The organism is Arthrobacter sp. P4_F10, assembly GCF_056401435.1.
Map to the genome: position 1 here is coordinate 56772 of NZ_JBFUJJ010000010.1, position 54965 is coordinate 111736.

52 protein-coding genes and 1 riboswitch (1 of these 53 only partly in view) are annotated in these 54965 nt (G+C 66.6%); of the genes, 21 read left to right on the top strand and 31 right to left on the bottom strand.

The features are described from left to right. A protein-coding gene (locus AC1DR1_RS12755) for a glycoside hydrolase family 16 protein (protein WP_229994945.1) crosses the window boundary here: on the bottom strand, positions 1-165 show its beginning. Its footprint begins 885 nt before the window's first position; only the first 165 of its 1050 coding nucleotides appear in the window; its start codon is at positions 163-165; its stop codon lies beyond the left edge, outside the window. Positions 166-556: 391 nt separating this feature from the next. Here AC1DR1_RS12755 and AC1DR1_RS12760 point away from each other — a divergent pair, with 391 nt between their 5' ends. Then, complete coding sequence (locus tag AC1DR1_RS12760) at positions 557-1267, top strand: DNA alkylation repair protein (RefSeq protein ID WP_229994946.1); 711 nt, start codon at positions 557-559, stop codon at positions 1265-1267. Positions 1268-1317: 50 nt separating this feature from the next. Here AC1DR1_RS12760 and AC1DR1_RS12765 read toward each other — a convergent pair whose 3' ends face one another. Then, entirely contained in the window at positions 1318-2532 is a 1215-nt protein-coding gene (locus tag AC1DR1_RS12765; RefSeq protein ID WP_229994947.1) for a cation:proton antiporter, read from the bottom strand. Continuing rightward, entirely contained in the window at positions 2529-2807 is a 279-nt protein-coding gene (locus tag AC1DR1_RS12770) for a hypothetical protein (protein ID WP_229994948.1), read from the bottom strand. Before AC1DR1_RS12770 ends, AC1DR1_RS12765 begins: the two co-directional genes overlap by 4 nt. A 170-nt stretch (positions 2808-2977) precedes the next feature. After that, a riboswitch (cyclic di-AMP (ydaO/yuaA leader) is annotated at positions 2978-3181 on the top strand. Between the two features lie 4 nt (positions 3182-3185). Between AC1DR1_RS12770 and AC1DR1_RS12775 the strand changes: the two genes are divergently transcribed. Further along, positions 3186-3851 carry a hypothetical protein gene (locus tag AC1DR1_RS12775; RefSeq protein ID WP_229994949.1) on the top strand — a complete coding sequence of 222 codons (666 nt, stop codon included), beginning with the start codon at positions 3186-3188 and terminating at the stop codon, positions 3849-3851. A gap of 96 nt (positions 3852-3947) precedes the next feature. Here the strand turns inward: AC1DR1_RS12775 and AC1DR1_RS12780 are convergent, their stop codons facing one another. From AC1DR1_RS12780 to AC1DR1_RS12800, 5 genes are all read right to left on the bottom strand, one after another. Then, on the bottom strand, positions 3948-4952 hold the full coding sequence (locus AC1DR1_RS12780; RefSeq protein ID WP_229994950.1) for a sensor histidine kinase: 1005 nt from the start codon (positions 4950-4952) through the stop codon (positions 3948-3950). Then, complete coding sequence (locus tag AC1DR1_RS12785; protein ID WP_229994951.1) at positions 4945-5622, bottom strand: response regulator transcription factor; 678 nt, start codon at positions 5620-5622, stop codon at positions 4945-4947. The genes AC1DR1_RS12780 and AC1DR1_RS12785 overlap by 8 nt, the downstream gene beginning before the upstream one ends. Positions 5623-5627: 5 nt before the next feature. Further along, positions 5628-6380: a DedA family protein gene (locus AC1DR1_RS12790; RefSeq protein WP_229994952.1), complete on the bottom strand. Its 753-nt coding sequence runs from the start codon at positions 6378-6380 to the stop codon at positions 5628-5630. Positions 6381-6382: 2 nt separating this feature from the next. Then, positions 6383-7165 carry a phosphatase PAP2 family protein gene (locus AC1DR1_RS12795; RefSeq protein WP_229994953.1) on the bottom strand — a complete coding sequence of 261 codons (783 nt, stop codon included), beginning with the start codon at positions 7163-7165 and terminating at the stop codon, positions 6383-6385. A 113-nt stretch (positions 7166-7278) separates the two neighbouring features. Beyond that, on the bottom strand, positions 7279-7836 hold the full coding sequence (locus AC1DR1_RS12800) for a dihydrofolate reductase family protein (RefSeq protein ID WP_229994954.1): 558 nt from the start codon (positions 7834-7836) through the stop codon (positions 7279-7281). Between the two features lie 217 nt (positions 7837-8053). Between AC1DR1_RS12800 and AC1DR1_RS12805 the strand changes: the two genes are divergently transcribed. Beyond that, positions 8054-9151: a serine hydrolase gene (locus AC1DR1_RS12805; RefSeq protein WP_229994955.1), complete on the top strand. Its 1098-nt coding sequence runs from the start codon at positions 8054-8056 to the stop codon at positions 9149-9151. Positions 9152-9202: 51 nt separating this feature from the next. Here AC1DR1_RS12805 and AC1DR1_RS12810 read toward each other — a convergent pair whose 3' ends face one another. The 3 genes from AC1DR1_RS12810 to AC1DR1_RS12820 are packed head-to-tail and all read right to left on the bottom strand — an operon-like array spanning position 9203 to position 16039. Continuing rightward, a complete protein-coding gene (locus tag AC1DR1_RS12810; protein WP_229994956.1) occupies positions 9203-12358 on the bottom strand; it encodes an efflux RND transporter permease subunit in 3156 nt (1051 codons plus the stop codon). A gap of 1 nt (position 12359) precedes the next feature. Further along, on the bottom strand, positions 12360-12827 hold the full coding sequence (locus AC1DR1_RS12815; protein WP_229994957.1) for an efflux RND transporter periplasmic adaptor subunit: 468 nt from the start codon (positions 12825-12827) through the stop codon (positions 12360-12362). Continuing rightward, positions 12824-16039, bottom strand: coding sequence for an efflux RND transporter permease subunit (locus AC1DR1_RS12820; protein ID WP_476992681.1), 3216 nt, complete (start codon positions 16037-16039; stop codon positions 12824-12826). The genes AC1DR1_RS12815 and AC1DR1_RS12820 overlap by 4 nt, the downstream gene beginning before the upstream one ends. A gap of 292 nt (positions 16040-16331) precedes the next feature. Between AC1DR1_RS12820 and AC1DR1_RS12825 the strand changes: the two genes are divergently transcribed. Next, positions 16332-16526, top strand: coding sequence for a DUF1918 domain-containing protein (locus AC1DR1_RS12825; protein WP_091563932.1), 195 nt, complete (start codon positions 16332-16334; stop codon positions 16524-16526). Between the two features lie 24 nt (positions 16527-16550). Here AC1DR1_RS12825 and AC1DR1_RS12830 read toward each other — a convergent pair whose 3' ends face one another. After that, the gene (locus tag AC1DR1_RS12830) at positions 16551-18005 is read right to left on the bottom strand and encodes a DUF5129 domain-containing protein (protein ID WP_476992682.1); all 1455 of its coding nucleotides are present in this window, start codon (positions 18003-18005) and stop codon (positions 16551-16553) included. A gap of 103 nt (positions 18006-18108) precedes the next feature. On the opposite strand from AC1DR1_RS12830, the gene AC1DR1_RS12835 reads away from it, so the two are divergent. The 4 genes from AC1DR1_RS12835 to AC1DR1_RS12850 all read left to right on the top strand — a co-directional run bounded on the left by AC1DR1_RS12835 (position 18109) and on the right by AC1DR1_RS12850 (position 21126). After that, on the top strand, positions 18109-18651 hold the full coding sequence (locus AC1DR1_RS12835) for an LpqB family beta-propeller domain-containing protein (RefSeq protein ID WP_229994960.1): 543 nt from the start codon (positions 18109-18111) through the stop codon (positions 18649-18651). Continuing rightward, positions 18648-20306 (top strand): DUF5671 domain-containing protein, encoded by a 1659-nt coding sequence (locus AC1DR1_RS12840; protein WP_476992683.1) that lies wholly within the window; start codon positions 18648-18650, stop codon positions 20304-20306. The genes AC1DR1_RS12835 and AC1DR1_RS12840 overlap by 4 nt, the downstream gene beginning before the upstream one ends. 105 nt (positions 20307-20411) lie before the next feature. After that, positions 20412-20609, top strand: coding sequence for a YegP family protein (locus AC1DR1_RS12845; RefSeq protein WP_229994962.1), 198 nt, complete (start codon positions 20412-20414; stop codon positions 20607-20609). A 49-nt stretch (positions 20610-20658) separates the two neighbouring features. Then, positions 20659-21126, top strand: coding sequence for an SRPBCC family protein (locus AC1DR1_RS12850; protein ID WP_229994963.1), 468 nt, complete (start codon positions 20659-20661; stop codon positions 21124-21126). 66 nt (positions 21127-21192) lie between these two features. On the opposite strand, the gene AC1DR1_RS12855 is transcribed toward AC1DR1_RS12850, so the two are convergent. Further along, the gene (locus AC1DR1_RS12855) at positions 21193-22233 is read right to left on the bottom strand and encodes an isopenicillin N synthase family dioxygenase (RefSeq protein ID WP_229994964.1); all 1041 of its coding nucleotides are present in this window, start codon (positions 22231-22233) and stop codon (positions 21193-21195) included. A gap of 257 nt (positions 22234-22490) precedes the next feature. Between AC1DR1_RS12855 and AC1DR1_RS12860 the strand changes: the two genes are divergently transcribed. Beyond that, complete coding sequence (locus AC1DR1_RS12860) at positions 22491-23603, top strand: alkaline phosphatase family protein (RefSeq protein ID WP_476992684.1); 1113 nt, start codon at positions 22491-22493, stop codon at positions 23601-23603. Between the two features lie 69 nt (positions 23604-23672). Here AC1DR1_RS12860 and AC1DR1_RS12865 read toward each other — a convergent pair whose 3' ends face one another. The 6 genes from AC1DR1_RS12865 to AC1DR1_RS12890 all read right to left on the bottom strand — a co-directional run bounded on the left by AC1DR1_RS12865 (position 23673) and on the right by AC1DR1_RS12890 (position 29793). Then, the gene (locus AC1DR1_RS12865) at positions 23673-24383 is read right to left on the bottom strand and encodes an endonuclease/exonuclease/phosphatase family protein (protein ID WP_229994967.1); all 711 of its coding nucleotides are present in this window, start codon (positions 24381-24383) and stop codon (positions 23673-23675) included. Positions 24384-24563: 180 nt separating this feature from the next. Beyond that, on the bottom strand, positions 24564-26132 hold the full coding sequence (locus AC1DR1_RS12870) for a carbohydrate-binding domain-containing protein (protein WP_476992685.1): 1569 nt from the start codon (positions 26130-26132) through the stop codon (positions 24564-24566). An 81-nt stretch (positions 26133-26213) separates the two neighbouring features. Then, complete coding sequence (locus AC1DR1_RS12875; protein ID WP_476992686.1) at positions 26214-26996, bottom strand: polyphosphate polymerase domain-containing protein; 783 nt, start codon at positions 26994-26996, stop codon at positions 26214-26216. Further along, positions 26993-27640: a DUF4956 domain-containing protein gene (locus AC1DR1_RS12880; RefSeq protein ID WP_476992687.1), complete on the bottom strand. Its 648-nt coding sequence runs from the start codon at positions 27638-27640 to the stop codon at positions 26993-26995. Before AC1DR1_RS12880 ends, AC1DR1_RS12875 begins: the two co-directional genes overlap by 4 nt. Further along, positions 27637-28809: a glycosyltransferase gene (locus AC1DR1_RS12885; RefSeq protein WP_476992688.1), complete on the bottom strand. Its 1173-nt coding sequence runs from the start codon at positions 28807-28809 to the stop codon at positions 27637-27639. Before AC1DR1_RS12885 ends, AC1DR1_RS12880 begins: the two co-directional genes overlap by 4 nt. A gap of 9 nt (positions 28810-28818) precedes the next feature. Then, the gene (locus AC1DR1_RS12890) at positions 28819-29793 is read right to left on the bottom strand and encodes a phosphodiester glycosidase family protein (RefSeq protein WP_476992689.1); all 975 of its coding nucleotides are present in this window, start codon (positions 29791-29793) and stop codon (positions 28819-28821) included. Positions 29794-29968: 175 nt separating this feature from the next. Here AC1DR1_RS12890 and AC1DR1_RS12895 point away from each other — a divergent pair, with 175 nt between their 5' ends. Beyond that, positions 29969-30772 (top strand): thioesterase family protein, encoded by an 804-nt coding sequence (locus AC1DR1_RS12895; RefSeq protein WP_229994031.1) that lies wholly within the window; start codon positions 29969-29971, stop codon positions 30770-30772. A 15-nt stretch (positions 30773-30787) separates the two neighbouring features. Here the strand turns inward: AC1DR1_RS12895 and AC1DR1_RS12900 are convergent, their stop codons facing one another. Next, positions 30788-31177, bottom strand: a complete 390-nt coding sequence (locus AC1DR1_RS12900; RefSeq protein ID WP_229994032.1) for a DUF2177 family protein — start codon at positions 31175-31177, stop codon at positions 30788-30790. A 16-nt stretch (positions 31178-31193) separates the two neighbouring features. Here AC1DR1_RS12900 and AC1DR1_RS12905 point away from each other — a divergent pair, with 16 nt between their 5' ends. Beyond that, positions 31194-31940 (top strand): lipoate--protein ligase family protein, encoded by a 747-nt coding sequence (locus AC1DR1_RS12905; RefSeq protein ID WP_476992690.1) that lies wholly within the window; start codon positions 31194-31196, stop codon positions 31938-31940. 20 nt (positions 31941-31960) lie between these two features. On the opposite strand, the gene AC1DR1_RS12910 is transcribed toward AC1DR1_RS12905, so the two are convergent. From AC1DR1_RS12910 to AC1DR1_RS12920, 3 genes are all read right to left on the bottom strand, one after another. Then, the gene (locus AC1DR1_RS12910) at positions 31961-33517 is read right to left on the bottom strand and encodes a carboxyl transferase domain-containing protein (RefSeq protein ID WP_476992691.1); all 1557 of its coding nucleotides are present in this window, start codon (positions 33515-33517) and stop codon (positions 31961-31963) included. Continuing rightward, positions 33511-34800, bottom strand: a complete 1290-nt coding sequence (locus AC1DR1_RS12915) for a CaiB/BaiF CoA transferase family protein (RefSeq protein ID WP_229994035.1) — start codon at positions 34798-34800, stop codon at positions 33511-33513. Before AC1DR1_RS12915 ends, AC1DR1_RS12910 begins: the two co-directional genes overlap by 7 nt. 83 nt (positions 34801-34883) lie before the next feature. Beyond that, complete coding sequence (locus AC1DR1_RS12920) at positions 34884-36296, bottom strand: SLC13 family permease (protein WP_229994036.1); 1413 nt, start codon at positions 36294-36296, stop codon at positions 34884-34886. A gap of 123 nt (positions 36297-36419) precedes the next feature. Here AC1DR1_RS12920 and AC1DR1_RS12925 point away from each other — a divergent pair, with 123 nt between their 5' ends. Further along, entirely contained in the window at positions 36420-37127 is a 708-nt protein-coding gene (locus tag AC1DR1_RS12925; RefSeq protein ID WP_229994037.1) for a FadR/GntR family transcriptional regulator, read from the top strand. Positions 37128-37133: 6 nt separating this feature from the next. Beyond that, the gene (locus AC1DR1_RS12930) at positions 37134-38459 is read left to right on the top strand and encodes a carboxylesterase family protein (RefSeq protein WP_229994038.1); all 1326 of its coding nucleotides are present in this window, start codon (positions 37134-37136) and stop codon (positions 38457-38459) included. Here AC1DR1_RS12930 and AC1DR1_RS12935 read toward each other — a convergent pair. Both AC1DR1_RS12935 and AC1DR1_RS12940 read right to left on the bottom strand, forming a co-directional pair. Further along, complete coding sequence (locus AC1DR1_RS12935) at positions 38456-39097, bottom strand: hypothetical protein (protein ID WP_476992692.1); 642 nt, start codon at positions 39095-39097, stop codon at positions 38456-38458. The two genes, AC1DR1_RS12930 and AC1DR1_RS12935, sit on opposite strands and share 4 nt — an antisense overlap. Before the next feature lie 479 nt (positions 39098-39576). After that, on the bottom strand, positions 39577-39834 hold the full coding sequence (locus AC1DR1_RS12940) for a hypothetical protein (RefSeq protein WP_476992693.1): 258 nt from the start codon (positions 39832-39834) through the stop codon (positions 39577-39579). 267 nt (positions 39835-40101) lie between these two features. Between AC1DR1_RS12940 and AC1DR1_RS12945 the strand changes: the two genes are divergently transcribed. The 5 genes from AC1DR1_RS12945 to AC1DR1_RS12965 all read left to right on the top strand — a co-directional run bounded on the left by AC1DR1_RS12945 (position 40102) and on the right by AC1DR1_RS12965 (position 43019). Further along, positions 40102-40965, top strand: coding sequence for a hypothetical protein (locus AC1DR1_RS12945; RefSeq protein ID WP_476992694.1), 864 nt, complete (start codon positions 40102-40104; stop codon positions 40963-40965). A gap of 186 nt (positions 40966-41151) precedes the next feature. After that, the gene (locus tag AC1DR1_RS12950) at positions 41152-41712 is read left to right on the top strand and encodes a GNAT family N-acetyltransferase (RefSeq protein WP_476992695.1); all 561 of its coding nucleotides are present in this window, start codon (positions 41152-41154) and stop codon (positions 41710-41712) included. After that, positions 41709-42089, top strand: coding sequence for a hypothetical protein (locus tag AC1DR1_RS12955; RefSeq protein ID WP_476992696.1), 381 nt, complete (start codon positions 41709-41711; stop codon positions 42087-42089). The genes AC1DR1_RS12950 and AC1DR1_RS12955 overlap by 4 nt, the downstream gene beginning before the upstream one ends. 112 nt (positions 42090-42201) lie before the next feature. Continuing rightward, positions 42202-42462, top strand: coding sequence for a hypothetical protein (locus AC1DR1_RS12960; RefSeq protein WP_476966352.1), 261 nt, complete (start codon positions 42202-42204; stop codon positions 42460-42462). A gap of 23 nt (positions 42463-42485) precedes the next feature. Beyond that, positions 42486-43019, top strand: a complete 534-nt coding sequence (locus AC1DR1_RS12965; RefSeq protein ID WP_476992697.1) for an N-acetyltransferase family protein — start codon at positions 42486-42488, stop codon at positions 43017-43019. Between the two features lie 18 nt (positions 43020-43037). On the opposite strand, the gene AC1DR1_RS12970 is transcribed toward AC1DR1_RS12965, so the two are convergent. The 3 genes from AC1DR1_RS12970 to efeO are packed head-to-tail and all read right to left on the bottom strand — an operon-like array spanning position 43038 to position 46290. Then, positions 43038-43694, bottom strand: a complete 657-nt coding sequence (locus AC1DR1_RS12970) for a hypothetical protein (protein ID WP_229994043.1) — start codon at positions 43692-43694, stop codon at positions 43038-43040. Next, a complete protein-coding gene (gene efeB / locus AC1DR1_RS12975) occupies positions 43691-45103 on the bottom strand; it encodes an iron uptake transporter deferrochelatase/peroxidase subunit (RefSeq protein WP_229994044.1) in 1413 nt (470 codons plus the stop codon). Before efeB ends, AC1DR1_RS12970 begins: the two co-directional genes overlap by 4 nt. Continuing rightward, positions 45100-46290, bottom strand: a complete 1191-nt coding sequence (gene efeO, locus AC1DR1_RS12980; RefSeq protein ID WP_229994045.1) for an iron uptake system protein EfeO — start codon at positions 46288-46290, stop codon at positions 45100-45102. The genes efeB and efeO overlap by 4 nt, the downstream gene beginning before the upstream one ends. A gap of 232 nt (positions 46291-46522) precedes the next feature. Here efeO and AC1DR1_RS12985 point away from each other — a divergent pair, with 232 nt between their 5' ends. After that, positions 46523-49099, top strand: a complete 2577-nt coding sequence (locus AC1DR1_RS12985) for an AMP-binding protein (RefSeq protein WP_229994065.1) — start codon at positions 46523-46525, stop codon at positions 49097-49099. Here the strand turns inward: AC1DR1_RS12985 and AC1DR1_RS12990 are convergent. Beyond that, complete coding sequence (locus AC1DR1_RS12990; RefSeq protein WP_229994046.1) at positions 49042-49881, bottom strand: alpha/beta hydrolase; 840 nt, start codon at positions 49879-49881, stop codon at positions 49042-49044. The two genes, AC1DR1_RS12985 and AC1DR1_RS12990, sit on opposite strands and share 58 nt — an antisense overlap. Positions 49882-50029: 148 nt before the next feature. On the opposite strand from AC1DR1_RS12990, the gene AC1DR1_RS12995 reads away from it, so the two are divergent. Then, entirely contained in the window at positions 50030-50518 is a 489-nt protein-coding gene (locus AC1DR1_RS12995) for a hypothetical protein (RefSeq protein ID WP_229994047.1), read from the top strand. 663 nt (positions 50519-51181) lie between these two features. Next, positions 51182-51970: a GNAT family N-acetyltransferase gene (locus tag AC1DR1_RS13000; protein WP_229994048.1), complete on the top strand. Its 789-nt coding sequence runs from the start codon at positions 51182-51184 to the stop codon at positions 51968-51970. Positions 51971-52038: 68 nt separating this feature from the next. Here AC1DR1_RS13000 and AC1DR1_RS13005 read toward each other — a convergent pair whose 3' ends face one another. Together AC1DR1_RS13005 and AC1DR1_RS13010 are read right to left on the bottom strand one after the other, a co-directional pair. Further along, positions 52039-53481 carry an AAA family ATPase gene (locus AC1DR1_RS13005; protein WP_229994049.1) on the bottom strand — a complete coding sequence of 481 codons (1443 nt, stop codon included), beginning with the start codon at positions 53479-53481 and terminating at the stop codon, positions 52039-52041. Between the two features lie 51 nt (positions 53482-53532). Then, positions 53533-54291, bottom strand: coding sequence for a VOC family protein (locus AC1DR1_RS13010; protein WP_476992698.1), 759 nt, complete (start codon positions 54289-54291; stop codon positions 53533-53535). Between the last annotated feature and the right edge of the window lie 674 nt (positions 54292-54965).

The following is a 54965-nucleotide window of genomic DNA, read 5'->3' on the forward strand; positions in this document are numbered from 1 at the left end:
CGCTGCGGGCGCCGAGGACGTGGAAGCCGCGGCAGGACGCGAGGCCTTGGTGGCCGCCGACGACGTGAAGGCCGCGGCAGAACCCGAGGCCTGGGTGGTTGGGGATGGGGCCCCGGCGCCGGTGGTGGGGGCGACGCTGCACCCGGCCAGCGACAGTGCGCCCAAGCTCAGCGCAATCGCTAGTTTGTGGAGCTGTGGTGTCTTGAAGCCTGGTGTCTTCGGCTGTGCTTGACTGAACCGTGATTTGCTGAGCGGTGATTTCTTGAACGGCGTTTTCTGGAACAACGGACCCCTCCGGGCTTTGTGACTGGCACACACAACCGTCGCTGCCAAGGCGGCGGCGAGTGCGGGAAGCTTCATCCGGCCCTGCTGCAAGAGCATGGGCGAGCAGACGCCGAACGGCGCAACCGGGCCCTAAAAGGGGCGGTCCGGGGCCCTGCATTCGGGCCAGGCCTTCACGGCCAGTGGCCCACGTTACCGGACCGTTACCTTGACCCGCAAACCTCTCCGGACGTGTTCACGGCATTCCCCTGCGCCCACACGAAAGAATGGTCGGGTGAGTGATGCTGGCGAGTTCATCGACCTCTCGCTGCAGCGGGAAGGTTCCTGGCGCCGTGCGGACGAGCTGCAGTCGCGGCTGGAAATGGAGCCAGGAGGCAGAGGCCTCCGGTTCTACGGCACCTCCGTGGGTGCCGTGCGCGGGACGGTCCGGGATGCCGGCCGCCGCTATCCAGGGCTGTCCCACGATCAGGTCACCGCGCTGAGCTCCGAACTGTGGGGCTCCGAATTGTGGGGCTCGGAACTGGGGGCGGCACCGGTTTTCGAGCGCCGGCTGGCCGCAGTGGTCCTGCTGCAGGCCAATGTGAAGCTGCTGACCAACTCCGACCTCACCCGGCTGGAGGGCTTCATCCGGGAGGCGCAGGTGCGGGACCTCGTGGATCCGCTCGCCGTCGACGTCGTCGGGCCCTTGGTGGGCGGGCTCGACATGATGGCCAGGGTGCGGGCTGACAGCGTGCTGGACCGGTGGGTGCGCGAGCCCGATGCCTGGCTGCGCCGGGCCGCGCTGCTTTCGCCGCTGCTGGCGCTGCGCGCGGGCGCGGGGGACTGGGACAGATTTGTCCGGCACGCGAATGCGGTGCTCGGCGAGGCTCGCGGGACGTTCGACGCCGACGCCGACGGCGCTGCGGACCGGGACGCGGTTTCCCGGGTCCTGGCCGAGATGGCAAAGACGAGGCCGGAGCTGCAATTCACGTCCGTTGGAGAGTGACCATCCGACCGTTCCCCGCGGGCCCGGCCCGCGTTCAGAGCTGCGGACTTTCAGACTTTCGGATCTCCGGGACCGCCCGGATCGCCCTGTCCGACGGCGCTGCCGGCATCGCCGGATCTGCCGTCGGCATTTGCAGGCAGCGCGAAAGCCCTCGCCGCCCGTGACCCGGCGACGGCGCTCGCGGCTATGGTGACTAGAGCGCCGGCCAGCAGGGCCGCTGCCTCGCCCGGGAGCAGGACCTGAAGCTGTGTGCCGATGCTCGCCGCCGCAACCGGCACGCCAAGTTGGGCCGCCGACAACACCCCGAGGGGCAGCGGGAGACCCAGGAACGCCAGGCCGGCGTGCGTCAGCAGGGTCCCTACTCCCAGGACCACGCCGAGGGCAATCATCTCCGGATGTCCGGCCAGGTCCTTGAGCGTCAGCGATGCACCCAGCCAGACGAAGAACACCGGACTAAGGAAACCGTCGCTGAGGGCGAACAGTTGCCGGGCCAGCCGCCGCGGTTCGCCGACGGCGGCCACCACCAGGCCGAAGGAAAAGCCTGCCAACATCACGGACACATTGCTCCATGTCGCGACTGCGGCCAGGGCGAAGAGAACGGCCAGCTGGCTCCTCAGCTCCAGGGCAAACTTGCGGCTTTCCGAGAGTTGGTGCACGCGAGCGCGGATTCCCCTGCGCTCCAGCCAGCGCAAGACGAAATAGAGCACCACCGCGCAGCCGGTCACCGTAAGCACGCCCAGCGCCGCGCGGCCTGCGTTGGGCGGATCCACGAGGAGCGGCAACGCCACAATGCAGGCTATGTCGGCGATGGCCACCTGCGCGGTCATGGCGACGACATCGGGTCCGCCGAGGCGCAGCGAATCGATGATCGGAAGGACCAGGGCGGCCGACGAGGACGCCAGCAGCACTGCGTAGAGGGGAGCATGTCCAGTCCCGAAGAGCAGACCGATCCCGGTTCCGACCGCCACCGCTGCCGCCGCGGCCGCAATAGCCCGGCGGGAGCCATTGCCGAGGGCGGAGCGGATCTGCGGATCCCTCACGGGAACATGGGTTCCGGCCACAAACATCATCAGCGCGAACCCGATGTTGGCCAGCAGGATAAACGTCGGGTCCGCAGGATCAACCAGGGCCAGGCCTGAGCGTCCGATCGCGATGCCGGCCAACAGTTCGCCCAGCATCACCGGCAACCGCCAGCGCGCCGGCAGCGCCAGCAGGGGTCCGGCCAGGGCGACGACGGCGATCAGCGCCAGGGACAGGAATGTCACGGCTCGCCGCTGCGGGCGGGCCCAGGGCCCGACCGCCGCTCCACCACGGCGTAGGCTTTCCCGTCCAGGAACGCCCAGTCATTGACAACCATGTACCCAAGTGCGTCCACCCGGTCATTCAGGACGTGCTCGTCGAAACCTCCGTCGCGCGGTTCCGCGTCCCAGGTGGTCACGTGGACGTCCCGGCCGTCCAGGATCAGCAGCTCGGTGTTGACGTCGAAATCCTCCTGTGGCTGATTGCTCAACTGGCAGATGGCGACACAGTGGCTGTTCATTTCGGGCCTCCGCTTCGGCGTGTGCTGATGGCATCATCCTACGTTCGGATGCGGCGCCGCCCCATGGGCAATTGCCGGACCGTTCTGTGGCCGCCGTTACCTGAATGTGACTTTTGCATGCGGATCGCGTTACGGTGGATGAGTGCCTGTTGTCTCCGATACGGGCGCTCCCCAGCCGATTGCCTAACTCTGCCGCGGCCCGGGGGTAACTCGCATCAACGACCGGCAGAGACGGGGAAACCACTTTTGGCCTGCTGATTTCGCAGGCCTTGGGGTGAAGCCGCACAGTGCCCGCAACGACGGGCCCGGGAGTGCGGCCGGGTGCCTCCCATCCGAATCCGACAGCTCACCTCGCAGGCATTGGGAGAGGCTACATTCATGTCTTCAATCAGTACTTTTGTGCGCCATACGGCCGTCCTCGCCGCCGCATCCGGCCTGGTCCTCACCAGCGGAATGGCAGCCAACGCAGCCGCAGCACCTGCTCAGCGGGACTCCGCTCCGGCGTCCAACGTGGACGTCACGGGACTGGTCAGCGCCCCCGTGAACGCCGACTCAAGCGTCAAGATCAGCTTTGACCGCCCCGCGGTAGCTACCGTCGCAGCGCCGGTCATCGAACAGCCCGTTGCCGCGGCGCCGGCTCCCGCCGCTGCGCCTGCAGCAGCACCGAAGGCAACCGTGCAGGTGCAGGCCGCTCCGGCGGCCGCGCCGGCCGCGGCGCCCGCTGCCGGCGGACGCAACGCCATCATGCTCTCGGCCGCTTACAGCCAGGTGGGCATCACCCAGGACTGCACCGCCATGGTCGAAAAGGCCCTTGGCGCGGCAGGCAAGCCGGTTGGCAACATTGGTCCCCGGGCGTTCCTTGGCCTCGGAACCGTTGTGGGCACCCCGCAGCCCGGCGACATGGTGGTCCAGTCCGGCCACGTTGCCATCTACGCCGGCAACGGCCAGGTGGTCAGTGGCGGCATGAACGGAAAGAACCAGACGATGGTCCACCCGCTGTCATGGCTCACGGCGACCGGCGGCGTCACCTTCGTCCGCGCCTAAGCCGCGCTGCCTCTTCCGGGCCGGAAAGTCCGGAAAGACCGGTGATCGATTCCCTTGGGGGCAATCGATCGCCGGTCTTTCCTGTACATATAGTTCTCAGGGATTCCCCCGCCCGGCCAGTGGAAGCGTCAACTTCATGACCGTCCCCTCGGCACCTGTCGCGGCCACCTCAACGGCGCCGCCCGCAGCGACGGCGATCTCCCTGACCAAGGCCAGACCGATGCCAAAGCTTCGCTGTCCGTGTGCACTGCCTGTGCTGGCGGTCCGTACGAAGCGGTCAAAGATCCGGGTCTGATCGACGCCGGTGATTCCGGTCCCCGTGTCCGCCACCGTGATCACGGCGCGGTTCTGCTCGATCGAGGTCGTGATGGACACCCGGCCGCCCGGGGGCGTGTGGGCGAGGGCGTTGTCCGCCAGGGCAAGCACGGCACGGCGCAGCGCGTTATTCTCGATCCGGGCCAGCGGCCGGGCATCGGCTACGAAGTCCACGGCCACCTTGCGCTGCTCTGCCACCAGCTGGAGGCTCCCGGCGACGCTGGCGGCGGTGTCGGCAAGGTCGGCAGGCGGTGCGGAGCGGTCCGGGACTTCCGCTGTTGCCGCGAGGAGCAGTTCGTTGACAATCCCGGTCAGCGTTGCTGCGTCCTCCCGGATCCGGGCCAGGTCGTGGCCTTGCCTGGAGCCGGGCACGGTATTGCGCTGGGCAAGCTGGATCCTGGTGTCCAGGATGGTCAAGGGCGTGCGCAGTTCGTGGCTCGCGTCCTGGACGAAGCGCCGCTGCCTGGCCAAGGCATCACCGAGGGGACGGATGGCGCTGCGCGCGCTGAGCCACCCGACGATGCCGGCCAGCAAGATTCCCGCCACCCCGGCGATGACCATGGCTTCGAGGACATCTTTGGAGTCCAGGTACGCGTAGGCCGTCCCGGCCGCCGCCGAGCCCGGCACTTCTGGATGGGCGAGTTGATTCATGAGGTACAGCGCCGTGGCAGCGAGCAGCCCGAGAACCATGACCGCGCACGCGGCGCTGATCCGCAGCGCGACCTTGAGCGAGGCCTTGCGCAGAATGGAGTGGTCCGGATTTCCTGCGGTCCCGCCGTTACTCATGGGCATCGCCGATCTGGTAACCGAGGCCGTGCACCGTGCGGATGACGGCCTTGGAGATCTTCCGGCGCAGGTGATGAACATAGGTATCGATCACGCCGGGCTGGTCCGAGGCGTGGAAGTACGCCGCGAGGAGTTCGTCCCGGGTGAAGACACGGCCGGGTTCCGCGGCCAGGGCTGCGAGCAATTGGCCTTCTTTCGCGGTCAGCGACACCGTGTGCCCGTAGACGGACCGGACGGAACGCTGCGTCGGATCCAGTTCCCAGTCCCCGATCGCCACCGGCGCCGGGGCCGGGGAAGGGAAGGTGCGCGTCAGTGCGCGCAGGCGTGCCGCCAGTTCGCCGGCGTCGAACGGCTTGGTCACGTAATCGTTGGCTCCGGCGTCCAGACCCCTGATCTTTTCGTCGGCATCGCCCAGCGCGGTCAGGATCAGGATGGGCGTGGCAATGCCTTTCGACCGTAAAGCCGCGATGAGGGCGATACCGTCCATGACAGGCAGCCCGCGGTCGATCACCATGACGTCCCAGGCCCCGGTCAGTCCGTGGTGGAGGCCATCACGGCCGTTGGTGACCAACTGGACCCGGTAATCCGGGTCCAGGAGCTCGGCGATGAGCGGTCCCAGAACGGCGTCGTCCTCGACGAGCAGCAGGGAGGGGCGGTCAGCGGTAGTCATGTCAGCTATTCTTCCGCGGCCATTTCCTCAGTCCGCAGTCCGTCCTCGGTTCCCGCGGGCGTGTCGCCGGCCGGTGCGGCTGCGGTGCGGCTGTTGCGGCGGCGCTTGAGGAGCTGCACCGCCCAAGGCACCACGGAGATGAGGACCATGGCCACGGCAATGACGTCAATGTTCTTGGCGACGATGTCAAAGTGTCCCAACCAGGTGCCAAGCATCGTCACGGAAACGGCCCACGCCGCCGCCCCGGTGATATTCCAGAGAGTGAAGTACTTGTACTCATAGCGCGCGATCCCGGCGGTAAGGGGAGCAAACGTCCTGACCATCGGGACGAAGCGGGCCAGCACGACGGCGGCCCCGCCGTGGCGGCGGAAGAAGTCCTCCGTAGTGGTCAGGTGCGCTGTCTTCAGGATCCGGGCATCGTCCTTGAACCATCGCCGGCCGAATTTCCGTCCCAGCATGTAGCCGACCTGGTCCCCGGCGACGGCAGCCGCGGTGACGACACCGATCAGCACCGGCAGCGACAGTTGCAGCTGTTGGTGCAGAAGGCCTGCGGTGAACAGCAGCGAGTCCCCGGGCAGGAAAGGAAAGAGCACGCCCGATTCAATGAAAACCATGAGCGCGATGACGCCCAAAGCGGTCGGACCCAGCCCGGCGAGCAGGCTTGCCGGGTCCAGCAGTGAGGGTGTACCTGCGGCAGCGGCGGCCTGAACGACCCTGTCTGTTGCCGGAAGTAAGGAAAAAACGTCCAAGGCGTGCATTCTCAATTCCTCTCAGGACCCAGTGACCGGGTGACGGACGGGGCACGAAGCCGGCCGGCCATCCGCGGCGCAACCACGTTCCACAACCCCGCAAGCATGACCACCGCTGCGCTCGCGGCCAGGAACGAAGCCGCGACATCCGTGGGGTAGTGGACGCCGATATACAGCCGCGACCAGGCAACGACGAGCGCCATTGCCGCCGCCCCAACGGCGGTGACCTTGGCCCAGCGGGTTCCGCGGGCCAGGAAGTACACGGCGAATCCGAGTGCCACCGCAAAGGACACGTGGCCGCTCGGGAAACTGTTGGAGCCGGTTTCCGGAGCCAGGGGATCGAACAGCAGGGCGGGGCTGGGCCGCTGCCGGGCCACGACGATCTTGAAGAATTCACTCGCCACCCACCCGGACGAAGCCACGAGGCCGAAGGCCACGGCCTTGACCAGTCCGCCCCGGAACAGCCAGATGTAGAGTGCTGCGGCGCCGATCAGAGCGAGACCCGCCACCGGTCCAAACACGACGTTGAGTGCCATCGCGACGGCGGTCAGGGCGGCGGCGTGATGCTGGCTGAGGTCCTGGTCGACACCAAGCTCGGCGGCGCTAAAGCCCGGCGTCAGCTGCGCCGCCAGGCCCAGTGCCACGACGGCGGCGGACAGCAGGACGCCCAGCAACACCCAGTGGCGGACCTGGGGGAGGACCCACAGCCGCAGCCCTGCGACAGGACGGACGGCAGCAGTGCGGCGCTGTGCTGCATCGTGTTCAACGCTTTTGACAGGGACGGGTCCAGTCATGGGATCCTCCGGCTCGGGACAACGGGCGCCCGAAAAGGCGCCGACTCCCACACTTCCGCCAGGCGTTTAAGAAACGCTTAAGAAAGTGCCGCGGGGGCGTGCCACAGCGCCGGCTACGCGGCGTAGCGGAGCAGCGCCACCCCGTTGCCAAAGGTGTGCGTCTCCAACAGCCGGAGCTGGGCTCTGCTGTCGGCGTCCTTGAACATGGGTCGTCCGCGTCCGATCAGTACCGGATGGACGTACACCCAGTATTCGTCGATCAGCCCGAGCCGCCGGAAAGTGTCGGCGAGTTCCGCCCCGCCGAGGGCCATGTCTCCGCCCGGCTGCGACTTCAGTGCCAAGACTTCTTCCGCCACGACCTCCCGAATCACAGCAGCGTTCCGGCCGGCCGTTGTTAGTGTCCGGGAGTAGACGAGCTTGGGCAGGTTCCGCCAGATTTGGGCGAAATCGGCCATCACGGGACTGACATCGGGGTCCTGGTCCGCCGTCGGCCAAAACCCTTCCATCAGCTCGTATGTGACCCTGCCTTCCAGGAAGGCGCCCATGGGGGCGAGCTTTTCGTTCATGTGGCGGTGCAACTCTTCGTCCACCATGTGCCAGCTGATGTCGCGGTCCAGTCCCTCGAAGAATCCGTCGAGGGACACTTGCATGACCATGATGATTTTTCGCATCACCGCTCCTCGGTTTCATCAGAGTACGCCGCGCTTGTCTCCAGCGTACGCCCCGGCGTTGGGTGGCTGACCGAGCCTGTCCGGTGGCCTTGCCCTTGCGCGGGGAGCCTCGAGCGGGAAGAATGCAGGGACTCTATGGCCCCACCGCGGTCAGTCACCTTCGGGGGAAGAACGATGCCTGCGAACGATTTCGAACAATTGCCCGGGGCCGGTCCGGATGACTGAGCCGCCGCCGCGCCACTACCGCTCCGGCGCGCACCGGGCCGACGGCGGATCCCAGCTCCGGCCGCGGCCCCTCGCCAAGCGTGAGGGAAAGATCCGGCCGCAGTATCTGACTGCGGCCGCCGTCGCACTGGCCCTTGTGGCTGCCGGTGGCGTCTACGCGGGCGTCCGGGCAGGGATCCCGGCTGATCCGCCAGCCGCTGCGGCGACCACGTCGGGCACCGCCGCCGCACCCTCGCCGCTGGCCGCCCAGGCCTCAGGGCCAGCCGCCGACGCCAGCCGGACAGCTGCGGCATCCGATCTGCCCGCCGCTGCGTCACCCGTGGCGGGCCCCGTTCCCGCGGCCGTCGCCGAAGCGGCGGCCGCAGGGAAGCCCGCAGAAGTCCCCGCCGTCGCTGTCCCGGCCATCAGCCCCGAACTGGACAGCCAGATCAACGCGATCATCGCGGCCAACAGCAATTACGCGCTGGGGGTGTCGTTGATTGATCTGTCCGACGGCGTGGTCCACGGCTACGGAGCCCAGGGCAAGTTTGTTGCCGCCAGTACGGCCAAGATCCTTGCCGCATCGGCGTATTACCACCTCGTGGAGACCGGGCGCGCCTCGCTGACAGCACCGATGGGCGCCTCGACGGCCGGGGCCCAGATCCGCCAGATGGTCCAGCAGAGCAACAACGATTCATGGGCCCTGATCCTGCGGGCGGTCGGTCAGCGGGGCATCACGGACTACGCCGCCTCGATCGGGATCACGTACGACCGAACGGTGAACCTGCTGACTCCCGCGGAGATGGCCCGGACCCTCCAGCTGCTCTACACGGGACAGCTGCTCAATGCGCGCAATACCGCCCAGCTCTTGTCCTACATGCAGAACACCAACTTCGAGACGCTGATCCCGCCCGCGGTCCCGCCGGGGATAGGGATTCACCACAAGTACGGGCTGCTGTTCGGAAACCTGCATGATGCCAGTGTCCTTGACAAGGACGGCCGGGCCTTCGTGTTCGTCGTGTACACCCGCGGCCTGAACTACTCGGACATGGGTCCCCGGACCCGGATCATTCAGCAGCTCACCCGGACCGTGACCGCCGCGTTGTTCTGATTGATGGAGTTCTGATTGATGGGGTTCTGACGGATGGGGTTCTGACGGCGGTCAGACGGTGACCGGCCCGGCGGCAGCCCGTTCCCGCTCGTGTGTCTTCCTGGATTTGGCGAACCGGAGGTACAACGAGGGCACGATGAACAGATTGAGCAGGGTGGAGGTGATCAGGCCGCCCAGAATCACAACGGCCATGGGGTGTTCGATTTCATGGCCGGGGATGTTGCCCATGACAACCAGGGGAACCAGGGCCAGGCCGGTGGCCAGCGTGGTCATGAGAATCGGCGACAGCCGCTCCGCCGCCCCGCGCAGCACCAGTGCGCGGCCGAAGGTTTCGCCTTCATAGGTTTCCAGGTGCTGGCAGTGGTTGATCAGCAGGATGCCATTGCGCGCAGCGATCCCCATCACGGTGAGGAAGCCAACGAGGGACCCGAGGGACAGGACTCCGCCGGTCATATAGGCGGCTATGACCCCGCCCACCAGGGCTACGGGAAGCGTCAGCAGCGACAGGACCGCCAGCCGCCAGCTCCGGAAGGACGCCTGAAGCAGCAGAAGAATCAGGACAAGTGCCGCGGCGGAGTAGATCATCAGCCGGTTCGTCGCCGCCTCACGCTCGGTGTATTCGCCCAGCAGCTGCACGCTGTAGCCGGTCGGCAGATCCAGGTTCTCCAGCCGCGACTTCAGCTCACTGGCCACGGTTCCCAAGTCTGCTCCCTGGGCCAGGAAGGATCCCACCTCCACGCGGCGGGAACCGTTCGTGCGGTCGATCTGGTTCGGCGTCGCCTGCATGCTCACGTCCGCGACGTCGGCGAGCCGTACCCGCCGGCCGCTCGGCGTGTCGATGGGCAGGTCCTCGATGCTGGTGACGGACGAGCGGGTGGCCGGGGTGCTCCAGACCTGGACGTCGTAGGCCCGGCCGTCCCGGAAGACGTCGCCGACTTCCTCGCCTGCCACGAGCGTCGCGGCCGCACGCCGGACATCTCCCGGTTTGAGGCCGTACTTCTGCGCCGCTGCCAGGTTAACCGTGACCGCGATCTGGGGGACTTCCACCTCGAGGGAGACATGCGGGTTCTGGGTGCCCTGGATCGAGTCCATGATTGCCTTGACCCGTTGCGCCTGTTCCCGGAGCACGTTGAGATCGTCTCCGTAGACCCGGACCAGGATGGGCTCGCTGGCGCCGGTGATGACCTCTTCAATCCGCTCCTTCAGATAGGTCTGGACGTCACGGTGCAGCCCCGGGTAGCCCTTGACCACTTCCTCCACGGCGGCCACCGTCTCGTCGTAGTTGGCGTGGCGGTCGATGCTGATCCAGTGTTCGCCGGCGTTGACACCGACGATCTCGTCCGCGGCGAATGCCTGCCCGATGTGCGTGCCGCAATTCAGGACGCCGGGGACCTTCAGGAATTCCTCACAGCCGCGCTGGGAGATCCTGAACTCTTCCGCGGCAGAGGTTCCCGGTTCCGAGATCCAGTGCATCAGGAAGTCCCTTTCCTTGAACGTGGGGAACAGGGACGAGCCCATCAGGGGAGCGAGGATCAGGCCCACCACCGCCAGCACGCCAAAGCCTGCGTAGCCGAACCGGGGCCGGTTCATGGTCTTGGACAAGGCCGCGTGATAGCCGCGTTTGAGCACCCGGACCAGCGGCGCGTCGCGTTCTTCCAGTTTGGCGTTGCCCAGCAGAATCAGGGCAAGGGCCGGCGTCACGGTCAGCGCCACGAGCATGGAGGCAAGGACAGCCAGGGTGTAGGAGACGGCCAGCGGCCGGAAGAAGACCCCGGTCAGCCCGTCCAGGAAGAAGATCGGCACGGCGGCGACCACAATGATCAGGGTCGCGTAGACGATCGGGCTCCGCATCTCCAGGGAGGCTTTCAAGACCACCGATGCCGCAGATTCGTCACTGCCAGCTTCGTCACTGCCCTTGGCGCGTCGCTGCCGGAGCCGGCGCATGATGTTTTCGACGTCGATGATCGCGTCATCCACCACGACGCCCACGGCAATGACCAGCCCCGCCAGGACCATCGTGTTGATCGCACTGGACGTGAAATAGAGCACCAGTGCGGCGGTGAGCAGGGACAACGGAATGGCGACGATGCTGATCAGGGCCGTGCGCCACTGGAAGAGGAACGCGACGAGGATCATGACGACCAGCAAACAGCCCAGCAGCAGCGCAATGCTGAGGTTGGAGATCGCCTCCTCAACGAAGCTGGCGGGCCGGAAGATCGTGGTGTCGAAGTTGATGCCGCTCAGGCCAGGCTGCAGTTCGTGGAGGGCTTCCTCCACGCCCTTGGTCACGTCCAGTGTGTTGCCCCACGGCAGCTTCTCGACGATCAGCATGAGCCCGTGCCCGTTGTTGATCACGGCGTCACCGATGAGCGGCTGATGGTCCTCCACAACCTGGGCAACATCGCCCAGATGCAGCGCCACCCCGTCCTTTTCCCGGATGGTCACCTGGGCCAGGTCCGCGGGCGTCTGGATCGGCTGGACGTGGCGGATCCCCATTCTTTGGGTCGGGCTGTCAATGAAGCCACCCGTTCCGATAAACCGTCCGGGCGAGTATTTCAGCAGCCCGGCGTCGAGGGCGCCGGCGGTGACTTCCATGACCTGGTTGAGGGAGACGTTCTGGGCCTTGAGCTTGTCAGGTTCCACCTGGACCTGCAGCATCTGGAGCCGCTCGCCCCAGATGGCCACGTTGGCCACCCCGGGGACCCGCAGCAGCCGGGCCCGGATGGTCCAGTAGGACAGCATGGACATTTCGATGAGCGAATGCTCCGAGGATGTCATGCCGATCTTCATCACGCGGCTGGTCGCCGACAGCGGCTGGAGCATCACCGGCGGGGCCGCCCAGGTGGGCAGCGCCGCGGTCACCGAGGCCATCCGTTCCGATACGAGCTGGCGGGCGTTGAGCAGGTCAGTGCCCTGATGGAAGAGCAGCACGATCGAGGACAGCTGGGGCACGGACTTGGACCGGATCTCGTCCAGGCCGGGCATGCCGCTCACGGCGGCCTCGATCGGCACGCTGACGAGCTCTTCGACTTCCTGGGCGGTCAACCCGAGGCACGCGGTCTGGATTTCCACGCGTGGCGGGGCAAATTCCGGGAAGACATCCACGGACGCGGAGCCCAACTGCAGGGAACCGAGCAGCATCACGGCGCACGCGAGGGCGACAACAACCGTCTTGAAACGGAGGCTGATCCCGATGAGCCAGCGCATGTCACTCGGCCGTATCGAATTCGGTGCCGAGAAGTTCCTCGGCTCCTGTCGTGACCACCACGGTCCCCGCCGGCGGCCCGTCCGTCAGGACGGCAACCTCGCCGTTGATGCGCTGGACCGTGATGGATTGGCGGACGTAGACCCGGGGCTCAGGGTTGGTGTAGACCCACGCCTTGCCCGAGCTGTCGTACAGTATGGCCCCGTAGGGAACGGTGAGCTTCCCGGTCTGGGGATTCATGGCAATGACGGCCGTAGCGATCCCGACCCGTTCGATGGCGTGCTCGGTGAGGGTGAGCCGGTGAAGGTCCGTGCCGGGGACTTCAGCGATCGCCGCCGGTTCGCCTTCGGACGGTGCGGCCTCCGGCGCCTGGGCGCAACCTGTGGCGGCGAGCGCCGTGAACACCGTCACGAACACCGCAACGATGAACACCGCGGCCCTGTTGCCCCGCGGCGAAAGTGTGGAGTTCATGACGCATCCTGGCTTTCAGTCGATGCAGCGGTGCCCTGGCCGGTCCGCGCGCTGGGTGCTGGCTTCGGCTCGAACCGAAGCAGCACGGCGGGCACAACAAACAGGGTGAAGAAGGTTGTTGTCAGCAGGCCGCCCCAAATGATCACGGCGAGCGGAAGAATGATCTCCGTACCTACGACGCCGCCCAGAAGGACCAGGGGCAGCAGCGCCAGGGCTGTTATCACGGTCGACATCAGGACAGGTCCCAGCCTCTCCCTGGTTCCGCGGACCACCAGCGCAGGCCAGGGCGCCGAAGCGTCTCTGGCCCGGAGGCTCCGGACCTGGCCCGTCAGCAGGAGGGCGCCGCGGACGGCTATTCCCAGCACTGCGGCGAAGGCGACCAGGGCCACCAGCGAGTTGACCCCGCCCGTGGCCTGGGCGGCCAGCACACCGCCGGACAATGCCAGGATCAGACCCAGGAAGAGCGGGGCGGCGAGCCGCCAGCTCCCCGTCGCCGTCTGCAGCAGCACCAGGATGCCGGCCGCGGCAACCGCCGCGAGCAGCCAGAGCCACTGGTAATTGCCTTGCTGCTGGGCGTATTGGGTGAGGATCTCGGCATGGTAGGAAATCGGGAACTGCATCTGCTGCAGGGCCGTGTTGATGTCTGCCTGGATGTCGCCCAGCGGACGGCCTTGGATCTCGGCCTTCACATCGATGCGCCGCGAGGTGTCGTCGTGCAGGATCACGGACTCGTTCCCGACCATGGTCACCTGCGCGACGTCGCCGAGGCGGGCGTGGCCGCCGTTGGGGGTGTCAATGATCAGGTTGCGGACGCTGTCAAGGCTGCTGCGGGTGGCCGCATTCCCCTTCACGATGACCGAGAAGACCTTCTGCTGTTCGTAGAGGTTGCCGACTTCAATGCCCTGCAAAAGTGCGGCAGCCGCCCGCCGTACATCACCGGGGACGACGCCGGCCTTCTGGGCCGCAGCCAGGTCCACTTTGACCTCGGCGATCGGCTGTTCGGCGGGCAGGTCGATGTGGGGATTGACCACACCGGCCGTGTGCTCAAGAATCTGCTGCACCTCCGCGGCCTTCTGCCGCAGAATCGCCGGGTCCAGGCCGAAGACGCGGACGGCAAAGCCGCTGTCCGCTTCTTCCCGGATCTGGTCGATGCGTTCCTGCGGGTAGGTGGAGACCTTGCTGGTCAGGCCGGCATAGCCGGTGATCACGCGGTCGACGGCGGCGGCCGTGTCGGCGTAGGACGCGTCGGGGGCCACGGTCACCCACAGCTCGCCGGAGCTGACGTCACCGACCTGATCCGAGGTGATGGCACGCCCGACGTGTCCTCCGACGTTGGCCACGCCTTGCACGGTGCGCAGTTCCACGGCCGCCGCCTCGGTGATCCGGCTCATTTCCTGGTCCGACGTGCCGGCTATAGCGCTCCAGTGAACTACAAGGGTCTTGTCCGCGAGCACCGGCACCACGGGACGTGTCCCGGCCAGCTGGGGTGCGAGTGCCAGTCCGGCCAGCGCGACCACCGCCGCGGCGGCGAATACCCACCGCGTCTTTCGCGTCAGGCGCGTCACGGTCCGGCCGTACCGGCCTTGCAGCCGCGCCAGGGAACGGCGTTCCGGCGCCTTGGAGCCGACCGGAAGGACGAACGCGAGTGCCGCCGTGACCGTGAGTGCCACGATCATCGAGACGACCAGGGCGAGCAGATAGCTCTGGACCAGTGGTCCGAACAGGGCACCGTTCTCACCCCCAATAAAGAGCGCAGGCATGACGGCCAGCGCCATGATCAGCAGCGAGTAGAGGATCGGCGTGCGGACTGCCCGCAGGGCCCCCGGGATCACTGAGTCGCGTCGTTGCTGGTCCTGTGCCTGTGCCTGTGCCTGTGCCTGTGCCGGGGCGGCCTGCGATCCGCTGTCGCCGGAGGCGAGGACTGCCCTGGCCGCGGCGCTGCGTGCCCGCGCTATGCCGTTCAGGTCTTCCGCAACGTCGCCTACCATGACGGCCACGGCCAGCACCATGCCGGCCAGGACCATGGTGTTCATCCCGGTGCCGCGCAGATCGAGCACCAGCGCCGCAGCGGTCAGCGACACGGGAATCGTGATCAGGCTGATCAGGGCCGTGCGCCAGGAACGGAAGAAGGCGCCAAACAGGGCAACGATCAGCAGCAGCGCGATCAGCGCAGCGATACCGAGCGTCCCGACCTCTTCGTCGATAAAGGAGGCCTGGCGGTACACGCTGGTATCAACCGTGACTCCGGGCAAGCCGGGCTGGAGCTCGCGGAGGACCTCGTCAACGCCGCGGGTCACGTCCATCGTGTTGGTCTCCGGGAACTTCTCGATCACCAGCAGCAATTCGGCTTCATTGCTGAGCAGGGCGTCGCCGATCAGGGGCTGGTGGTCGGTTGACACCGTGGCCACGTCCTTGAGCAGGAGATTGCCGGGTCCCTGAAGGGGCACCTGGCCCAAGTCCTCCGGCGTGGTGATCGGCAGAACATGCTGGACGCCGATCCGTTGGTGGCCCGTCTCAAAGAAGCCGCCGGTGCCAGGCGTGGATGCCTCCAGGTAGCTCAAGGGCGACACCCACACTGAGTTGCCGGTGGTCTTGATGACTTCGTCCAGCGTGACGCCCTTGGCCTCGAGCTGCGCAGGATCCACCAGGACTTGAAGCTGCTGGTCGCGCTGGCCCCAGATCGCCACGTTCGCGACGCCGGGCACGGCCAGGAGCCCCGGCTTCATGGTCCAGCGGGCCAGGACGGACATGTCGATGGCCGACATGGCCTTAGACGTCAGCCGGATCATCATGACCCGGCTGGTCGAGGACAGCGGCTGCATGAGCACAGGCGCTRCCGAAACGTTGGGCAGTGCGCGCGCCTGGGTCAGCCGCTCCGAGACCAGCTGACGCGCGCGGAAGAGGTCTGTCCCCGGCTTGAAGACCATCTGAATCGAGGACAGGCCGGGCACGGATTTGGACCGGATTGCCTCAACCCAGGCCACCCCGTTCAGCAGGTCGGCCTCCATGGGGGAGGTGATGAGTTGCTCAACCTCGGCGGCCGAGAGTCCCAGGGCTTCAGTCTGAATCTCTACCTGCGGCGGGGCGAATTCCGGGAAGGTGTCCACGGACATGCTCGGCAGGGTGGTGAGCCCGAGGGCAAGGATTCCTGCCGCAGCGGCGAGGACCAGGAGCCGGAACTGGAGGGTCCAGCGCACGATTGCACTCATCATGGCCGGCACCCCGCAGGCCTCACAGTGATGCCGGGGCTTGCGGAGTTACGGCCCCGTCGGCGTCGCCGGTGGCGCGGGCCGGCGGGCCCGGCCAGCGGGGGGAGCGGGTGGCGCCGTCCGGCCGCGGAACCGATCTCCGGGAAGAGGGTGCTGAATGCTTTTCCTGCTTCACAAAATGCCTGATTGATGCTCACGGCGCGGCTCCTCAATCCAATGCCTAGCGCCCTCCAGCCGACAAGAGCCATAATGATCTTCGGGCACACAGGCGTCAATAGAGATACAGGTGATCGCCATGAAGGCAGTCGCAGGGGACCGCATCATCATCCGGGGGCACACGGTCGAGTCCACGGACCGGCACGGCCTGATCCTTGAGGTGAGGGGGGTCGATGGTGCGCCGCCGTACCTTGTCAGGTTCGACGACGGCCACGAGACGATCATGTTTCCCGGCGGTGATTTCGTCGTCGAACGGCCCGGGAGCGGGCCCTAGACGTATGGCCCTGGAAACTCGGCCCTAGAAACTCGACGAGCTCCCGGACCMGGAGAAGCTGCCGCCGCTGGACCCGTACCCGGTGGTGGTGCCACCGCCGCGCGCGCTGCTGACGCTGCTGACGCCGGTGGTGAAGCCGGTGTTGAAGCTCGGGACCGAGAAGAAGTAGTAGGACGGGTACACCGTTCCGAGGATGCTCGGCTCGTACGCGCGGCCATATCTGGCCTTGGTCCCCGCCTGCGCGCTGTCCATTTCCTGGCGCATAAGATCGGCTTCCTTGTCATTGCGGGCATAGGCGTCGATCAAGGTGTCTGCATGGTTCTTCAGGAGTTCCGAGAGGTGGGTCCGGGCGTCACGCAACCGGTCCAGCGCCGTCTCGGGTGTGATCGAGCCGTCCGCCAGTTCCGCCGACCAGCGCTCCATATCACTCCGGCTTTCATCGCGGAAGGACAGCAGGGCCGCCGCCGTCGCTGAAGTTCCCTCGGCGCTGCGCTGGCTAAGCAGGCTTTCCAGGCCGTCCAGGTCACTGCGGAACGGCGCGAGCTGGCGGTCCCAGGCGGCAGGCCAGGTTGAGCCCCGGTTGAGCAAGGCATTGGTATCGGCGATCACGTCGTCCAGCGCGTCCAGTTCTGCCGCGGCGTCGGCGTAGCTCCGGACCAGTTTGAGATTGGGCCGGCGGCTCAGGTCCCGGCTGCTGAAGGCATGTACCTGGTTGGAAAGTTCGGTGGCTGTGTTGTAGCGGTTCACGAACGTGCGGTGTTTCTCCAGCACCGTGCTCCCGTACCGCGACGACTCGGGAATGGTGCTGGCGTTGAGCTCGATGACCTGCAGGTCCATGCTGACGTTGGCGTAGCTGGCGTCGCCCCGGGCCAGGTCCTTCCGGCTGGACACCCGGGTCCGCCACCGCACGATCAGCCACGCTGCAGCCGCGCAGACTGCGGCCGCCACCGCCGCCCAGGCCGTGACGAGGAAAGCCGTGGAACGGTACCACGGCTGATTGATGAGTTCGGCGCCGCGGCGGATCCCGGCAATGGTGCCGTCGGTCCACTGCGCATCCCGGAGCAGTTCCTTGGAAGCGTTCTGGATGTCCTCGCGCTGTTCGGGCGAGACCTTCCGGTCCTCACCCATGTACGTCCCCACATGCCGGCCCACCGGATCGAGGGCGAAGATGAACAGCCCGTCGGCCCACTTCTGCCCGTCGGCGCTGATCCATTCGGGATGTTCGGTGCGGGCGAACCGCAGGACTTCCGCGTTCAGGTTGTCCGCGGCCGTGCCGTTGTACGTGTAGATCGCTACTTTGGTGGGCTCGTAAAAGTCGGTGGACTGTACTGCCGGCAGCAGCGTCTTTTGATCCAAAACGCCGGCGCGGTCTTCAACCACGACGGCGGTCGGCGTCACGGCGAGCGCCGCGGGGGCTCCGCCGAGAAGGCCGGCTATCAGCACAACCACACCGGCGAGGGCTTTGCGCAGGATTCCCATTTTCCGAGCGTAGTGGCTGGCTCCAGCGGCGTCGACGCAGACGCCGCTGAAAGGGGACGAAAGACATCATGACCGTGGCTGGCCCTGAGTCCATACTGGCGGCATGAGCCCGCAGCCAGAACGACTGCCTGAAGGTCCGCAGCCTGACGGGCCACAGCCGGAGGAATCCCGGCCGGAGGAAACTCTGGAACCTCGGCCCGTCCGGCCTGACCGGACCCTGCTGGCCATCTTGGTTGCGATCGCGGTGCTCGTGATGGTCGCGCTGACGGTTGTGCTCACCCGCGGGGAACCTGCGCCTCTGGCGGAGTCAACGCCGGCAGGGGTTGCGCAGCGTTATGCCGCCGCCGCCATTGCCGGGGATGAGGCGGCCGCCGCCGCGTACTTGACTCCCGCCGCGCGGAACAAATGCAGCGCCGAGGCACGCCCTGTGGCCCGGAATCTGCGCGTCACGCTGGTTTCCACCACCGAGCGGCCGGAATCCGCAGACGTCAGGGTGCTCATCACCGTGTCAGAGCCGGGCGGTCCCTTCGGCAGCGCCGAATATCAGGTCGAGGACGTCTTCGACCTCGTTCGGTCGGGGAACGGCTGGCTGATCGACACCGCACCCTGGCAGCTGAGCGTGTGCCCGGGCCAGGTGAAGCGATGAGCGCCCAACGGACCGTGCGTCGGCTGATCACCTACGCACTGCTGTTCGCGCTGGTGGTGACCGCCGCCGTCGGGCTTGGCGGACTGCTGGGCCGCCTTCTGGTGGCGGGGACGGAACTGGCCTCGGACGATGTCTCCGGGCTCGCGCGCTCGCTGGCTTTCGCCCTGATTGGCGGCCCGCTCGCGGCAATCTTGTGGTGGGCGGTGTGGCGGCGGCTCGAGGACCCGGAGGAGCGGTCCGCCGTCGGCTGGGGTCTATACGTGGCTGGCGCCTACCTGCTTGCCCTGCTCATTGCCTCCACCAACGTGCTAAACACGCTTTCCGCGCTGATCGGCGGGGATGGCCCGGGATGGCGGCTGTCCTTTGCCGCCTCCCTGGTGTGGGCTGCGGTCTGGGTCTGGCACCGGTGGATGTGGCGTCACCCCCGAAAGGGTCCGACAGCCCTGGCCGACGTCCCCACGGTGCTCGGCTCGGTGCTGGGGCTCGTGCTGGCCGTGGGCGGCGCCGTCTCAGCCTTGTCCACCCTGTTGGACGCCGCCCTGCGGGGTGCCGCGACTGAAGCATCGGTGGGCAAGCAGTGGTGGGTTTCGGCGCTGCAGTCCCTGGTCTGGGCTGTCGGCGGAACCGGTATCTGGTGGTGGCATTGGAAACACGACGGCGGGCGAAAGCTGCGGACCGGGCTGGCCGAGGTCGCGCTCATCACGGTCGGCGTGCTCGGTGCGGGCGTGCTCACCCTGGCCGGATCCGGCGTTGCGCTCTTCGTGGTCCTCCGGCTGTTGTTTGACCGTACCGAGCCGCTGGTGCTCCTGCTGGAGCCACTCGCGCCGGCCGTGGCCGCGGCTGCCATCGGCTCTCTCGTCTGGGTCTACCACGGCAACATCGCGCGCCGGCGGTCGGATGCCACCGTGCAGGGCGGCAGGCTGGTGACCTCCGGCGTAGCCCTCGTCGCGACAGCGTCCGGGATCGGCGTGATCGTCAACTCGGTCCTCGCCATGACGTCGACGCCGCTGGCCGGCGCTGGGGCGCGGACGCTGCTGCTCGCGGGAGTCAGCTCCCTCCTGGTGGGCGGACCGGTCTGGTGGCTCGCGTGGCGGCCACTGGAGCCGGTGGCTGTGGCCGGCGCCGGACTGAACGCACGGCGAATCTACTTGGTCGCCGTGTTCGGCCTGAGCGCCGTGGTGGCAGTGGTCACGCTCCTGGTGATCGGCCTCCGGTTGTTCGAGTTCTTCCTGAGCGATGTCAGCGGCGTAAGCCTCATCGAACAGATCCGCGCACCCCTGGGGCTTCTGGTCGCCACTGGGCTCGTGTTCGGATACCACTTTGCGGTGTGGCGGCAGGACCGAACTGTTCTTGCCGCTTCTGGCCTTGCCGCGGCCGGATCGGTGCGTCCGCGGACGATCCACCGCGTGATCCTCGTGGCGGGTTCCGATCCCGAGCCGTTGCGCCGTGTCATCGACGAGGTCACGGGGGCTGGTGTCACAGTCTGGAAGCGGGCCGACGGCCGTGCTGTTGGCGTTGCTGGCGGGGAGGAACGGAGGGCTGGCGGTACGCAGGAAGAGCAGCTGGCCGCCGCACTCGAAGGCGTGGCGGCTGGCAGGGTCCTCGTCGTTGCCGACCAGCACGGGGGCATCGACGTCATCCCGCTGCAGGGCTGACGGGCGGCCATCCGATGGACTCTGGTCAGCCCGTTGCGGCAGCGCTAGTCTGTTCCGTGCCGGCTCCCCGGCCGGTCACAGCGATGGAGAAATCAGGGATGCACGATGGCTGGCAAGTTTGAGGTTTACAAAGATAAGTCCGGCGGATTCCGGTTCCGGCTCAAGGCCTCCAACGGCGAGGTGATCGCCTCCTCGCAGAGCTACAAGACCAAGGCAAGCGCCATGGGCGGCGTCGAGTCCGTCAAGAAGAACGCCGCTTCCCCGGTCGTGGACCTTACGGAAGCGGCCGCCGAGGCGGGGTGACCCGCCTGTCCTGCGCCTAGTCGGGCCGGCCACCGCCTAGGATTGCGGCATGTCTACCTACGAAGTTACCCGCAGCGCAGTCATTCCCGCACCGGCCGAGGACATCTTTCCGCTGGTTAACAGCTTCCACGAATGGACCAAGTGGTCTCCGTGGGAGTCAGTTGACCCTGCCATGGAGCGGAACTACTCCGGCAGCGAATCCGGCGTCGGCGCCAAGTACGCCTGGAGCGGGAACCGCAAGGCAGGCGCCGGCACCATGGAAATTGTCGATACCGCCGAGCCGCGCAACATCAAGATCCGCCTGGAGTTCACCAAGCCCTTCAAGGCCGTCAATCCCACCACTTTCACGTTCGCCCCTTCCGGCAGCGGCACCCAGGTCACCTGGACCATGACCGGGGAGAACAAAGGCATCGGCAAGGTCTTCGCGCTGTTCATGAACATGGACAAGATGGTCGGCGCAGACTTCGAAAAGGGCCTCGCCTCGCTGGCTGGCGCCGTCGCCCAGCGAAAAGCCTGAGCCGGGACTCCGCCGGACCGCCACCTGACGGCCCGCAAATCCCGGTAACAGTGGGAATTGGGGCCGTCAGGGCTGCTCTGCGGTCCTGACAAGTTCGGGGTGATGAATCCGGGCGACCTCGGGGTGGGCCCGCAGCCAGCCTTTGAGCACGTTGGCGCCGTAGGACGCGAGCATCGGATTGTCCGGATCATCCGTGAGCCCCCGGGACCGGGCCGCGAGTGCGGGCGGAAGCGGCACCGGCTCAATGACGGCGTCGAGCCGGGGCGAGAAGAAGAAGGGGACCGTATAGCGGTCGACTCCGGGCGGGGGCGCCTCGACGCGGTGGATGGTGGCCGCCAGGTAGCCCTGGGTGGCGACTTCCAGCATTTCCCCGAGGTTGACCACCAAAGCCCCCGGAGTCGGCTGCACCGGAATCCAGCTGTCGCTGCCCGGCGGGAGCACCTGCAGGCCGCCGACCTGATCCTGGAGCAGCAAGGTGACGAAGCCGTAGTCCGCATGGGCGCCCACTCCCTGGGGTCCGGCATCCGCGACGACGCCGCCGACGTAGTGGACAAGTTTGGCCATCCAGGCCGGTGAGTCCCGGAACGGTTCGTCGAAGTAGCCTTCCGGCAGTTGCAGTGACACGGCAATGGCGCTGAGCAATTCTGCGCCAACGCGGGACATGCGGTCCGCCCAGGCCATGCATACGGTGCGCAGCTCGGGCAGCGCCCGGTCCGGCATCAGGTTTGGTCCCTGGACCAGCCAGTACGGCTGATCCGGCGGGTAGTTCTCGACGGCGGGGCGCTCGGGCCCGAAGTCGAGCTGCTCGCGGGCGTCCGGCCGCCCCTGGGTGATTTCATGGCCCAGCCGCGTGTAGCCGCGGAAATGGGGTGAGAGCCGGTTGTCGAGTTCGAGCCTTGACTCAAGCGGGAGCTCGAAGAACCGCCGCGTGACGTCGAAGAGTTCGTCCACCTCGGCGGCAGAGGCTCCGTAACCCGTCAACTGGAAGAAGCCCACCCGGTGCGTGGCGTCGCGCAGGGCATCAATAAACGCCGGGTCAAACGTGCCGTCCTGACCTCTGGCGGTGCTCAGGTCCAGGAGCGGAATGGAATCCGATGGTGCGCTCATGAGTGCAAACTACCACCACAGCATTCACTACTGAACGGTAGGCCAGCCCCGGGACCGGAAACGCCGGCGTCGCGCGTTCCCGGTCGCTGGGTCCCCGGTCTCACTGCCACGGTCTCACTGCCACTGCCACTGCCACTGCCACTGCCTCACAGCCACAATTCAGGGTCCTCGCGGGATTTCTTGACCGCGGTGTGAAAGAGTGCAACCACTGGAGCCGCCAAGGCCACGCTGATCGGTCAATCAGAAAGCCGGAATCCATGAGCCGGAATGCCACGAAAACTCATCGACGAATCGCCGTGCGGCTGCTGGTTGCAGCAGTCCTGGTGGTGTCGGCTGCGGCGTGCGAGCCGCCGCCGGGCGGCGGCCCGGGTCCCACGGCCGGGGGTACGGCCACCGCGGGCGCCGGGTCGAAGCCGGGGCACGTGTTCGTGATCAATCTCGAGAACAAGGGCTACAACGAAGTGTGGGGCGCAGGCTCTGAAGCCCCGTACCTGTCGCAGACGCTTCGCAGCCAGGGCGTCCTGCTTTCCGAGTACTACGGGATCGCCCACAACTCGCACCCGAACTACTTGGCCCAGATCTCCGGGCAGGCGTCTAACGCGATGACCCGCGCCGACTGCCCCACCTATGCCCCGTTCCGGCTGACGGGGACCGCCTCGCTGGGGCAGGCGGAGGGCACCGGGTGCGTGTATCCGGCGTCGGTCCCTACAGTGGCCGGGCAGCTCAGCACCGCCGGCAAGACCTGGAAGGGCTACATGGAGGACATGGGCACGCCATGCCGGCATCCCGATCTTGGCTCGAGGGACACAAGTCAGCGTGCCGAAGTGGGAGACCAGTACGCTACCCGCCATAACCCCTTCGTGTACTTCGAATCCATCACCTCGTCACCGGAATGCCAAAGCAATGTGGTGGATTTTGGCGAACTCGCCGGTGACCTCCGGTCCGTGGCCACCACGCCGAACCTGTCCTACATTTCGCCCAATCTCTGCAATGACGGCCACGACAGCCCCTGCGTCGATGGCAGCGCGGGCGGACTGGCCGCCGCCGACAGTTGGTTGAGCCGGCAGGTCCCGGCGATCCTGGATTCCCCGGCCTTCAAACAGGACGGGATGCTGGTCATCACCTTCGACGAATCCGAGGGCAAGACTCAGGGACCGGCAGGACTGCTGCCCGGAGGGACCGCCGGCGGAAAAGTAGGAGCCCTTGTGCTCTCACCCTTCGCTAACGGCGGAACCACCTCGAACACGCCCTACAACCACTTCAGCCTCCTGGCGAGCATCGAAGACGCCTTCTCCCTCCCGCGCCTGGGGTACGCCGGGGCGCCGGGCCTGAGCAGCTTCGGCGAGGACGTCTTCAACGCCGGTTCCTAGCGGCAGCGCCGGCCACCGGGACCGACCCGGCAAGAACGGCAGGAACGGCAGGAACGGCAGGAACGGCCGCTAAGGGGCCGCGGGTGCCGCACCATTGCCGTTGACCTCCTGGCCGTATTCGGCCGAGATCAGGATGGGAAGGTGGTCCGAGGCGCCGCGGGGCAGCGTTTCCACGCTTTCGATCTCGAGGCCCTGGGAAGTGGCAAAGTCGAAATGGCCCTTGAAGACTTTGTACCGGGTGTAGGTCCGGCGGTCACTCATTGTCAGATCGTAGCCGGCGTCCTTCATCTGCGCTGTCAGGGTCTTGGTGAAGAACGGATAGTTGAAGTCACCCACCATCAGGGACATCAGGCCTCCGCCCATGCTGAGCAGCTCGGCGTGGGCGGCATGGATCTGGTTCCGCCGCAGCGAGTTGGACGCCGTCAGCGGTGCCGCGTGGAAGGATGCGATAACGAGCCCGTGGTCGGTCTCGTTGTCGGTCACGCGCGTGCCGATAAGCCGCTCGTGCGCGGGGGAGAGGACGCGGTCGTGCATGGACTTCTTGAGGGCGAAGGTCTTGGTCTCGTAGGCCGTGAAACGGCTCATGCGGTAGTAGATCGCCAGGCCCAGCCGGTTGCCCTTGGTGGAGTCGGCCAGGTGCAGATCCCCGATGGTTTCCGGCAGATCGTCCGTGTCGCACTCCTGGAGGCACAAAGCATCAATCTCGAAATCGCGGGCCAGATCGACCAGCTCGCCGCTGGCCGCGTGCTTGCGGAGGTTGTAGCTGATGACTCTAAGCAGGGGGAGCACCTCTTCGGTGGATAGTGGTTGAAACCTCACCCGAGTCTACCTAGTCGGGGTGGATCGAGTGGGAATAACCGCAACGCGAGTCCGGATCCAAGCCCGAAACGCAGCAGCCAGCGAGTCCTCCGCCGGCCGCTGCGTTCACTATGTCAGCGGTGCCAGGCGAGCCTTCTGTGTTCAGGGGCGGCCGCCGGGGCCACGCGCCGCGGTGTACTCCCCGGCGGTGACTGTGCCCTGCTGCTGCGCGCCGTCAAGGGATCCCTCACCCAGGCCCGCAGTAACCTGCGCCGTTCCGCCGGTGTAGACGGTGTACTGCTCGCCGGCTGTTATCGCGGCGGAGGAAAACACGAGGGAAGCCGTCTGCTTCGAGGTCACGAAGGTTGCCACTGCCTGGCCGCTGGAATCGGCCAGCTGGATGGTTGTCCCGGCCGGTACCGCCGTGGCCAGGGTGACCTGGGCCCCGGACTGCGTCGAGGACGTTCCCGGGGTTACCGCCATGCCGGCGCTTCCGGCCGCCGCGACGGTGCCGCCGCTGACGGCGAGTTCACCGTTGACGTCCAGCGCGCCGTTGCCGTCGTTGCTTGGCCCGTTAACGACCACCGTGCCGCCGCTGATGCTGGCGTTGCCATTGGAGTCCAGCCCGTCGCCCTCGGAGTTGATGGTGACCTCGCCGCCGCTGATGTCCACGGAGTAGTCGCCGACGCTGTCACCCCCGCCCATCCCGCCGCCTTGGCCGCCGCCTTGGCCGCCGCCCTGGGCGGTGCTGGAGCTGCCGCCGGCGGCGTTCACTCCGTCGTCGTTGGCGGTGACGTTCACCGTGCCGCCGCTGACGGCGATGTGGGCGGCTTCGAGGCCCTCTTCGGATTCTGCCACCGTGACGGTGCCGCCGGTGACTGTCAGCTGGCTGAAGGCCTTAACGCCGTCGTCGCCTGCCTTCACCGTCAGCGCTCCGCCGCTGACCAGCAGCCAGCCGCGCCCCTCGTCCGCGTCGTTGTCCGCCTTCACACCGTCGCCGCCGGCGGTAACGGTGTACGCGCCGTCCAGCAATACCGTGTAGTCCTTGCCCTTGATGCCATCGTCCGCGGCATCCACACTGACGTTGCCTGCGGCGAGAACCAGGCCGTCCTTGGAGACGATGCCGTCGTTGTACCTGCCGTTCACCGTCAATAATCCGTTGCCGGCGATGGTCAGGTCGGCCATCGAATAGAGAGCGGCGTTGGGGGCGTCCGTTCCCTGATCCGCATAGCCGGCGGCGTCTTCTATGGCGTTAGTGCTTCCGTCCTCGAGGTAGACGATGGCCTCGTTGGCGCTCTGGACAACGAGCGGAGAGCCAGTGGAACTGCTGATGGTCGCCCCGTCCAGGATGATGCGCACAACGTCCTCTTCGCCGGCTGCGATGACCACCTGGCCGTCGGACAGGCTGCCGGAGAGCCGGTAGGTGCCGGCTGCGCTGATGGTCACCGTGTTGCCGGCGGCCTTGACGGCATCCGACGTCGATCCGGCGGCCACGGTGGTGGCGCCGTCGGCAAGTGTCACGGCCACTTCCTTGGCAGGGTCCCAGGTGAGGTCATCGGAATCAAAGTGCGTGTCCTCCTCCATGGAGGCGAGCGTGACGGCGGACTGGGTGCCCGGCACTGTTGTGCCGGCCCGGCCGGTGGAGGAAGCCGTGCCGGCCACCGAGCAACCAGTAAGCGAGAGGGCGAGTGCCAGGGCTGCGACGGAAATGTAGTTGCGGAACGTGTTCATGGTGGGGCCTTGTCTGCTGAAGTGCGGGGGAAGTGGCGGGGAGGTTGGGGTGAGGCGGAAAGTTCGGCGTGGACGTGGAAGTCAGGCGGCCGCTGCCGGAGTGAGGAGGAGGCTGCGTCGCAGTGTTCTGTGCCAGCGGTTGGCCGGCAGTTCGGGGCGCAGCGCGGCCATGCCGGTGGCGAACTTGGAGATGCGGCTGGGCCTGATGCCACTGGCCCAAAGATGGCGGTCCAGCGGACCAGCCGTGGAGCCGGACTTGGTCTCCAGCACGAGCGAGCCGGCGAGGAGCCAGGAGCGCCCGCCCGGGCGGTGCCAGGTGACCGCCTCGTCGAGAGTGGCCCGGCTGTCCGATCCGGGCAGGAACAGCGTGGTGCGCCGGTAGCGGGTTTCCAGTACTGGTTCCAGCGGTCCGGACGGGACATCGCCGATGGTTGCCGCGAGCGTGTCGTTGACGTATTCGAGTCCCTCGGCCGTGATCCGGCTGCGGTCCCTCACGTCATATGGGATGCGGTCCTTGACGGTGGCTTCGCGGCTGCCTTCCGTTTTCACTTCCAGGAAGCTGGCGGCGCTGTCCACGTAGGTCCGGGTGCGGATCTTGAAGCGCCGGCGCCGGCCCCTGGCCGCCAGCATGTAGCTGTCCAGGTGTGGGGTGTCGAAGTAGACGGAGTCGTAGTCAAACGTCCGTTTTCCGTCCATCTCCAGGATTCTGAGGTCAGCGTCGAAGGCCGCCAGCAGTTGCTTGCCCTGTTGGGCCGGGATGACGTATTTGCGGTCTACCCTGGTCTGCAGCGCCGCGGCGGCGTTCAGTTCCTCCAGCCCGATTGCGGGCAGGTGCCGGAGGTTGCCGGCAATGCCGGCGCTCATGCCGTACCGGCCGTGGTGGGAGCAAGCTGGTGCCGCGGCAGCTCCTCGCGGGTCCCAGGGCCTGCCGCTGCGCTGGGCACGATGCTGCGGGGTGCGCCGCCGGGGAGATACGCGTAGCGGACGTCGACGATCGTCTTGTCGTTGACCAGATCAAGTTCCTGCACGGTGGCGGAGTGGACTGTGCCGTGCAGGACCTCCTCGAGGCGGGCGAAGAGTTCCCCCTCGATGGCGATCGCCCGGTCCAGGACCACCGTCTGGTGGCGGTAGGCCGGCAGGACGCGGGGGTGGTCTCCCACGAACATCACCAGCAGGATCATAGCCATCAGGGACAGCGGCATCCACAACGGCTCGATCGCCAGGCCCGAGATGAGTCCGAGGGCCAGGGCTGAGAAGTAGTAGGCCACTTCGTGCTGGGCCAGTTCGGTGGAACGGAGGCGGATGATGGAGAGGACGCCGAAGAGACCGAGACCGAGCCCGATCCCGGCGGCCGAGCCGGAGAGGGCGGCGGCCACGGCCATCACACCCACGTTCATGCCGAGGTAGGACACCACGAGGTCGCGGCGGCGGTGCCGGCGCAGGTACAGGGCGAAGGTCAGGATGCTGATGGCGGCCAGATCGGCGGCGATGAGAATAAGGGGTGTCATGGAAGGCTCCGGAATCGGTGGGTGGATTGATGTCCACGATTCCCGCTGAGGCTGTGCGGGAACTGTGCCGGGACCATGGCGGGTATATGCGTCGGGTCTACTGCTCCCGCATGGCTGGCGGCCAGATCTTTGGTCCGGTCTGCGGCCGGCTGTTCCCGGGCGAACAGGAACCGCTGCTGCACGCAACAGCTGACCGCGAGCAGCGCAGCCTCCACCAGGAGCTTCGCCGGAACCGCCGCGACGGCCAACTGGTCCAGTGCCGACATCAGGGCCAGGTTGGCGGCCAGGAGGGTGAGGACCAAGGCGAAGTACCGGGCACCGGTCCGCGCGGCCGGGCGCTCGCGGCCATGGCGGAACACCAGGTGCCGGTTGACGAGGAAGTTCGCCGCCGAGCTCATGCCCCGGGCGCCGACGACGGCGAACAGGACCGAATCGGTGACCGCGTTGAGGACAAGGAACGCGGCGGTGTCGATGATGAACGCGGCCAGGGAAGAAGCCAGGAACTTCAGCAGGGGTGCGTAAATCCGAACCGAGTCCGCCAGGGGTTGGAAGTGCGAGCCCGAGTTGTGATCAAGATAGACGGTAGCGATCCTGACCGTCCGGATCTGGTAGCCGGCCTGCTTGGCCTCGAGCAGGAGGTTGAGTTCGTACTCGTAGCGCTCGCCGGGGACGCCCCTGAGCCACGCGAGCATCGCCGCCGGGTATCCCCGGAGCCCGGTCTGGGTGTCGGAAAGGTGTTCCCCGGTGGCCAGCCGGAACAGCCAGCGGGTGGCGGTGTTACCCAACTTGCTGCGGGCAGGGACGTTGCCGCTGAAGTTACGGGTGCCGAGGACCATCGCGTCCGGCGCCGCAGGCAGCTGTTCGGCGACCCTGAGAATGTCTTCAACGCGGTGTTGGCCGTCGCTGTCGGCGCAGACCACGTCGCGGCCCGGGAAGCGGTCCGCGATGAAGTCGAATCCCGCCTTCAGCGCATGGCCCTTGCCCCGGTTTCCGGCATAGCCGATGACCGTGCACCCGAGCCCGGTTGCGCCGTCGAACACCGGCTGGTAGTCCGGGCCGCTGCCGTCATCGACCACCACAATGGTGAGCTGCGGAGCCGCGGTAAGGATCGAGTGGATCAGGCGGAGCAGTTGCTGGTCCGGCTCGTAGGCGGGGATCAGGATGATCATGGCCCCGGCTCACTGCCCGATGTAGAGGATGTCGGAAGTGCCGCGTTCCGTGCCCTGGCCCAGCGGGTTGTTGACGAGCTGGCCGTTGAAATACATGGTGGAGGAACCGCCTCCGTCCAGGTTGTATGCCGTGGTGGCGCCGAGGTCCTGCATGATTCCTGCGAGTCCGGTCATGGTGACGCCGGCGCTGTAGCCCGGGCTGCGCCCGTCCACCACGACGAAGACGAGGTGGTTGGTGCCGATGATTCCCACGGCTGTTCGGGGCTGTTCGCCTTGGATGGAGTGGTTGCCGACGTTCGTATCCACCTCCACGTCCTCGATGCCGTCCACCACCTGGCCGTCCTCAAGGACGGCCGGTCCGAAAGACAGCGTGTTCCAGACGCCGTCGGCCACGAGCTGGGCGGCCGTGGTGCTGGTTTCGTCGTAGACCTTGACGGTGCCGTCCCGGTAGAAGGCCAGGCCCTGACGGGCGCCCTCGTCGCGGTAGACGACGCCGTTGCGGATGACGATTCCGGTGTCCCGGAAGCCGTAGTAATCGCCGTTGATGGCGAAGACGGCGTTGTGGTCGGCCGCGGTGTCCGAGGTGGTCTCCGTGATGTTCTCGCCGAAGCTGTTGTTGGCAAACGCGGACTGCAGGACGGTGGCGTCGCTCAGGACGACGTCGGCCACGTAGTAGGTCACGGTGCTGTCACCGCTGCCGGTCACGACGGTGGAGATGTTGATGCTTGAGTCGGCCGATGAGTACGAAGTGTCCGTGGTTTCGGCGGCTGTGTTTGCTGTGTTTGCTGTGTCCGCAGCGCCGGACGTCACGCCCTGGCTCGCCTCGTAGGCTGCGACGTCGGAGATTTCGACGTGCTCGAAGACGAAGCGGTCCAGCGCCCACGCTGTGGCGCCGCCCGCGGAAAGAGTCAGGGCCAGGGCTCCGGCCAGCACGGCGCGCCGCACGCGGCCGCCCTTACGGTGTTTGGTCTTGTCAGGAGTCATGCACTATTTCTAGGCACCGGACTTATGCCGGCCATGAGCCCTTGTATAGCGGGAGCTGTGAAAGGGCAGTTGGCGCCGGTAGGGGCGGGACCGCGGGCGCGGTGGTGTGGCAGGGTGCCGCCGGCGCGACGGGATAGTGTGTTCTGGAATCACCAGCCACGCGAAAGGGCGGACGTTGACTGCTGCACTACCGGAACTTGCCGAGGGCGATTTCTACTATGAGGTTCTGGGGGAAGGGCGATTCCGCTCCACTATCCAAGCCCAGGGCGCCTGGAACGAACATGAGCAGCACATGGCCCCTGCATCCGGCATCATGGCCGATTGCCTGGCCCGGCATGAGCCCCGCGAGGACATGCGGATGGCGCGGCTCAGCTATGAAATCCTCGGGCTGATCCCGGGCGGCGAGTTCGAGGTCGTGACCTCCACCCTGCGCCCTGGCCGGACCATCGAGCTGGTGCAGGCCGAGCTCGTAGCCGGCGGCCGCACGGCGATCCGCGCCACGGCCTGGCGGATGATCACCTCGGACACGTCCGCCATCGCGGCTTTCGAGGATCCCCGGATCCCCGCGCCGGAGGACTGCGAACCGTACGACGCCGCAAGTATCTGGCCCGGCGGTTACATTGCCTCACTGCACATGCGGATCGCCGAGGGCCACCGGGCGGGCTCGGGGACGGTCTGGCTCCGCACCGACTATCCGCTGACTGACCGGGCAGACAGCGGCGACCTCGCCCGGCTGGTCGGCCTGGTGGACACGGCCAACGGAATCGCCGCGCGGGTCCCGCCGGGCAAGGGCAGCTATGCCTTCCCCAACCTGGACCTGCAGATCCACATGTACCGCCAGCCGGAGGGGGAGTGGCTGGGGCTGGATAACGAGGTTTCATTCGGCACGGACGGGATCGGGCTGACCTCCACGGTGCTGCATGACCTCACGGGCCCGTTCGGGCGCGCCGAACAGATCCTGACGCTGCGCAAGTCCTAGCTCGGGCGGACGGTCCTAGTTCGTGCGGAAGACGAGCCAGCCGGCCAGCGTGGCCAGTGCCGTCAGCGCGGCGCCCCAGAGGATGTCGACCACAACCAGCTGCCACGGCCAGGTCTTGAGGGTGGCGGCATTGGTGAGGTCGTAGGTGGCGTAGGCAAACGCGCCCAAGGCGGCGCCGTAGCCCACGGCGCTAAGCCAGCTGCCGCCGTCGAGCGCTGGCCGCAGGGCAAAGAACACAATCCCGGCAATGTAGATCACGTAGAACGCCACCGCGTACCCTAGATTGGGCCTGTCGGCCATCAGCTCACCAATCTGGCGGCGGTAGAACGGGTTCATCGTCTTGAGCCAGATGGCGTCGATGATGGCGAACGCGGCGGCTACGACGAGGAATTGCAGAATGACCATAAGGGAGCATAACAACATGCCGCAGGCGCCAGCCGGGCCCCGGACATTGACGGTGGTGCGGCAGCACGAATCACTCGGTGCCGCCGCCGATCTCGACTTCGCCCTCGGGCTCCTCCAGAAGGTTAAGACAAGCGCGTTAGGCCCCACCCTGCGGCTGTACCGTCCGGTTCCCACGGTCGCTTTCGGGCAGCGCGACACGCACCTGCCCGGGTTCGAGGCCGCCGCCGCGGCCTGCAGGCAGCTCGGCTTCGAACCGCTGGTCCGGAAGGCCGGGGGCCGCGCGGCGGCGTACCACGAGCGGACGCTCGTCATCGATCACCTRGAGCCCGATGCGGACGCGATTGCCGGGGCCAAGGGACGGTTTTCGCGCTTTGGCGAACTTCTCGCACAGGCACTGCGCGACGCGGGCGTGCACGCCGGCGTCGGCGAGATCCCCGGGGAGTATTGCCCCGGCGAGTTCAGCGTGCACGGCAGCGACCCGGAGTCTCCGGAGCGCCGGATCAAACTGGTCGGCACCGCCCAGCGGGTGGTCGCCGGCGGCTGGCTTTTCAGCTCCGTGATCGTGGTGGCGGACTCCGCCCCGATCCGCGCGGTCCTGGAGGCGAGTTACGCCGCCCTCGGCCTGGAATGGGACCCGGCGACGGCGGGCGCGGCCGATGACCTCGTGCCGGGCCTCGACGTCGACGCTGTGGAGGCCGCGGTGATCGCCGCCTACGGGCGCTACGCCCCGCTGCGCTACGCGGAGTTTTCGAGCCTGCTCTGAGCCGGCTTTAGGGCCGGCCCTCAACCGGACGACGGCGTTCCGGCAGCGGCGCCAAGGACGCTGCCCAGGTTGCGGTACTTCGCCAGGCGCCGGGGGAGGAGTTCGTTGACTCCGGCGCTGGCGAGCGTGGCGAGTTCGTATTCGATGGCCCGGCCGAGGCGCCGGCAGAAGGCCTGCGCCTCGTCGGCGGCATCGGGGCGTTCATCCACGATGTGCTCCACGAGTCCGTTGGCGTGGAGGGATGCGACGTTGACGCCCTGGGCCTCAGACATGCCCGGGGCGAAATCCGTGTTCCGGTGGACAATGGCGCTGGCGCCTTCGGGCGGGAGCGGGGAGAGCCAGGCGTGCTGGGCCGCGATGGTGCGGTCCGCGGGCAGGAGGGCCAGTGCCCCGCCGCCGGCTCCCTGTCCGAGCAGCACGGACACCGTGGGCGCGTTGAGGCCGATCAGGTCGTGGAGGGAGCGGGCGATCTCGCCGGCCAGGCCGCCTTCCTCGGCCTCTTGGGACAGGGCGGCGCCGGCGGTGTCGATGATGGTGAGCAGCGGCAGCCGGAGTTCCTCGGCCAGGCGCATGCCGCGCCGGGCCTCCCGGAGGGACGCCGGCCCCATCGCCGACTGTCCCGATGCCGCCGTGCGGGAGGGCCTGGGCCGGGTGTGGCCGATGACTACGCAGGATTGCTGGCCGAATCGGGCCAGGGCCAGCTGGAGGCCGGGGTCCTTTTCGCCCTGTCCGGTGCCGTTGAGCGGGAGCACGTCCCGGGCGCCATACGCCAGCAGTTGCCGCACATCCGGGCGGCGGGGATCGCGGGAGATGCCGATCGACTCCCAGGCGCCGGCGCCGGACGGCTCCACGGACAGGGTCGCGGGCGCGGAGATCGGTGCGTGGGGGCCGGTGACCAGGATGCTCAAGGCACGGTCGACGACGTCGGACAGTTGCCGGGGCGGGACCACCGCGTCAATCAGTCCTTTGTCGAAGAGGTTCTCGGCGGTCTGGACGTTTTCCGGGAACGGGGTGCCGTGGAGGGCCTCGTAGACCCGGGGTCCGAGGAAGCCGAGCAGGGCTCCGGGCTCGGCGGCGGTGATGTGGCCGAGGGATCCCCAGGAGGCCATGACGCCACCCGTGGTGGGATGCCGCAGGTAGACCAGGTAGGGCAGCCCGGACTGCCGGTGGGTGCGGACGGCGGCGCCGATCTTGACCATGGAGAGGAACGCGATGGTTCCTTCCTGCATGCGGGTGCCGCCCGAGGCAGGGCCGGCGAGGAGGGGCAGTCCTTCGTGGGTGGCCCGTTCGACGGCGTTGACGATCCGTTCGGCCGCGGCCTGGCCGATGGAGCCGGCGAGGAACCGGAACTCGCTGATGATGACGGCGACCCGGCGGCCGCGGATGAGGCCAACGCCTGTGAGGACGGATTCGTCCACGCCGGTCTTTGCCCGGGCGGCGGCCAGTTCCTGCCGGTACTCGGGGCCGGGATCGGGGTCCACGATGGGCGCGTCCCAGCTCCGGTAGGAGCCGGGGTCGAGCACCGCGGCGATGAGTTCGGCGGCGTCCAGATGCCGGACTTTCTGCTGGGTCAGCATGCCGGGTGGCCTTCCTGGCCTGCACCTGTGGCTGTGCCGGATCCCGTGGCCGTGCGGGCTCCTGTGCCCGTGCCGGCTCCGGGGGCGGCTGTCAGCCCGAGCCACCGCCTGATCTGCTCCCCTTCCTGGTCCAGCAGCGGCGGTGCGGTGTGGGTCTTCAGCGTGGTTTCTGCGGTGCCGGCGGGGCTGAAGAACCGCAGCGGCGGGCCCGGCAGGCTCACGGTACCGAGGATTTTGTGGTCGACATCGATCACCAGGCCCTGCGAGTGGACCTGGTCCCATTCGTAGACTTCGTCCAAGGTTCTGACCTTGCCGGCCGGGATGCCGGCGTCGTTAAGTTTGGTGAGCAGCGGCTCAGCCTCGAAATCGGAGAACACCCGCTCCACTTCCTCGATGACTTTCTCGCGGTTGCGCACGCGGTCCGCGTTGGTGGCGAACTCCGGCCGCGCGGCGTCGATGCCGAATGTCGAGGCGAACGTGCTCCAGAGCTTTTCGCTTCCCACGCTGATCTGTACCCGGCCCTGCCGGCAGTGGAACAGGCCGTACGGGGCAATCGAGGGGTGGTGGTTGCCCTGGGCCTTCGGGATTTCCCCCGCAACGGTTGCCCGGGTGCCCTGGAAGGCGTGGACTCCGATCAGCGCCGCGAGCAGGGAGGTGCGGACGATCTGGCCCTGGCCGGTGCGCTCCCGCTGCAGCAGCGCGGCCAGGGTGCCGAACGCCCCGTACATGCCGGCGAGGAGGTCGGCGATGGGGACCCCGACGCGTTGCGGATCGTCCGGCCCGGACCCGGTCAGGGACATCAGCCCGGCCTCGCCCTGGAGGATCTGGTCGTAGCCGCTGCGCCGGGATTCGGGCCCGTCGTGCCCGAATCCCGTGATGGAGAGGACCACCAGGGCCGGATTCAGGGCATGCATCTCCGCTGCCGAGAACCCGAGCCGGTCCAGGACGCCGGGACGGAAGTTCTCGATGACCACATCGGCGCGCCCCACCAGCTCACGCAGCACTGCCCGCCCGTCGTCGCTCTTCAAGTCCAAGGCAATGGATTCCTTATTCCGGTTGCAGGACAGGAAGTACGTGGCCTGCGGATCATCCTCCGGGCCCACGAACGGCGGGCCCCAGCCGCGGGTGTCGTCCCCGGTGCCGGGGTTCTCCACCTTGATCACCCGCGCGCCGAGGTCAGCCAGCATCATCCCGGCATGCGGGCCGGCGAGGGCTCGGCTCAGGTCCACCACGAGATAGCCGGTCAGGGGGCCTTCGGCGTCGGGCGTGGGTTCGGTGCTCATTGGCGTGTTCCTTCTCTGGTCGGTCATTGCGGGTGCGTGCGGTGTGCTTGAGCGCTGGTTGGATTGCCGGCTACATCCAGCGGTCACATCCAGCCGGGGACCACCATGACCAGCCAGGCGATGGCCGGCCCGACGGCGACCACAATGCCGCTGTACGCCAGGATCTCCTTGTAGAACCTGTCCTTGTCCACGTCCTCCGGCGCGTTGGCCAGGACCAGGGCGCCGTTGGTGGAGAACGGGGACACATCCACGATCGTGGAGGCCACGGCCAGGGCGGCGATCACGCCGACTGCGCCGACCTCGCCGGTGGCCAGGAACGGCACCGCCAGTGGAATGAGGGCCGCGAGGATGGCGGTGGAGGAGGCGAAGGCCGAGACGATGGCGCCGATGTAGCAGATCAGCAGGGCGGCGAGCAGGGGCATGCCAAGGTCCGCCACCCCGCCGGATACGAATGCGATGGTGCCGGCCTCTTCGAGGACGCCCACGAAGGTGAGCATGCCGCAGATGAGCAGGACGGTGGACCAGCTGATCTTGTTGACGGCGCCCTTCTGCGCTGCGGGGGACACGAGGGCGAGGACGATTGCGATGGTGATCGAAACGAAGCCGACATCCACTTTGAATCCGAGCGAGATGACAGCCAGGGCGACCAGACCCAGGATGGTGATGAGCTGGGGCAGGGACGCACGTGCGCCGTTGGCCGGATGCGCGCCGGCCCCGGCGGGACCGGCCGCCGGGGATGCACCGGAGCCGCCCGAGGTGCCTTTGGCCGAGACGCCGGCGGCGGAGATGTCGGAGCCGGAGCCCTGCAGCGTGACGCCGGCCGCCCGGGCACCGACGCTGACGGACATGCGCTTTTCTGCGGCCTGCTCCACCAATCGCCCGCCCGGGGTGGACAGCAGTTTGCCGCCGCCGAGGACGACAAACAGCACCAGCGCGATGCCCAGGTTGAAGAGGAAACTGGCCAGGAAGATTGCCATGGGATTTGCATCCAGCTCCGTCTTGGCAATGATGCTGTTGACGGTGACGCCATAGACGGCGATGGGGGAGAAGCCGCCGGCCTGCGCGCCGTGGACCACCATCATGCCCATCATGAGCGGATTGATTTTATGCTTGGCGGCGAAGCTCAGGGCGATCGGCGCGATGATGGCCACGGCGGCCGGGGAGAGGGCGCCGACGGCGGTAATCACCGCGGTGATGGCGAACATGACCCACGGGATCAGGGCCACCTTGCTGCCGACCAGCCGAACGGCGCCCCGCACCAGCAGGTCGATGGTGCCGTTGTTCTGCGCGATGGCGAACAGGTAGGTGACCCCGACGATGGTCAGGAACAGGCCGCCGGGGAAGTTGGCCAGGATGTCGTTGGTGGACATCCCCAGCACCACGGAGCCCAGCAGGAAGGCACCCACAAAGGCCAAGGCACCCATGTTGAGCGGCAGCACCGTGGCCAGAAGGAACATCAGCGCCAGGATGATGATGGACAGGACGGGAGCGGACATCGTTGTTCCTCCGGATCGAAGTGGTTCACTGACTGGCTTAGTGGCCTAGCCTCCTAGACACTAGGTGTCTTTGTCAATAGTTCTCCGGTAGTCTTAGGGTCAGAACAGGCTGGAAGGACGAGCATGGCAAAGCAGGCGGCAACGCATCAGATTTCCCGCGTTTCGCGGCCCCGGCTCTATGAGCAGCTGGTGGAGCAGATCATGGACTTCATCGAGTCCGCCGAGCTGGGTCCCGGCGACACGCTGCCGGCTGAGCGGGAGCTTGCCGAGCGGCTGGGGGTTTCGCGGGCAACCCTGGCGCAGGCCCTGGTGGCTCTCGAAGTGCTCGGCGTGATCGACGTCCAGCACGGCACCGGAGCGGTGCTGGTCTACCGGCCCAACGTTCCCTCCGTGATCAAAGGCCTCCGCGAGCACCGCAGCCGTCTACCCGAGATCGTTGAAGCGCGGAGCACGCTGGAGGTCAAACTTGCCGAGCTGGCCGCGGCCAGGCGCACCGAGCAGGACATGAACGCCATCGATCACGCCCTAGAAGCCATGACGGCAGAAGTCACTTCGGGCGGCCGGGGTGCGCGTGGCGACGAGCTGTTCCACCAGGCTGTAACTGGCGCGGCCCACTCGGCGGTCTTGGCCCAGCTGATGACCTTCATTGCCGGAATGGTCCTGGAAACGCGCCTCGAATCCCTCGCACAGCCCGGCCGGCCCGAGCAGTCGCTCGCCTCCCACCGCAAGATCGCCGACGCGATCAGGTCCCGGGATTCGGCGGCGGCGGCGGCGGCGATGCTCGAGCACATTGAACTTGTCTCCGATGTTGCCCTGCTGAAGAACAGCTAAACCGGTATGACTGTGAGCCTTGCCTTCGACCCGCCGTGTGGCCCGGTCACCGGATGGCGCGACGGCGCCGTCGTGCGTGCCACCGGCATTCCCTACGCCACAGCCGATCGGTTTCAGCCGCCTGCGCCGGCAACTGACTGGTCCGAGATGCTCGAGGCGACATCCCTGTCCCCGGCGTGCCCGCAGGCCCCGGTGCCCTTCCTGGACGACGTGCTCGGCACCCGCTACGGCGAACTTCCAGGCAGCGAGGATTGCCAACGGCTGTCCATCACCGTGCCCGCCGATCTCGACGACGATGAGCGGCTGCCGGTGATGGTGTGGCTGCATGGCGGCTCCTACACGTCCGGATCGGGGGATCTGGCGATCTTCGACCCTTCGGCGCTGGTTGCCGAAACCCGGGTGATCGTCGTCTCGGTGACCTACCGGCTGGGCCTCTTCGGATATTTGTCCACCAGCACCGGCCGGCCCGCCAATTTGGGCCTGCTGGATCAGATCGAGGCGTTCCAGTGGGTGCAGCGCAACATCGCATCGTTCGGCGGCGATCCGGGCAGGGTCACCGCGTTCGGGCAATCCGCCGGGGGCGACGCCGTCGCTCACCTCATGGCGACGCCGGGCGCGGCGTCGCTGTTCCAGCGGGCCATCATTCAAAGTGCCCCGCTGGGTATTACCCGGGGACGGGAAAAGATGAACGCCGCCATGGGTGTCGCCGCGGAAGCGGTCACCGCCACTACTCCGGCGATGGACGTCGTCGCCCGCGAAGAAGATGTTGCGCGGGCGGCGAGGAAGTTCGGGCTGATGGCTGCCATGCCGTTCGGGATCCAGTACGGGCATTCACCCCTGCCCGAGGAATCCGAGCTCGACGGGGCCTGGAATGCGGCTGCGCCGGGGATCGACATCCTGATCGGCCACACAGCCGAAGAAGCCCGGCTGTTTCTGCCGCGAAGCCCGTACCTGAGCCGAGTGGCGAGGATTCCCGTGGTCGGCAGCGCAGTACTCAAGACAGTCACCTGGGTGGTCACGGAACTCGTGTACGGCAAGGCAGCCAGGCAGTTTGCCAGGCGGCATGTGCGCGCGGGAGGGCGGGCCCACAGCTACGTGCTGTCCTGGCGCGCACCGGGAAATCTCTACGGCGCCGCGCACACGGTTGATCTGCCGCTGTTGTTCGGCCACCAACGGACATGGGAGGGTGCCGGCCTGCTGGCGGGCGCCACCTGGGACGAGATCAATGCGCACGGCCGGGCGATGCGGGCGCTGTGGGCACGGTTCGCCTACGGGGAAGGCCTGGGGGCCCGGGGCGAGATTCCCGGCTCACTCCGGTACCGCTCGGTCTAGAACAGCTGGGCCGCGATCACCCAGAGGAGCGCCGCGACGCCGAGGGCGATCATCGGGCGGTTCCATGTTGTGGTTACTGTGCCGTCGGAGGAGCGGAGCCCGGCGGCGCGGGCGTCCTGCCACGCCTGGGCGATCTCGTCACGTCCGGTGGTCACCGCGGGCTGGTTGAGTCGTTCATTGCTTGGGAGAATGCTGTGCGGCCGGCTCTTTAGATCGCTGACATGTTCGAATCCGGATTCGAACGAGCCCGGCGGGGTAGGAGCGCCCCAGCTCACATACTTCTTGCCGGCGGCCCGGACTGCTACGGCATAGCGGACCTCGACGTCCTGGACCGTATCGAAAGGTATCCGGTGGTCGCGGAGGCCGTTGATCAGCGCAAAGCCGTCGCCATCGACGCGCAGGCATGGCAGCCACTGGGCTACGTAGACGAACCAGGACACCAGCACCAGCCAGGGTGCGGCGTCCACCGCGGCCCGGGTTTCTCCGCTGGCCAGCAGCCAGCACAGGGTGCCGGCTGCACCGGCCCATACGGCTACGGCCACGGGACGGCCCGACGCCGAGCGGTGCGTTCTGTCTCGACGGGCGGAGTCCGGACGGCCAGCCTGCGTCGGGTGCTGCTTCTCTTTTGATGCTTTCAATGGTCCCCCTCCATTGCCCGCGTCGTCGCCGGGATGAGTGCAATCTATCGCACGCTCTGTCCGACCCGATGGTCAAGGGTGAAACCCGGGTAGTCGGGAAAGTCGCCAACGCGATCGGCTGTGAACCCAAGAGCCTCGTAAAAGCCGATGGATGACGGACCTGAGCTATCCACCGATATGCGATCCAGCCGGCGAACTGGTTAGTGCGGGAGTTCGGCTGCTTCAGCAACCGCGGCCTCCGCGCGAAGCTGCGCGATCCGCAACTTCAGGAAAGTGTTCAGCCGGAACACGGTTCGCGCCAGAACGAATACCGCCGCCACGGGAAAGGCCCAGTAAAGAACCGCAACGAGCAAGCCAAGATCCAATTTCAAACCCCCAGTGTCGATGCCGCGTTTGCGACTCAGCGCAGCATAGATGCTCCAGCGATTATTGACGTAGTCACGTTCGGCCGTGGAGATCCTGCCGTTGCACGGGAGTGCTTACTCAGTGAGTTCGGCCAGCACTTCGGCCGCGTCCGTATTGCCGGCGGATGCCAGACGCCGAAGCTCTTCGAAGTCTTCCTTCTCTGCTGCAAGTTCAACAAGCTGATCCTCAGCGTCCCTGCTTCCGCTGTCGGCAAGACGCCGTAACTCTTCGAAGTCTTCCCGCTCCGCGGCAAGCTCGATGAGTTCTCCGATTGCGTCGTTGTCGCCGTGGGCAGCCCGCTCCCGGAGGGCTGAAAGATCGGAATCTGACATGGCGTGGACCTTCCAAGAAACGATTCTGCTGGACTCTTCCGGGCCGCGGAGGTCGATGCGGCTCGTCATGGCCGGGGGAGGCAAACAGAGGTGTAAGTGCAGAGTACCGCGCTCGGCACGGCCTCAAAAAGCCCGGGATTGGGTTCCTCAAGCGGGACGGTGGCAATGCCGCGTGTGCTGCCATTTGCGTGCAAACTCGAGATTGTCGACGCCGCCAAAGGACGGCTGTCGGCCATTTCGGAGGAAAGGGCCTTTAGGATCAGGTCCATGGAGGAGCTAAATGGAGAGCGGACCCGGATCCTTGCGGAATTGGCTGAACGCGCGTGGGAGGACCACCGGCTGAAAACGGAGGTCGCGGACCGACTGGCGGCCGAGCGGTCGGCCGCTATTCCCCAGGAAAGACTTTTGGCTCTCGGATTCACGGAAGAGCGCCGCCGCGAAGCCGCGCTGTCCACAGCGAGGATAAGGGACTTTGAGCGCGCCCATGAGCGCGCACAAATAGCAGAGGGCCTCAAATTTTTCGGCAATTTTTCAACGGAAACGCTTTGGGTCTTCGACCAGGACTTGCAGTCCGACGGGCCATTCGCCGCCGCGATGAGGATTAGCCGGCACGACGGCAAGCCGAACCCAAGCCCCACATATCGGCACGGGGCCACCGAGGGTTTTGTGCGCCTCTTCCGGACCACGTTTTCAGGCGAGCGCTTTATCCGCGATTTCATCGTGTTCAGGCCCGAAAACTATGACATTATTCTGGACGCATACGGGGCATTTGGACTGACCGAATCCGTCGGCCTTACAGATTTGGCCGCGGAGAAGTATTCGCTGCCGGCGGTCGAGGATGTCCTGCTCGTAGGAGAGGCACTCCGCACGATCCAGCGCAGTCGGCAGCATAGTCTGGTGATCGGCACCGGCTACAGCGCTGGGGACGAGATGCATGAACGGTGCAGGCATCTCCAACACCTCACGCCAAATTTCGCCCGCTGGCTCCTCGCCGAATCGCCATCCGACCCGGAACTCGTCGCGAAGCTCTTCGTAGGACGCGGGGGCGTATTTGGATTAACCCTAGAAGGGCTGTCAGCCGATGAATTCCTTAGGGTCCTCAACCACTACCGGGAACGCCGAAAATACTAGTGCCAAAGCGGTGTGATCACCGCGTTGGGCGCATCTGCGCAGACCCTTGCAACGTCGGCGTCGGCTGAACCATTCGCAAACGACCTCTCCTGTACGATTTTCAGCACCGAACCGTCTGACCGGCGTCATGGGTTCCATGTAATGTCCCGCCCGGAAGCCGCAACTTCAAGCTACTAGGCTGCCAAGATGCTGGCCGGACGAGGAAACAATCTGGTGATCGATCCTGCGACGGTCGCTGACGCGGAGCGCTTCGCAGCCGACGCGCCATGGGCCCGGGCCGGCGAATGGCGTGTCGGAGGATCATCGCTGGTGGCCAAGAATAACGGAGAGCCAGCGGGAATCGTTGGCTCGGCCACCAACCGAATCCACCCGACTCGGGACCCTGTGCTCGTGTTCATCACTGAGCCATTCCGCCGGCACGGCATCGGGTCGGCTCTGGTGAACTCCATCAAAACTCGTCGTTCGATGCCGCTGTTGGTCAAAGCCCATCCGGGCACGCCTACCCACGAGTTCTACACGTCACTCGGCGCCGTGCGCTACCAAGTGTGCCCGCCTGAGCGGATCGACACCTCAAGCATTGGGGTGCGCCGATGGGCACTCGAAAACCGCCGCGACGACATCCGCACCGGTGACCGGCTAAGGCTGGATCAACTGACGGAAGCGTGGACGACAATGTATGAAGTTGTTCACGCGTCATGGGCGCCACCGGGGTGCGCACTAGCCTTCTCGCCGAATGTAGACCCATGATCCAGGAAGAACTGGATCCGTCCCGGAGTATGTTCGTCATCAGGAACGACCGGATTGCTGCGGCATGCTTTGTTTTCGGCACCGAACAGGATCCGGAAGTGGAGGCAATTTGCGAATCCCTGCATCCGGCCAACCGCTTGGCGCGCACCGACGTCGGCGCCTGCATGACAGAAGTACTGGTGAACGCCGGCGGTACCTCGGTCTTGTTTGACGGACACATCACCGACCCACACTTCTATCCGGCTCTCCAACGCATTCCGGATGTTACCGGGAGGACGCTGGAGCTCCTCGAAATCCCCGCAGCGCCACCTCTTCCCGCGATGGGCGAAACCAAACTGCTGGCGCCATTTCGCGGGCCTAAACGTCCCGCGAGTTGATTCCAGATTCAGCGAGCGATGCATGTGTCTCGCCAGAGCAACCGATTCGTGCTGTGATGTCTGCCAAGTGCTCAACGGAGTAGCTCAATAATCGAGATGCGGAGGGTGTGCCGTGGAGGAAGCGCCTCAGCTGCGCCCGCCCAAGTGGTGGCCCTGGGCAGTGGCCATTCTGCTGGTGATCGCCGTCGACGCTTTTCTAATCGGCTCTCGGACAGGTGAGTGCATCGACTACACGGCGGAGTCGGGCGCCGTCAGCACCTGCACGAGCGGCCCGGTCCTTGGGGCGGCAGGCACGTGGCTCCTTGCCGCGGTCAGCGTCCTCGTCATCAGCCATTTCGCCCGCCGCCTGGTGCGCGCCGCACGGCATCGGTGACCTCACTTGATAGATTCGCCACCATGACCACTCCGGACATCAGCGTCAGGGCCGCGACCGAAGACGACGCCGCACGGCTGGCCGAGGTCCATGTTGCGGCTTGGYGGGCCACTTACCGTGGAGTCATGACCGATGAGTATCTTGACGGTCTCGACGTCGGGCGGGCGGCGTCTGCCTGGCGCCGAAACATCCTGGAGCCCAAGGAAGGGACGCACCACCTCGTCGTCCAAAGCGGCAACCAGGTTGTGGGCTTCGCCATCCTCGGTCCTGCTGCCGGCGACTCGGATCAGGGAACCGGTCAGCTCCACGCGATCAATGTGCATCCGGACTGCTGGGCGCAGGGCGCAGGCTCCGTCCTGTTTGCGGCCGCAGAACAAAAGTTCATCGAACTCGGCTATGAGCGGGCGTTTCTGTGGGTGGAGAAAAGCAACAATCGGGCCATCAGTTTTTACACCAACCGCCGCTGGCTCGACGACGGAGCGACGCTGGAAGACACCAGATTCGATCCGCCTGTGGCTGAGAACCGCCACAGCCGGACGTTCCCGCCCGCGCGGTAGCCGACGGACTCGCCGGCGTCAGGCTCCCGTCCAGCGCCGCAGCGTGCTGTTGAGCAGTCCTACCAGCACGGACGTCCACCAGCAGGTTTGAGAGATGCACAAAGCCGCGAGCAAGCGCGCCCGCAGCCCGGCCGCCACCGCCGTGAACAAGGTTTCCGGCGGCAGTTGGTGCAGTTGCTTCATGGTTTTGGTCAGGACCAGCCCGTTGAGCATGAGGACCAGGATGCTGACGAGTTTGATCTGCGTCGGAGGGCTGGACAGATCGGGGTGCAGCAATGCCCCGGAGATGAGCAGGATGGCCAGCCCGCCCCAGATCAGCGGTTGCGCGGCGGAATCGAGCCGCCGGGTGTCGTGGACGTCGCGGCGGCCCAGAAGCCACAGCAAACCCACCCAGTCGAGCACCAAGATGGCTCCGAAGGACAGCACGAGGGCAAGGATGTGGCCCGCGAGGGCAATCCGGTGGATCTCCGGCCCGGGGTCCAGGAACCCGCCGACCAGTACGGACGCCAGCCACGCCGCCGAGCACCCCACTCCCAGCAGCACGAGTTTCAGAGTGGACGTGGCCGTTGGTCGTACCGGCCCGCCGATGCCGGGTCCCGGAAGCTCCGTGCCGGTGGGTTGGCCTGTTCCCTCGGTTCCGGGCGGACTGCCGGCATCGGTGAGGGCCGCCGTCATGCGAAGAGCCCTTCGCCGATGAAGCCCCCCGCCCTGGTTCCCGGGGGAACCGCAAACAGGCCCGAGCCGGTGTGTTTGAGGTATTCCAGGGCCAGTGTGTCCTCCTTCGCCATGGCCAGCTGCATGGGCACGTAGTGGGTCCTCGGGTCTGTGACGAAGGCGATGAAGAACAGTCCGGCGTCGAGGTGCCCCAGGCCGTCCGAGCCGTCGGTGTAGTTGTAGCCGCGCCGGAGCATCTTGACGCCGTCGCTCTGGCTCGAGTGCGCGAGCCTGACGTGGGCGTCCAGCGGGATCAGTGGTTCCCCGCTGCGCCCCTGGATCTCGAAGTCGGGGGCGGTGAATTCCTCGCCGCCGGAGAGCGGGGCCCCGGCGCCCTTGGTGCGCCCGATCAGGGCCTCCTGTTCGCGCAGCGAGGTGCGGTCCCAGATTTCGATGTGCATCCGAATCCGGCGCGCCACAAGGTACGTGCCGCCGGCCATCCAGCCCTCTTCCGGTCGCGTTCCCCGGCCCGCCCACACGTGCTCGTCCAACAAGGCGGTGTCCTCGGCTTTGAGGTTGTTGGTGCCGTCCTTGAAGCCGAAGAGGTTCCGCGGGGTGGTCTGGGACCGTGACGTGGAAGATGTCCGGCCGAAGCCCAGTTGGGACCAGCGCACGCGCGTTTGCCCGAATCCGATGCGGGCCAGGTTCCGGATGGCATGGACTGCCACCTGGGGGTCGTCGGCGCAGGCCTGCACCACGATGTCGCCGCCGGTGCGTCCGGGCTCCAGGTCGTCGCCGGGGAAGTGCGGCAGGTCGATCAGTGCGTCCGGGCGGCGCCCCTGGAGTCCGAAGCGGGCCTTGCCGTCCTTCTCGAACAGGCCGGGGCCGAACCCAAAGGTAAGCGTGAGTTTGCCGGCCCCCAGGTCCAGGGCCTCGCCCGTGTCCTCGGGCGGGGCGTCATAGGGGCCGTCGACGGCGCCGCTGCTGCCGGTGCTGCGTCCCGCGGTCATCGCCGCGGCGGCGGCGGTCCAGTCCTTCAGGAGCCGGATGAGCTCCGCGCGGTCCTCCGTGACGACGTCGAACGCTGCAATGTGAAGGCGGTCCTGGGCCGGTGTGACGATGCCTGCCTGGCGGTCACCATGGAACGGGATGATGTCGCCGGGCGCTGCCAGCGGCGCGGCCGCTGCCGCCACGGCGTCGTGGCTGAGGAAGCCCGCCGCCAGGCCGGCGACGGCGCCCGCGCCGCCGGCACCTGCGAGGGACAGGAGCCCGCGGCGGGACAGCCGGCCCTTTCCCGGACCGGAGGCTGCCGGCGGTGCTGGCGTGGCCGCTGCTCCTGCTGCCTTGGCTGATTCCGGTGCGTTAGCTGATTCGGGGGTGCCGCCGTCGGGCGTCTGGCCGGGGGTGCCGCCGAAGGGGCAGCCGCTCACAGGACCACTGCCGACGTGAGCTTGGCGAGCGGTTCGCCCAGGGCATCGACCAGGGCGGCGAGCTGCTGGACTTCGGTCTGGCTGAGCTCGTTGTAGTACGCGAAGCCTTCGCCGGTGGAGTGCTGCTTGAGCCCGGCCTGCAGGGCTGCGAACTTGGCCTCGAGCGCCTCGGACAGGGCCGGGTCCTTCTGCTGCAGCACGGGCTTCAGGCTTTCGAAGGCGATCCTTGCTCCGTCAACGTTGGCCTGGAAGTCCCAGAGATCGGTGTGGGACCAGATTTCTTCCTCCCCGGTGACTTTGCCGGTGGCTACTTCGTCCAGGAGCTCCTTGGCGCCGTTCCCGATCTTGTCCGCGGTGAGCTCCACGGTGCGGGTCCGCTTGGCCAGGTCCTCGGTGTCGGCAACGAGCTGCGTGGCGATGGCGGCACGCTCCGCCTTTGTCTGCGGGGTGTAGCTGGCCGGCGGGAACAGGTCCTTCTCGGCCCGGTGCCAGCCCGTCCATTCCTGGCCGGGTTCGAGGTCGGCCTCGCGGGCATCGAGCTTGGGGTCGAGATCCCCGAACGACTCGGCAACCGGCTCGATGCGCTCCCAGTGCATACGGGTGGCGGCATAGAGCCCGCGGGCCTTCGCGGCATCTCCAGCAGCGTAAGCCGCGGCGAACGCCTTCGTCCCGTCCACCAGCTGGTCGGTCTGGTCCTTGACGTAGGCGGAGTACTGGCGGGTGCCGGTGTCCAGCAGCTCCTGAACATTGGCGTCGACGGCGGGGCTGCTGCCGGAGTCCGTGACGTCGAAGCCGGCGCGAATGCCGTCGCCCTGCATTCCGGGCTTGCAGGACGTGGTGTACTTGCCGGCGGCCGCGGTGACCACCAGATTGCGGCTCAGGCCGGGGCCGATATTCTCCACTTCGCCGATGACCCGGAGTCCGTCCTCGGCCAGAAGGTAGAAGTCGGCGGCCTGGGGGCCTTCGTTCTTGACGGCGAACGTCAGATTGCCGCTGGCGACCTGGTTGGCCGAGACCTTGCATTCGGTCTGGGTGCTGGTGACCTGGATCGGTCCGGCGGCTGCTCCCGGGGTCTTTGAGTTGGCCATGCAGCCGGCGAGGGCCAGGGGAGCGGCGGTTACCGCCGCAACCAGCGCAAGTGTCTTCCGGAACCGGGGAGCGGTTTTGGGCAGGGTGAAACTGGGCATAGGGGATTTCCTTGGATCGGTCGGGTGGAACGTGCGGTTGAGGCGGAAGCGTGTGGGCCGTTGTACGTGCGGGTTCCTCGAGCGACGATGCTGAAGAAACCCGTACTTAGGTGAACCTAAATAAGGAGGATACCCACTCCGGGCGATTACGCAAACCTTTCATGCCCTAATTTGGCTTAGGCAAGCCTAATCTAATAACATCGTCCGGGTGACCACGCAGCAGCTTGATTTCATGCGGGTGCCCTTTGCCGCCGATCTTGCGAGCTACGGGGACAGCCCTGCCATCCTGACCGACACCCTGGCAATGACGTACCGGGAGCTGGCGGATTGCGTCGATGCCTTCGCCCTGCGCCTCGGCACCACGCGGCGCCTCGTGGCGCTTTCGGCAGCCAACGACGTCGATTCGCTGGTTGCCTACCTGGCGGCGCTCGTAGGCGGCCACCCCCTGATCCTGTTGCCCGAAGACAAACCGGCCGCCCTGGAATCCCTCGTTGCGGCCTACGACCCCGACGTCGTCGTCCGGGCCGGCAACGGCCAACTCCTGCTGGACGAGCGCCGGGCCGGTACACGGCACGAACTGCACCCGGACCTGGCACTCCTGCTCAGCACGTCCGGATCCACGGGCTCGCCTAAGCTCGTCCGCCTCTCCCATGCAAACCTGCAGTCCAACGCCGAGTCGATTTCCGAGTACCTGAAAATCGGCCCGGAGGACCGTGCCGCGACGACACTGCCCATGTCCTACTGTTACGGGTTGTCTGTGATCAACAGCCACCTGCTCCGCGGTGCCGGGCTGGTCCTGACCGACTTTTCCGTGGTTGATCCGTGCTTCTGGGAGCTCTTTCGACAGCGTGGGGCCACGTCCTTCGCGGCCGTTCCGTACACCTTTGAACTGCTGGAGCGAATCGGGTTCGAGGACATGGACCTGCCCAGCCTGGGCTACGTCACCCAGGCCGGGGGCCGAATGGCGCCGGAATCGGTGAGGAAATATGCGGAACTGGGCCGCCGAAACGGCTGGGACTTCTTCGTCATGTACGGCCAGACCGAGGCGACGGCCCGGATGGCGTACCTCCCTCCGGAACTGGCGGCGGAGGTCCCGGGCGCGGTGGGCATTCCGGTGCCGGGCGGTTCGTTCAGGATCGACCCGGTGCCGGGGTTGGAACACGGCGAGCTCGTCTACACCGGTCCCAACGTCATGCTCGGCTACGCCGAAAGCCCGGCGGATCTCGCCGCGGGCCGCGCCATTACCGAGCTCCGCACCGGCGACCTCGCCCGGCTACACCCGGCGGGCGTCTACGAAGTGGTGGGGCGGCGCAGCCGGTTCGTCAAGATCGTGGGACTTCGCGTTGACCTGGGGCAGGTGGAGCGGCTCCTGGCCGACCTCGGTGTGCAGGCTGCCAGTGCCGGAACGGACGACGGCGTCGTCGTCGCCGTGGAAGGCGACCACGACGCGCACCTGCTGGGCAAGGTCCTGGCACAGGGGATGGGGTTGCCGCGCGCGGCCCTCGAGGTGCACGCCGTCGAACATCTCCCGCGCCTGGCCACGGGCAAACTGGACTACCAGGCCGTCCTGGCCCTGTCCCGGCTTAAAGCCGTGGCAGCACCTGAGGCCGCGAGCGTTAGCGGCGCGCCGGACAGCGTCCGGAAGATCTTCGAGGACGCCCTGGAGTGCGCCGAGATCGGCGACGGCGACACCTTCGTCTCCCTGGGCGGGGACTCACTGTCCTACGTGGCCGCGTCGGTCCGCCTGGAACAAGCCCTGGGCCACCTCCCGCCGGACTGGCACGTGACTCCGGTCAGGGACTTGGAGCCGCGGCCGCGTACCGCACCGGTCCGGAAGCGTCGACGGTTCTTTGCGCCGGTCGAAACGAGCATCGTGCTGCGGGCCGTGGGGATCGTCCTGATCGTAAGCACACACGTCGGCCTGTTCAGTTGGCAGGGTGCCGCCCACGTACTCATGGCCGTGGCCGGCTACAACTTCGCCCGCTTCCAGCTCTCCGGGAAACGGGTGCCGCGGCTGAAGCGGCAGCTGGGCAGCGTGGCAAGAATCGTGGTGCCGAGCATGGCGTTCATCGCGGTGGCCTACCTGATCACCGACAACTACGCGCCCGCCAATATCCTGCTGCTCAACGCCATCCTGGGGCCGGAGGCGGTGACCACCCAGTGGCACTTCTGGTTCATCGAAATTCTTGTCTACCTGCTTGTGGGGGCGACGGCGCTGCTGGCCATTCCGTGGGCGGACCGCGCCGAGCGGCGCTTCCCTTTGCTCTTTCCGCTGGCGCTGACCGGCGCGGGGCTTTTGACCCGCTTTGAGCTGGTGAACCCCGGAGTGCCGCACACCGCTCCTGCACTGTGGCTCTTCGCGTTGGGTTGGGCCATTGCGCGGTCCCGGACCGTAGCCCAGCGTTGCATTGTCTCGGTCATTGCGGCACTGACCGTTCCGGGGTTCTTCGAGAACCCGGGCCGGGAGTGCACGCTCCTCGTCGGAATCCTGCTGCTCATCTGGCTGCCCAGCGTCCCGGTGCCCAAGGGCCTCCGCCGCCTCACGGTGGTGCTGGCCAGCGCCTCCCTCTACGCGTACCTGGTCCACTGGGTGGTCTATCCGCCGCTGGCCGGGATAAGCCCCGCGCTGGCCGTAGCAGTCTCACTCGCCGTGGGAGTAGCCTACTGGGCGCTCTGTATGCGCGTGATGGGCGCAGTCAGCCGACGGCGGGCACGCGCTGCCGGGCGCTCTTCGCGCGCTCGCCGCCGGCGTCAAGTCAGGTTCTTGCCCAGGAACGCGAGGACATCCGGGAGGATGGAGCGCCAGTAGCCGCCGTCGTGGCCGCCAGCCTGGAAGCCTCCCTCGTGTTCACCTGGAAGGTCCTTCACGTAGTCCTTGACGCTGAAGAGCAGGTTGTCCGCCGTGCCGCAGTCGATCCGTTTCGGCAGCGGCTCCAGCTCCGGCCGGAGGGCAAAGATGTCGTTGGCCGCAAAGTCCGCGGCGCTGTCGAAGTTGTCGGACCGGCCGGCGTCGTACAGGCTCCAGACGGCGGGGCTCATCGCGGCGACGGCGCGGAGCCCGGGGACGCGGTGCTGGGAGGCCAGGAGCAGGGCGCCGAAGCCGCCCATCGACAGGCCGAACACGGCGAGCCTGCCGGTGTCGGCGCCCCGGCCGGCCAGCAGGGGGAGGAATTCCTCCACCAGCATGGCCTGCGTGTCTGTTCCGGATTCCCGGCGATGCCACCACGATTCGCCTCCGTCGATGGCAGCGATCGCGAAAGGCGTCCCTCCCCGGGCCACATGCCGGGCCAGGACGCCGCCCGCGTCCAACTCGTCGAAGACCATGCGGTGGTCCGCGCCCGTTCCGTGCAGGAACAGGGCAACGGGCCAGGGGCCGGAGGGTCCGCCGCCGGTGGATCCGGGTACGGCCAGTGACCAGCCCGTGGGTTCCTGCGGCCGGAACCGTGAGGTGAAGCTGCCGCTGCGCATGGCGATGGGTGCGGCTGGCGGCTCCTGGCTGGACGCGCCCGGGCCGGCGCACCCCGCGACCGACGCCGCTGCCACGGCGCCGAGCCCCAGCAGGCTGCGTCGGGAAATTCCGGGTGATCCCATGGCCCGATCATAGGCCCGACCCGGCAGTGGGGGAGTTGTTGCCATGCGGGCGGCGGCTCAAATGGGTCATGGCACACTCCGGCAACAATTGCGGTACGAATTCGGGACAACAGTGGGGGTTTGCCGGTGTACCAGCGACACTGACGGCATGGCTTTTCACCTGAAGGACCGTGAAGGGCGCTCCGCGATCTGTGCCACGATTGGGGCACTGGTGCTGGTTGCCGCGACCTCGGGGTGCTCGTCCACCACGGGCGGGGCGCCGCCGTGTTTACCGCCCGCCTATTCGCTGACCCCGACGGAAGCCAAACCGGGGCAAAGCGTGACGGTGGCAGCGCCGGACGCCGACTGCAATCCCCGCTACGGCAAGAACGCACGAATCCAGGTGAGCGTCACCGACGCAACAGGGGCCGAAGTCGTCAACACCACCTCCGCCATGAACGACGCCGGTGGGTTCAGTTACACGTTTGTCGTACCCGCCCGGACCGCCGTGGGGGATGCCGCCGTAACCGCAGTGCCTTACAACATTGACTGGTGCGATGACACCGGCAGGAACAACCGCGTGGCGGGAGCACGAGACGTGCCCTTCGTGCGGGTGTCGTGTGTGGTGCCTGTGAAGCCCCTCGCCATCACCCGCTAAGGGACCGCCTCCGCGGAGGACACACCGGCTTGGTCCTATACTGGCGTTCAATTGCCGGCCTGACCACCGGGGCAGCAGGAACGCGGCAGGTAGCGTCGGGTTTACTGAGGGGGCTGGGCAGGATATGGGGCGTCGAGGAGAGATCGCTCTGGCGGTCGTAGCGGCAATCGTCGTAGGCGTTGCCGGCTTTTTCACGAATGTCCATTTTCAGAATGAAGCCAACATTAGACAGATGAAGGCAATCGCGGATCGGCTTCAGACTTCCCCCGGGTGGGAACCCATCGGAGGGACACAAGCACCCCTGGGTGGGGCGTTTTGCATCCCAATTGACGGACCATGCGCAATCTATGCATACAGGTGGGACACGCACAGGCCGTACCGCGCCGGTGATCTGGAGCGATACATCGATCAGGTTGGACTGACTCCCGACGAGTACAAACCGTGCCTCAGGGAACGAAGAATTAACGCAGGAGGCCTGATGTGCCGGGGCGTCGGGAGGATCGACGGCTGGGACGTACGGATCACCATTGACGACTATGGCCCGGCGTCCGACAGTTACACGACGCAGATCGTGGTTGAACGCTACGGCTACTGAAGGTCGACGCCGAGGCTCCTGAGGTGCCGTCTCCAGGTCCGAATCAGGACAATGTACCGTGGAGGCCGATGACTCTTTCTGAAGAACTTCTTACGGCGTACGACCAGCAACTGCGAACGGATGCCGAGACACCCAGTGCCATCGCCGTTGAGCGGCTGGGCCCGTTACGCCTGGTGACCTTCGCAGGCGGCCGAGGCTTCGTGACTTATCAGGACCTCGATGGGGCCAGTGCCCGGACGATCGCGCATTGGGTGGCCGAGGCGCTCGCGTTTTACCGCAGCGATCCGGCAATCGTGCGGGTTGAGTGGAAGACCCGTGGCCACGATCATGCACCCGGACTCCATGTCGCACTGCTGGAGAACGGTTTTGAGCCCGATGAGACCGAGTCGATCATGATCGGGCCGGCCAGAGCGTTGAATGTGGACGTGCAGCTGCCGCCCGGCATCAGCCTGCGGCGGGTGACCGAAGAACGGGACATTCGCGCCATGAGCGCAATGCAGGACGAGGTTTTCGGCACTAACGTCTCCGACGGCAATGCCGATGCAATCCTGCGTCGCGTGGCTCTGGACGACGGTATGGAACTGTGGGTCGCCGAACATGGTGGGGCGATTGTCAGTGCGGGCCGCCTCGAGCCGGTACCGGACACGGAATTCGCGGGCATCTGGGGCGGGGCAACGCGGGCAGAATGGCGCGGCCGGGGTATCTACCGGGCGCTCACCGCGGCCCGGGCTCGAGCCGCGCTAACGCTCGGTAAGAAACTCATCCACAGCGACTCAACAGAATATTCGCGACCGATTCTGGAACGCTATGGCTTGCACCGGGTGTCAACAACCACTCCGTACCGCTGGCGGCGCTGACGGCCCGCGCGCTGAAGATCTCCATCCTTAGCTGACCGGACGATTCGTCTCCAGATCCAGGCACTTTCCTAGCGCCCGGAATGAAAGGTTGCCGGCGGCCCGGGGAACGGTCCTCCATTGCCCTCGGTGTCGCCCTCGGCGCCGCTGCCGAGGAGGCTTCGGGTGAGGGCGGCGCCGTCGGCCATCAGGTCATCCACAGCCTTCCCCAGATGGTTGTCCGCGACCGGCATGTCTTCCAAGGCGCCGGCAACGACCGCCCGGCGGACGAGTTCGCGTGCGAACGAGGCGGTGGTGCCTTCGGTGCGGGCTGCGGCATCTTCAATCGCGTTCGGGCTGAAGGGAATGCCGCGGGCATACAGTTTGATCAGCGAGACCCGCTCCGCCTGGGCAGGGAGGGGAATTTCGACGGCCAGGTCCACACGCCCGGGACGCTGTGCCAGGGCGCGTTCGAGCATGTCCACGCGGTTGGTGGTGAGGATGAACGCGACGTCGGCGTCGCTGGCTAAACCGTCCATGGCGTCCAGCACCTCGAATAGCAGCGGTTGGGGTCCGTGCCCGAAGCTGCGGTCCTCGGCGATCAGATCGCAGTCCTCAAGAACGACGATGGAGGGCTGCAGCGCCCTGGCCATGGTGGCGGCTTCTGAGATCCTGGCGAGCGATCCTCCCGAGAGAAGGATTGCTGTGACACCGTCGCTCCGGCTCAACAAATACCGCACCGTGTGGGTCTTGCCGGTCCCAGGCCTGCCATAGAGCAGGACGCCGCGCTTGAGGTGCTGGCCGTACTTGTTCAGAGAGTCCCGGTGCTCCGCGATACCTAAGGTGTGGTCGGAGACTTTCTCCAGCAGGCCACCGGGCAGGATGACATCGGAGGCGGCAAGGGCCGGCCGGGCGTGAAAGGTCACCCCGGCGGCGCTAGGACCATACTCGCCCATCACCAACGAAATGACCTGCCCCTTGAGCACGCTGCGGTGTTGCATCCGCCGGCGGAACTCCGAGAGGAAGCGTGCGGCCTGATCTGTAGCGTCGGCCAAAACTTCAAGGGAAGCTGACTGACGGCCATACCGGGGGTTGGCGTCCCGCTGCAGCACCGCGATCGGGCTGCCTCCGTAGCTGAAGAGCCACAGTCCCAGGGCCACGGCCTGCCGCTGTTCGTCCGGACCGACAGCGAGGTTTGCGTAGTCCGGCTGGGACAGGGGGTATTGAGGAAATATCTGGGACTGCTGCAACATGTCGCTCAGCGAATTATGGTGCCTTTGGTCTCCGCCGCCGATCCCCACGAGCCGGAACTCCGGGTCCTCTGCAGCGAGCTCTTCCATGAGGATGTCTGCGTCCACGAACCGGTGCGGCGGAATCTCCTCAACCACCACAGCCACTGATTCTGCCTGGACCGCCAAATGCTCGGTGAGCGTGGTCAGCAGCTGGGTTCCCCGCTGAATCCGGTGCTGCCCGGACTGCGCAAGCTCCACCAGCCGCGCGAAATTGTCGATGAACTTCCCCAAATTTTCATCCATGGGCTGACCCTACCAGCGCCGCAATCGGTTGGCGCTGCTCTCCAGGAAGCGTCAGCCTGCGGTTGCACTGACCGCGATGGTGCCGCCCTGGGGGTCCCTGATCACGGCGCTGCGGAATCCCGGTGTGTCCATGGGTGCCATCAAAATGCCGCCACCCAGTGCTACGGCGTGCTCGGCGACGGCGTCCGCGTCGCGGACAGCGAAATTGACGCTCCAATGCGGCGGGACCGCGACGCCGTCCGTGGCCGTCACGACCGCCACGACCTGACCCGAGCGCAGCCACAGCGAGAAAGGAGCGTCCGGCACAGATTCCAGTACCCAGTCGAACATTTCGCCGTAGAACGCTTGGGCCCGACCGATATCTGTGGTGTGCAGCGAGCTCATGGCCCAGGAATTGGGCTCATTGGCCAGCTCGGCACCGTCGTTCTCGCCGGCCTGCCGCAAACAGAATGGAACGCCGGTGGCGTCGGCGAGCATAGCAATGCGGTGACCGGAGCCGGCCCCAATCTGTCCCAAGGGCTTGCCTCCCGCCTGCTCGGCACGAGCCAGGGCTTCCCCGACGTCGTCGACACGCACGTGGGTGATCCACCCCGGAGGCGATAGCGGCGGTGCCTGTCCGATGCCGGCCACCAGCCGCCCGCCCAGGCGCGCGGTGTAGTAGTCGCCATCGAAACCGGACGGCATCGGCGTTGGGTCGTCGAAACTCCAGCCGAAGAGCGGACCGTAAAAGTCTCGGGCCGCCCGCGGATCTGGCTGCAAAGTGTCGACCCAACACGGCGCACCGACTGAGGAGGTATTTCGCGCTGTCATTGAAGAAACCCTTTCGACCGGGCCACGTGGGGCGGGAATATTGTTTCCCATGCCCGCGCATTCGAGCAAGACCGCACTGGCGCCTACAGAGTTCCAGAACGGTGCCACAATCCCCACAGCGGAAATATGGCCTCTTTTATTGGCGGCCAGGGGCTGGGACCGAATCTGCTGGAACTCCATACCCGCGCAGGAAATCGCCGTCACCCGCGAGACCCGGCTCCCCGTGCGGTACGCTCACAAAGATATTTTGGCTATTGGGGGGACCATGAATAAGGGAATGAAATCTGGAATTGCAGTCGTAGCGCTCAGACCAGGAAGTCCGTAGCATGATGACCGTTGAGCGAATGGTGAAGGCCGGCAAGACCGTCCAAGAGATCCAGCGCTACTACCCGGAGTACTCTCCGTCCACCAAGTAACGCTGTCGCCCCACTTCGGACGCGATCCGCTGTGCATGAGTGCAAAGCGTTCGGATTCTCAAGATGTGGAACCACAGGCCTGCGTCGACGGAAAAGTCGCATGTGAATTGTTACTCTCTTTTCCTTTTGTGCGGCAAATGCAATTGCTATTCTGAATTTGGTCAGGCAGAGGCTGCTCACTTCGTTGCGGGGAGTTACTGTCTTATGCCGACCAGACTCGATGTCACCGACACAGCCGGCGCGGACTCTCTGGCGGTC

Bases quoted from the DNA above. Each gene is read 5' to 3' on its own strand.
- AC1DR1_RS13000 (WP_229994048.1), top strand. From the start codon at position 51,182: ATGACTCTTTCTGAAGAACTTCTTACGGCGTACGACCAGCAACTGCGA.
- efeO (WP_229994045.1), bottom strand. From the start codon at position 46,290: ATGCCCAGTTTCACCCTGCCCAAAACCGCTCCCCGGTTCCGGAAGACA.
- AC1DR1_RS12780 (WP_229994950.1), bottom strand. From the start codon at position 4,952: ATGAGTAACGGCGGGACCGCAGGAAATCCGGACCACTCCATTCTGCGC.
- AC1DR1_RS12845 (WP_229994962.1), top strand. From the start codon at position 20,412: ATGGCTGGCAAGTTTGAGGTTTACAAAGATAAGTCCGGCGGATTCCGG.
- AC1DR1_RS12795 (WP_229994953.1), bottom strand. From the start codon at position 7,165: ATGACTGGACCCGTCCCTGTCAAAAGCGTTGAACACGATGCAGCACAG.
- AC1DR1_RS12900 (WP_229994032.1), bottom strand. From the start codon at position 31,177: ATGGTCATTCTGCAATTCCTCGTCGTAGCCGCCGCGTTCGCCATCATC.
- AC1DR1_RS12930 (WP_229994038.1), top strand. From the start codon at position 37,134: ATGACTGTGAGCCTTGCCTTCGACCCGCCGTGTGGCCCGGTCACCGGA.
- AC1DR1_RS12955 (WP_476992696.1), top strand. From the start codon at position 41,709: ATGATCCAGGAAGAACTGGATCCGTCCCGGAGTATGTTCGTCATCAGG.
- AC1DR1_RS12775 (WP_229994949.1), top strand. From the start codon at position 3,186: ATGTCTTCAATCAGTACTTTTGTGCGCCATACGGCCGTCCTCGCCGCC.
- AC1DR1_RS12995 (WP_229994047.1), top strand. From the start codon at position 50,030: ATGGCTTTTCACCTGAAGGACCGTGAAGGGCGCTCCGCGATCTGTGCC.
- AC1DR1_RS12945 (WP_476992694.1), top strand. From the start codon at position 40,102: ATGGAGGAGCTAAATGGAGAGCGGACCCGGATCCTTGCGGAATTGGCT.
- AC1DR1_RS12915 (WP_229994035.1), bottom strand. From the start codon at position 34,800: ATGAGCACCGAACCCACGCCCGACGCCGAAGGCCCCCTGACCGGCTAT.
- AC1DR1_RS12800 (WP_229994954.1), bottom strand. From the start codon at position 7,836: ATGCGAAAAATCATCATGGTCATGCAAGTGTCCCTCGACGGATTCTTC.
- AC1DR1_RS13005 (WP_229994049.1), bottom strand. From the start codon at position 53,481: ATGGATGAAAATTTGGGGAAGTTCATCGACAATTTCGCGCGGCTGGTG.
- AC1DR1_RS12920 (WP_229994036.1), bottom strand. From the start codon at position 36,296: ATGTCCGCTCCCGTCCTGTCCATCATCATCCTGGCGCTGATGTTCCTT.
- AC1DR1_RS12815 (WP_229994957.1), bottom strand. From the start codon at position 12,827: ATGAACTCCACACTTTCGCCGCGGGGCAACAGGGCCGCGGTGTTCATC.
- AC1DR1_RS12910 (WP_476992691.1), bottom strand. From the start codon at position 33,517: ATGCTGACCCAGCAGAAAGTCCGGCATCTGGACGCCGCCGAACTCATC.
- AC1DR1_RS12850 (WP_229994963.1), top strand. From the start codon at position 20,659: ATGTCTACCTACGAAGTTACCCGCAGCGCAGTCATTCCCGCACCGGCC.
- AC1DR1_RS12810 (WP_229994956.1), bottom strand. From the start codon at position 12,358: ATGCGCTGGCTCATCGGGATCAGCCTCCGTTTCAAGACGGTTGTTGTC.
- AC1DR1_RS12835 (WP_229994960.1), top strand. From the start codon at position 18,109: ATGAGCCCGCAGCCAGAACGACTGCCTGAAGGTCCGCAGCCTGACGGG.
- AC1DR1_RS12770 (WP_229994948.1), bottom strand. From the start codon at position 2,807: ATGAACAGCCACTGTGTCGCCATCTGCCAGTTGAGCAATCAGCCACAG.
- AC1DR1_RS12805 (WP_229994955.1), top strand. From the start codon at position 8,054: ATGACTGAGCCGCCGCCGCGCCACTACCGCTCCGGCGCGCACCGGGCC.
- AC1DR1_RS12885 (WP_476992688.1), bottom strand. From the start codon at position 28,809: ATGATCATCCTGATCCCCGCCTACGAGCCGGACCAGCAACTGCTCCGC.
- AC1DR1_RS12790 (WP_229994952.1), bottom strand. From the start codon at position 6,380: ATGCACGCCTTGGACGTTTTTTCCTTACTTCCGGCAACAGACAGGGTC.
- AC1DR1_RS12985 (WP_229994065.1), top strand. From the start codon at position 46,523: ATGCGGGTGCCCTTTGCCGCCGATCTTGCGAGCTACGGGGACAGCCCT.
- AC1DR1_RS12825 (WP_091563932.1), top strand. From the start codon at position 16,332: ATGAAGGCAGTCGCAGGGGACCGCATCATCATCCGGGGGCACACGGTC.
- AC1DR1_RS12925 (WP_229994037.1), top strand. From the start codon at position 36,420: ATGGCAAAGCAGGCGGCAACGCATCAGATTTCCCGCGTTTCGCGGCCC.
- AC1DR1_RS12890 (WP_476992689.1), bottom strand. From the start codon at position 29,793: ATGACTCCTGACAAGACCAAACACCGTAAGGGCGGCCGCGTGCGGCGC.
- AC1DR1_RS12940 (WP_476992693.1), bottom strand. From the start codon at position 39,834: ATGTCAGATTCCGATCTTTCAGCCCTCCGGGAGCGGGCTGCCCACGGC.
- AC1DR1_RS12880 (WP_476992687.1), bottom strand. From the start codon at position 27,640: ATGACACCCCTTATTCTCATCGCCGCCGATCTGGCCGCCATCAGCATC.
- AC1DR1_RS12855 (WP_229994964.1), bottom strand. From the start codon at position 22,233: ATGAGCGCACCATCGGATTCCATTCCGCTCCTGGACCTGAGCACCGCC.
- AC1DR1_RS12990 (WP_229994046.1), bottom strand. From the start codon at position 49,881: ATGGGATCACCCGGAATTTCCCGACGCAGCCTGCTGGGGCTCGGCGCC.
- AC1DR1_RS12840 (WP_476992683.1), top strand. From the start codon at position 18,648: ATGAGCGCCCAACGGACCGTGCGTCGGCTGATCACCTACGCACTGCTG.
- AC1DR1_RS12970 (WP_229994043.1), bottom strand. From the start codon at position 43,694: ATGACGGCGGCCCTCACCGATGCCGGCAGTCCGCCCGGAACCGAGGGA.
- AC1DR1_RS12875 (WP_476992686.1), bottom strand. From the start codon at position 26,996: ATGAGCGCCGGCATTGCCGGCAACCTCCGGCACCTGCCCGCAATCGGG.
- AC1DR1_RS12870 (WP_476992685.1), bottom strand. From the start codon at position 26,132: ATGAACACGTTCCGCAACTACATTTCCGTCGCAGCCCTGGCACTCGCC.
- AC1DR1_RS13010 (WP_476992698.1), bottom strand. From the start codon at position 54,291: ATGACAGCGCGAAATACCTCCTCAGTCGGTGCGCCGTGTTGGGTCGAC.
- AC1DR1_RS12950 (WP_476992695.1), top strand. From the start codon at position 41,152: ATGCTGGCCGGACGAGGAAACAATCTGGTGATCGATCCTGCGACGGTC.
- AC1DR1_RS12785 (WP_229994951.1), bottom strand. From the start codon at position 5,622: ATGACTACCGCTGACCGCCCCTCCCTGCTGCTCGTCGAGGACGACGCC.
- AC1DR1_RS12860 (WP_476992684.1), top strand. From the start codon at position 22,491: ATGAGCCGGAATGCCACGAAAACTCATCGACGAATCGCCGTGCGGCTG.